At 70.0% G+C, this 55,675-nt stretch carries 51 protein-coding genes, 2 tRNA genes and 1 riboswitch (2 of these 54 running past the window's edge); of the genes, 20 read left to right on the top strand and 33 right to left on the bottom strand.

Annotation, left to right across the window (positions count from 1 at the left end; genetic code table 11):
- Both ACH3VR_RS02990 and ACH3VR_RS02985 read left to right on the top strand, forming a co-directional pair.
- On the top strand, positions 1-334 hold the 3' portion of the coding sequence (locus ACH3VR_RS02990; RefSeq protein WP_396639261.1) for an MBL fold metallo-hydrolase. Its footprint begins 527 nt before the window's first position; the window shows 334 of its 861 coding nt (coding positions 528-861); its start codon lies beyond the left edge, outside the window; its stop codon occupies positions 332-334.
- A gap of 8 nt (positions 335-342) precedes the next feature.
- Complete coding sequence (locus ACH3VR_RS02985; RefSeq protein ID WP_396639260.1) at positions 343-1,095, top strand: SDR family NAD(P)-dependent oxidoreductase; 753 nt, start codon at positions 343-345, stop codon at positions 1,093-1,095.
- Between the two features lie 108 nt (positions 1,096-1,203).
- Here the strand turns inward: ACH3VR_RS02985 and ACH3VR_RS02980 are convergent, their stop codons facing one another.
- The gene (locus tag ACH3VR_RS02980) at positions 1,204-1,680 is read right to left on the bottom strand and encodes a GNAT family N-acetyltransferase (RefSeq protein ID WP_396639259.1); all 477 of its coding nucleotides are present in this window, start codon (positions 1,678-1,680) and stop codon (positions 1,204-1,206) included.
- A gap of 110 nt (positions 1,681-1,790) precedes the next feature.
- On the opposite strand from ACH3VR_RS02980, the gene ACH3VR_RS02975 reads away from it, so the two are divergent.
- On the top strand, positions 1,791-2,006 hold the full coding sequence (locus tag ACH3VR_RS02975; protein ID WP_396639258.1) for a hypothetical protein: 216 nt from the start codon (positions 1,791-1,793) through the stop codon (positions 2,004-2,006).
- Between the two features lie 67 nt (positions 2,007-2,073).
- Here ACH3VR_RS02975 and ACH3VR_RS02970 read toward each other — a convergent pair whose 3' ends face one another.
- The 4 genes from ACH3VR_RS02970 to ACH3VR_RS02955 all read right to left on the bottom strand — a co-directional run bounded on the left by ACH3VR_RS02970 (position 2,074) and on the right by ACH3VR_RS02955 (position 7,015).
- Positions 2,074-2,991 (bottom strand): NADP-dependent oxidoreductase, encoded by a 918-nt coding sequence (locus ACH3VR_RS02970; protein WP_396639257.1) that lies wholly within the window; start codon positions 2,989-2,991, stop codon positions 2,074-2,076.
- Between the two features lie 250 nt (positions 2,992-3,241).
- Positions 3,242-4,135, bottom strand: coding sequence for an alpha/beta fold hydrolase (locus tag ACH3VR_RS02965; protein ID WP_396639256.1), 894 nt, complete (start codon positions 4,133-4,135; stop codon positions 3,242-3,244).
- A gap of 140 nt (positions 4,136-4,275) precedes the next feature.
- Positions 4,276-4,959, bottom strand: a complete 684-nt coding sequence (locus ACH3VR_RS02960) for a response regulator (RefSeq protein ID WP_396639255.1) — start codon at positions 4,957-4,959, stop codon at positions 4,276-4,278.
- A complete protein-coding gene (locus ACH3VR_RS02955; RefSeq protein WP_396639254.1) occupies positions 4,952-7,015 on the bottom strand; it encodes a histidine kinase in 2,064 nt (687 codons plus the stop codon). The genes ACH3VR_RS02960 and ACH3VR_RS02955 overlap by 8 nt, the downstream gene beginning before the upstream one ends.
- Before the next feature lie 218 nt (positions 7,016-7,233).
- On the opposite strand from ACH3VR_RS02955, the gene ACH3VR_RS02950 reads away from it, so the two are divergent.
- Positions 7,234-7,731 carry a hypothetical protein gene (locus tag ACH3VR_RS02950; protein ID WP_396639253.1) on the top strand — a complete coding sequence of 166 codons (498 nt, stop codon included), beginning with the start codon at positions 7,234-7,236 and terminating at the stop codon, positions 7,729-7,731.
- Positions 7,715-9,190, top strand: coding sequence for a multicopper oxidase family protein (locus ACH3VR_RS02945; protein ID WP_396639252.1), 1,476 nt, complete (start codon positions 7,715-7,717; stop codon positions 9,188-9,190). Before ACH3VR_RS02950 ends, ACH3VR_RS02945 begins: the two co-directional genes overlap by 17 nt.
- Before the next feature lie 124 nt (positions 9,191-9,314).
- Here the strand turns inward: ACH3VR_RS02945 and ACH3VR_RS02940 are convergent, their stop codons facing one another.
- From ACH3VR_RS02940 to ACH3VR_RS02925, 4 genes are all read right to left on the bottom strand, one after another.
- Positions 9,315-11,912, bottom strand: a complete 2,598-nt coding sequence (locus ACH3VR_RS02940) for an ATP-binding protein (protein ID WP_396639251.1) — start codon at positions 11,910-11,912, stop codon at positions 9,315-9,317.
- Between the two features lie 146 nt (positions 11,913-12,058).
- Entirely contained in the window at positions 12,059-12,475 is a 417-nt protein-coding gene (locus ACH3VR_RS02935) for a (R)-mandelonitrile lyase (protein ID WP_396639250.1), read from the bottom strand.
- Positions 12,476-12,544: 69 nt separating this feature from the next.
- Positions 12,545-13,561: a zinc-dependent alcohol dehydrogenase family protein gene (locus ACH3VR_RS02930; RefSeq protein WP_396639249.1), complete on the bottom strand. Its 1,017-nt coding sequence runs from the start codon at positions 13,559-13,561 to the stop codon at positions 12,545-12,547.
- A 25-nt stretch (positions 13,562-13,586) separates the two neighbouring features.
- Positions 13,587-14,831, bottom strand: a complete 1,245-nt coding sequence (locus ACH3VR_RS02925) for a multidrug effflux MFS transporter (RefSeq protein WP_396639248.1) — start codon at positions 14,829-14,831, stop codon at positions 13,587-13,589.
- Positions 14,832-14,931: 100 nt separating this feature from the next.
- Between ACH3VR_RS02925 and ACH3VR_RS02920 the strand changes: the two genes are divergently transcribed.
- Positions 14,932-15,798: a helix-turn-helix transcriptional regulator gene (locus ACH3VR_RS02920; RefSeq protein WP_396639247.1), complete on the top strand. Its 867-nt coding sequence runs from the start codon at positions 14,932-14,934 to the stop codon at positions 15,796-15,798.
- A gap of 31 nt (positions 15,799-15,829) precedes the next feature.
- On the opposite strand, the gene ACH3VR_RS02915 is transcribed toward ACH3VR_RS02920, so the two are convergent.
- Positions 15,830-15,905 (bottom strand) — tRNA-Thr (locus tag ACH3VR_RS02915).
- A gap of 220 nt (positions 15,906-16,125) precedes the next feature.
- Between ACH3VR_RS02915 and ACH3VR_RS02910 the strand changes: the two genes are divergently transcribed.
- The 3 genes from ACH3VR_RS02910 (at position 16,126) to ACH3VR_RS02900 (ending at position 18,786) form a co-directional block, all read left to right on the top strand.
- Positions 16,126-17,022 (top strand): MetQ/NlpA family ABC transporter substrate-binding protein, encoded by an 897-nt coding sequence (locus ACH3VR_RS02910; RefSeq protein ID WP_396639246.1) that lies wholly within the window; start codon positions 16,126-16,128, stop codon positions 17,020-17,022.
- A gap of 71 nt (positions 17,023-17,093) precedes the next feature.
- Complete coding sequence (locus tag ACH3VR_RS02905; RefSeq protein WP_396639245.1) at positions 17,094-18,134, top strand: methionine ABC transporter ATP-binding protein; 1,041 nt, start codon at positions 17,094-17,096, stop codon at positions 18,132-18,134.
- Positions 18,127-18,786: a methionine ABC transporter permease gene (locus ACH3VR_RS02900; RefSeq protein WP_396639244.1), complete on the top strand. Its 660-nt coding sequence runs from the start codon at positions 18,127-18,129 to the stop codon at positions 18,784-18,786. Before ACH3VR_RS02905 ends, ACH3VR_RS02900 begins: the two co-directional genes overlap by 8 nt.
- Before the next feature lie 64 nt (positions 18,787-18,850).
- Here the strand turns inward: ACH3VR_RS02900 and ACH3VR_RS02895 are convergent, their stop codons facing one another.
- The 9 genes from ACH3VR_RS02895 to ACH3VR_RS02855 all read right to left on the bottom strand — a co-directional run bounded on the left by ACH3VR_RS02895 (position 18,851) and on the right by ACH3VR_RS02855 (position 27,984).
- Positions 18,851-20,410, bottom strand: a complete 1,560-nt coding sequence (locus ACH3VR_RS02895; RefSeq protein ID WP_396639243.1) for an alpha/beta hydrolase — start codon at positions 20,408-20,410, stop codon at positions 18,851-18,853.
- Complete coding sequence (locus ACH3VR_RS02890; protein WP_396639242.1) at positions 20,407-21,564, bottom strand: DNA polymerase III subunit delta'; 1,158 nt, start codon at positions 21,562-21,564, stop codon at positions 20,407-20,409. Before ACH3VR_RS02890 ends, ACH3VR_RS02895 begins: the two co-directional genes overlap by 4 nt.
- A 10-nt stretch (positions 21,565-21,574) precedes the next feature.
- Positions 21,575-22,258 carry a dTMP kinase gene (tmk, locus tag ACH3VR_RS02885; protein ID WP_396639241.1) on the bottom strand — a complete coding sequence of 228 codons (684 nt, stop codon included), beginning with the start codon at positions 22,256-22,258 and terminating at the stop codon, positions 21,575-21,577.
- Positions 22,255-24,966 (bottom strand): type I DNA topoisomerase, encoded by a 2,712-nt coding sequence (topA, locus tag ACH3VR_RS02880; protein WP_396639240.1) that lies wholly within the window; start codon positions 24,964-24,966, stop codon positions 22,255-22,257. Before topA ends, tmk begins: the two co-directional genes overlap by 4 nt.
- A gap of 104 nt (positions 24,967-25,070) precedes the next feature.
- A complete protein-coding gene (locus ACH3VR_RS02875) occupies positions 25,071-25,388 on the bottom strand; it encodes an Rv3654c family TadE-like protein (RefSeq protein ID WP_396639239.1) in 318 nt (105 codons plus the stop codon).
- A 25-nt stretch (positions 25,389-25,413) separates the two neighbouring features.
- On the bottom strand, positions 25,414-25,752 hold the full coding sequence (locus ACH3VR_RS02870) for a TadE family type IV pilus minor pilin (protein ID WP_396639237.1): 339 nt from the start codon (positions 25,750-25,752) through the stop codon (positions 25,414-25,416).
- Complete coding sequence (locus ACH3VR_RS02865) at positions 25,749-25,943, bottom strand: DUF4244 domain-containing protein (protein WP_396639236.1); 195 nt, start codon at positions 25,941-25,943, stop codon at positions 25,749-25,751. Before ACH3VR_RS02865 ends, ACH3VR_RS02870 begins: the two co-directional genes overlap by 4 nt.
- A gap of 44 nt (positions 25,944-25,987) precedes the next feature.
- Positions 25,988-26,887, bottom strand: coding sequence for a type II secretion system F family protein (locus ACH3VR_RS02860; RefSeq protein WP_396639235.1), 900 nt, complete (start codon positions 26,885-26,887; stop codon positions 25,988-25,990).
- Entirely contained in the window at positions 26,884-27,984 is a 1,101-nt protein-coding gene (locus ACH3VR_RS02855) for a TadA family conjugal transfer-associated ATPase (protein WP_396639234.1), read from the bottom strand. The genes ACH3VR_RS02860 and ACH3VR_RS02855 overlap by 4 nt, the downstream gene beginning before the upstream one ends.
- A 418-nt stretch (positions 27,985-28,402) precedes the next feature.
- On the opposite strand from ACH3VR_RS02855, the gene acs reads away from it, so the two are divergent.
- The gene (acs, locus tag ACH3VR_RS02850) at positions 28,403-30,373 is read left to right on the top strand and encodes an acetate--CoA ligase (RefSeq protein ID WP_396639233.1); all 1,971 of its coding nucleotides are present in this window, start codon (positions 28,403-28,405) and stop codon (positions 30,371-30,373) included.
- A 107-nt stretch (positions 30,374-30,480) separates the two neighbouring features.
- Here the strand turns inward: acs and ACH3VR_RS02845 are convergent, their stop codons facing one another.
- Together ACH3VR_RS02845 and ACH3VR_RS02840 are read right to left on the bottom strand one after the other, a co-directional pair.
- The gene (locus tag ACH3VR_RS02845; protein WP_396639232.1) at positions 30,481-30,948 is read right to left on the bottom strand and encodes a RidA family protein; all 468 of its coding nucleotides are present in this window, start codon (positions 30,946-30,948) and stop codon (positions 30,481-30,483) included.
- Positions 30,945-31,166, bottom strand: coding sequence for a hypothetical protein (locus tag ACH3VR_RS02840; RefSeq protein WP_396639231.1), 222 nt, complete (start codon positions 31,164-31,166; stop codon positions 30,945-30,947). The genes ACH3VR_RS02845 and ACH3VR_RS02840 overlap by 4 nt, the downstream gene beginning before the upstream one ends.
- 122 nt (positions 31,167-31,288) lie before the next feature.
- Between ACH3VR_RS02840 and ACH3VR_RS02835 the strand changes: the two genes are divergently transcribed.
- The 4 genes from ACH3VR_RS02835 (at position 31,289) to ACH3VR_RS02820 (ending at position 35,779) form a co-directional block, all read left to right on the top strand.
- Positions 31,289-33,874 (top strand): transglycosylase domain-containing protein, encoded by a 2,586-nt coding sequence (locus tag ACH3VR_RS02835; protein ID WP_396639230.1) that lies wholly within the window; start codon positions 31,289-31,291, stop codon positions 33,872-33,874.
- Entirely contained in the window at positions 33,871-34,806 is a 936-nt protein-coding gene (locus ACH3VR_RS02830) for a metallophosphoesterase (RefSeq protein ID WP_396639229.1), read from the top strand. The genes ACH3VR_RS02835 and ACH3VR_RS02830 overlap by 4 nt, the downstream gene beginning before the upstream one ends.
- Positions 34,807-34,863: 57 nt before the next feature.
- Positions 34,864-34,937: transfer RNA gene (locus ACH3VR_RS02825), tRNA-Pro, on the top strand.
- A gap of 74 nt (positions 34,938-35,011) precedes the next feature.
- Positions 35,012-35,779, top strand: a complete 768-nt coding sequence (locus tag ACH3VR_RS02820) for an HAD-IIB family hydrolase (protein WP_396639228.1) — start codon at positions 35,012-35,014, stop codon at positions 35,777-35,779.
- 108 nt (positions 35,780-35,887) lie between these two features.
- Here ACH3VR_RS02820 and ACH3VR_RS02815 read toward each other — a convergent pair whose 3' ends face one another.
- Together ACH3VR_RS02815 and ACH3VR_RS02810 are read right to left on the bottom strand one after the other, a co-directional pair.
- Positions 35,888-37,168 (bottom strand): alpha-hydroxy acid oxidase, encoded by a 1,281-nt coding sequence (locus tag ACH3VR_RS02815; protein ID WP_396639227.1) that lies wholly within the window; start codon positions 37,166-37,168, stop codon positions 35,888-35,890.
- 16 nt (positions 37,169-37,184) lie between these two features.
- Positions 37,185-37,898 carry a FadR/GntR family transcriptional regulator gene (locus ACH3VR_RS02810; RefSeq protein WP_396639226.1) on the bottom strand — a complete coding sequence of 238 codons (714 nt, stop codon included), beginning with the start codon at positions 37,896-37,898 and terminating at the stop codon, positions 37,185-37,187.
- Between the two features lie 88 nt (positions 37,899-37,986).
- Between ACH3VR_RS02810 and ACH3VR_RS02805 the strand changes: the two genes are divergently transcribed.
- Positions 37,987-38,829 carry a DUF1295 domain-containing protein gene (locus ACH3VR_RS02805; protein WP_396639225.1) on the top strand — a complete coding sequence of 281 codons (843 nt, stop codon included), beginning with the start codon at positions 37,987-37,989 and terminating at the stop codon, positions 38,827-38,829.
- On the opposite strand, the gene ACH3VR_RS02800 is transcribed toward ACH3VR_RS02805, so the two are convergent.
- The 5 genes from ACH3VR_RS02800 to ACH3VR_RS02780 all read right to left on the bottom strand — a co-directional run bounded on the left by ACH3VR_RS02800 (position 38,826) and on the right by ACH3VR_RS02780 (position 45,060).
- On the bottom strand, positions 38,826-39,473 hold the full coding sequence (locus tag ACH3VR_RS02800; RefSeq protein WP_396639224.1) for a thymidine kinase: 648 nt from the start codon (positions 39,471-39,473) through the stop codon (positions 38,826-38,828). The two genes, ACH3VR_RS02805 and ACH3VR_RS02800, sit on opposite strands and share 4 nt — an antisense overlap.
- Before the next feature lie 32 nt (positions 39,474-39,505).
- Positions 39,506-41,545 carry a DUF2207 domain-containing protein gene (locus tag ACH3VR_RS02795; protein ID WP_396639223.1) on the bottom strand — a complete coding sequence of 680 codons (2,040 nt, stop codon included), beginning with the start codon at positions 41,543-41,545 and terminating at the stop codon, positions 39,506-39,508.
- Between the two features lie 25 nt (positions 41,546-41,570).
- On the bottom strand, positions 41,571-43,043 hold the full coding sequence (locus tag ACH3VR_RS02790) for a malate:quinone oxidoreductase (protein WP_396639222.1): 1,473 nt from the start codon (positions 43,041-43,043) through the stop codon (positions 41,571-41,573).
- A 92-nt stretch (positions 43,044-43,135) separates the two neighbouring features.
- Positions 43,136-44,206: an aspartate-semialdehyde dehydrogenase gene (locus ACH3VR_RS02785; protein ID WP_396639221.1), complete on the bottom strand. Its 1,071-nt coding sequence runs from the start codon at positions 44,204-44,206 to the stop codon at positions 43,136-43,138.
- A 116-nt stretch (positions 44,207-44,322) separates the two neighbouring features.
- A complete protein-coding gene (locus ACH3VR_RS02780; protein ID WP_396639220.1) occupies positions 44,323-45,060 on the bottom strand; it encodes an NRDE family protein in 738 nt (245 codons plus the stop codon).
- Positions 45,061-45,121: 61 nt separating this feature from the next.
- On the opposite strand from ACH3VR_RS02780, the gene coaBC reads away from it, so the two are divergent.
- A complete protein-coding gene (coaBC, locus tag ACH3VR_RS02775) occupies positions 45,122-46,333 on the top strand; it encodes a bifunctional phosphopantothenoylcysteine decarboxylase/phosphopantothenate--cysteine ligase CoaBC (RefSeq protein WP_396639219.1) in 1,212 nt (403 codons plus the stop codon).
- 157 nt (positions 46,334-46,490) lie between these two features.
- On the opposite strand, the gene ACH3VR_RS02770 is transcribed toward coaBC, so the two are convergent.
- Positions 46,491-47,777: an aspartate kinase gene (locus ACH3VR_RS02770; protein WP_396639218.1), complete on the bottom strand. Its 1,287-nt coding sequence runs from the start codon at positions 47,775-47,777 to the stop codon at positions 46,491-46,493.
- A gap of 229 nt (positions 47,778-48,006) precedes the next feature.
- Between ACH3VR_RS02770 and ACH3VR_RS02765 the strand changes: the two genes are divergently transcribed.
- Positions 48,007-48,495 carry a hypothetical protein gene (locus ACH3VR_RS02765; protein WP_396639217.1) on the top strand — a complete coding sequence of 163 codons (489 nt, stop codon included), beginning with the start codon at positions 48,007-48,009 and terminating at the stop codon, positions 48,493-48,495.
- Positions 48,496-48,505: 10 nt separating this feature from the next.
- Here the strand turns inward: ACH3VR_RS02765 and ACH3VR_RS02760 are convergent, their stop codons facing one another.
- Genes ACH3VR_RS02760 through ACH3VR_RS02750 form a run of 3 tightly spaced genes read right to left on the bottom strand, consistent with a single transcriptional unit; the run spans position 48,506 to position 52,371 of the window.
- Positions 48,506-49,450: a DMT family transporter gene (locus ACH3VR_RS02760; protein WP_396639216.1), complete on the bottom strand. Its 945-nt coding sequence runs from the start codon at positions 49,448-49,450 to the stop codon at positions 48,506-48,508.
- A complete protein-coding gene (recR, locus tag ACH3VR_RS02755; protein ID WP_396639215.1) occupies positions 49,447-50,040 on the bottom strand; it encodes a recombination mediator RecR in 594 nt (197 codons plus the stop codon). The genes ACH3VR_RS02760 and recR overlap by 4 nt, the downstream gene beginning before the upstream one ends.
- Positions 50,041-50,043: 3 nt before the next feature.
- Positions 50,044-52,371 carry a DNA polymerase III subunit gamma and tau gene (locus ACH3VR_RS02750; RefSeq protein ID WP_396639214.1) on the bottom strand — a complete coding sequence of 776 codons (2,328 nt, stop codon included), beginning with the start codon at positions 52,369-52,371 and terminating at the stop codon, positions 50,044-50,046.
- A gap of 61 nt (positions 52,372-52,432) precedes the next feature.
- A riboswitch (TPP riboswitch) is annotated at positions 52,433-52,529 on the top strand.
- Between ACH3VR_RS02750 and thiM the strand changes: the two genes are divergently transcribed.
- The 3 genes from thiM to thiD all read left to right on the top strand — a co-directional run bounded on the left by thiM (position 52,520) and on the right by thiD (position 55,406).
- Complete coding sequence (gene thiM, locus ACH3VR_RS02745; RefSeq protein ID WP_396639213.1) at positions 52,520-53,338, top strand: hydroxyethylthiazole kinase; 819 nt, start codon at positions 52,520-52,522, stop codon at positions 53,336-53,338. (Overlaps the previous riboswitch by 10 nt.)
- Positions 53,335-53,994, top strand: coding sequence for a thiamine phosphate synthase (thiE, locus tag ACH3VR_RS02740; RefSeq protein WP_396639212.1), 660 nt, complete (start codon positions 53,335-53,337; stop codon positions 53,992-53,994). Before thiM ends, thiE begins: the two co-directional genes overlap by 4 nt.
- Positions 53,991-55,406, top strand: a complete 1,416-nt coding sequence (gene thiD, locus ACH3VR_RS02735; RefSeq protein WP_396639211.1) for a bifunctional hydroxymethylpyrimidine kinase/phosphomethylpyrimidine kinase — start codon at positions 53,991-53,993, stop codon at positions 55,404-55,406. The genes thiE and thiD overlap by 4 nt, the downstream gene beginning before the upstream one ends.
- Positions 55,407-55,449: 43 nt before the next feature.
- Here thiD and ACH3VR_RS02730 read toward each other — a convergent pair whose 3' ends face one another.
- A protein-coding gene (locus ACH3VR_RS02730) for a glycoside hydrolase family 65 protein (RefSeq protein WP_396639210.1) crosses the window boundary here: on the bottom strand, positions 55,450-55,675 show its 3' portion. Its footprint extends 2,294 nt past the window's final position; only the last 226 of its 2,520 coding nucleotides appear in the window; the start codon falls outside the window, past its right edge; its stop codon occupies positions 55,450-55,452.

The raw sequence follows: 55,675 nt of genomic DNA, 5'->3' as shown, positions 1-55,675 counted from the left end.
GCCGGACCTGGACGGCGATGCGCCTGACCCCTTGCAGGACTACCTCGACGGGCTGCAGCTCCTCGAACAGGCCGCACTCGACGCCGACTTCGTGGTGCCCGGGCACGGCTCCCCCGGCGATGCCGGCGAACTCCGGGCACGGATCGTCGCAGATCGGGCTTACGTTGAAGGACTGCGCGACGGAGGGATGATTTCCGACCCCCGTATCACCGAACCGAAAGCGGGATGGGAGTGGGTGCTGTACGTCCACGAGGGAAATGTCGAACGCGCCGCCCGGGCGCGGAGTGACCGAAGGAAGGGGCCTGACTCGGCGCCCTCCGGAGCGAATGGCTGAGGAGCGACATGGACTACTTCGATCTGACCGGGCGGCGAGCTCTGGTCACTGGAGGCAACCGCGGCCTCGGCCTCGCGATCGCTCACGCGCTCGCAGCCGCCGGCGCCCACGTCGTCCTGGGCGTCCGCGATCCGGAAAGCGCGGAACCACCACTCCGAGCGATTCGGGCTGAGGGCGGTTCCGCGACCTCGATCGTCCTCGATGTCACTCGGCTTGATGAGGCTCGAGCGGCACTCGACGCGGCATCCCACGATGGCGCGTTCGACATCCTGGTCAACAACGCCGGCGGTGGGATAAACGCGCCGGCGATCGACGTCAGGGAGGCGGATTTCGATGCGGTGTGGTCGCTGAACGTCCGTTCGGCGCTGTTCCTCTCGCAGCACGTGGCGCGCTCGATGCCGTCCGGGAGTGCGATCGTGAATGTCGCGTCGCAAGCAGGCATCGTGGCACTGCCGGGCGAGTCGTCGTACTGCATCGCAAAGGCAGCGATGCTGCATATGACGCGCTGCCATGCGGTTGAGTGGGGCGACCGGGGCATCCGCGTCAATGCGGTCGCTCCCACGTTCATCGAAACCGACGGCACGGCCGAGGCGCTGTCAGACCCGACGTTCCGCGCCGACGTCATCGACCGGATAGCGGCGCTGCACCGGATCGGCAAGCCAACGGAAGTGGCTGGAGCCGTGGTCTTTCTCTGCTCTCCCGCAGCGTCGCTCATCACCGGTCAGACGCTGGTCGTCGACGGCGGGTGGACCATCCGCTGACTGGGACGCGGCGATGACACCGCGCGATGCGCGCAGCATCTGGCCAAGCGGACGGCAGCGGCTCGTACCCGGGAACGCGCGGGTCCGGCTTCCGGGCCGACCAACCTGCTAAAGCGCCTTGCGCATCTGCTGCGTCACGACGTCGTACCCCGCTGAGGCGTAGAGCAGGATGGCGGGGCGATTGGAGCCGAAGACGTTCAATTCGAGCGCCCTGGCGCCGGCATCCCGGGCTGCTGTTTCAACGGCCGACAGCAGTGCGCGTCCGAGACCCGTACCCCTCCGCGCCTCGACGACCTCGATGTCGTAGAGGAACGCGACATCGGGCGCCCCGCGCGGATGATCCAAGCTCACCCAGGCGCGACCCACCGGCTCACCTGCCGCGTCCACAGCCGTGAACAACAGCATCCGCTCTGTCTCGAGTCCGTCGGGAAGGGCCTGCGCGTTCTCCTCGCGCGCTCGTTCAACCGCTCCTTCCGCCGCCCATCGGCCCGCCTCGACCTGTTCCCCTGCATACTCCTCGGCGAGGACGAGCTGCCACTCGTCGAACTCCGTGCGGGTCATCGGCCGCACCGTCACCGTCGCCATTCGTGATCCTTCACTGCCTCAGACCGTTGGCTTCCGATACCAACGGTTGCACGCCGACCGACCGGTTGTCGCGCTCGTCGCTGACCTGGCCGGATGGATAGGGTTCGCTCATGGCATCGGACGTCACGCTGTACATCGGTCCGGAGACGGCATATCGGAAATTCCGCTTCGCGCACGTTTCCGAGTGGGAAGCTGTCCGCTCCCAGATCACGGCGGCCATGGACGCAGGCAAGGGGTTGATCGAGATCCCGTGGAAAGGTGACACGGTCGTCTTCGTCTACAGTCCGTATCTCATGGTGTCTTGGGTGGAGAAGCCCGCCGGGTAGCGGCCGTAGCCGACGCAGTCACTGAACGGTCAACGACCGCCTGTCGGTCGTGAAGCGTGCACCGGGGTCAGTTCCGCATTCGGATGACGGTCTTCCCGCCTCGCCGGCTCGTCGGGTTCAGGGCGGTGACGGCATCCTCGAGCGCGGCAACGGTGCCGATGTGCGAATGGAGGCGTCCGTCCCGCACTCGCTGCACGATCTGCGTCAGCTGCGCCGGAACGGACTCGACGACGAAATCCACAACCGTCGCGTCAACCGGGCGGGCTTCTACCGGGCCGACGACCGACACCAAGGTCCCGCCGGGACGGATGATCGCCGCGGAAGCCTCCTGGACGTCCCCGCCGATGACGTCGAAGACCAGGTCGACCCCGCCGATGTCGCGGATATCCTCACTGTCGAGGTCGAGGAACTCGTGCGCGCCGAAATCGAGGGCCGCCTGCCGACTCGTCGCCCGCCCGGTGCCGATCACGTAGGCGCCGAACTCTCGTGCCAATTGCGTGACGACAGATCCCACCGCACCCGCGGCACCGTGGGCGAGCACAGTCTGGCCGGGCTGCAGTCGGCCATGCTGGAACAGCCCCTGCCACGCCGTCAGACCCGAGATCGGCAAACTGGCAGCCAGCGTGAAGTCGATATCACCGGGAAGCGGTGCGAGATTGCGCGCTTCCACGGCGACGAAGTCAGCCAGGCTCCCGTCACGGTGCCAGTCCGCGATTCCGAATACCCGCTGCCCGAGGGAAAGACCGGTCGTGCCGTAGCCGAGGCCCGTGACCACGCCGGCGAGCTCGTGGCCGATGATCGGCTGCGTCCGCTCGTGGCCGGAGCGGTCGATCCAGGTCGAGGGCCACTCCCACTCCGCCGGAACGAAACCCGAGGCGCGGACCTCCACCAGCACGTCGTTGATCGCCGGCGCCGGCTCTGCAACGTCCGACAACCTGATCCCGGCGGCGACAGCGGAACGATCCGCCGCGATGACTGCCCTCATGAAGCGGTCCCTCCAGGAACCCGAACCGCGTGCACAGATCTGATGGCATACCTGGCGACAGCACGCTCAGCCCACATTCGCACCGGTACCCCCGCTTCGTCCCCCACGGCCGCAGTCTAGGATCAGCACGTTCCACCCGTAATACCCGGAGCTGCGGGATGAGGGACCCCGCTGCGCACGTGGGACCCCGCTCGCGACGTTCGGCTTCTGCGCGAAGCCCGTGCGGCGACCCACGCGGGTCGGCCCGGATTCAGTGGGGGTCGGTCAGCCATTGGACGACGACGGTCGGCGCGGTGTCCGCTGCCTCCAGAGCGAACGCGACGTGTGAGCCGTCCATCCAATGCACGTCGCAGTCGGGGATGTGGGCTTTGGCGTAGTCGGCGCTCGCAGGCGGGACGATCTTGTCGTGCCGGCCGTGGAGGACGAGCGTCGGACAGGTGATGCGGTCCAAGCGCGCCGGCTCGAAGATCTTGAAGTCATTGCGCATCCCCGGGCGACGTCTCGCGGAATCCATCGACGCCGCGAGCACCGCCTCCAACTGGACGGTGCACCCCGGGATCGCTGCGAGTGCGGTGCCGCGCTGGGCGGCTTCGGAGCGGGTGTAGGTGCCCGCGCCCTGGAGCAGCACGGTCAGGGTTAGCCTGGTCGCGTGGCGAAGGAGCCACAGCTGCGCTTTGGCGGTGATGTCACGGGCGGCGATGCTCGACAAACGGCTGGGGATCGGGCCGGGGATGCACACGCTGTCCACTTGCACCAGCTTCGTCACGCGCTCCGGATGCCGGGCGGCGAGCTCGTAACCGGCGGGTCCGCCGCCTGACACCGCATACACGATGACCGTGTCGATGCCCAGCACGTCCAGCAGAGCCGCGAGCGCATCACCCTGCTCAGCAAACGTGCGGCCCGTGGTCAACGGTGTGCCCAAATAGCCGGGCCTGCTGGGGGCGATGACCCGATACCCGTTCAGCCGGAGGAACTCAGCGCCCACCAATCCTTGATCCCAGCCGCCGAGAGTGCCATGCACGGCGAGTACCGGTTCGCCGTCACCCCGTTCGGCATACTCCATCGATCCAGCCGACGTTGTGACCGTGCGCGGCGTCTCCGCCATGCACGAGCGGAAGTCTTCCGCAGTCGGTGCGACGACCATGCCTCATCCTCGCAGCGCGAGGATGCGCAGACCAGATGAAGCTCATCGCCGAGCTGCCGGCTGAACGGCCGACGGAGAATGCCGATCAGGAGGTCCGCGCCATGAGGATCGCAATCAAGCGGACCCACTGACTCCCGCCGTCAATCCTCCGTGCTGGTGTTCTGCAGGAAGGCGAGCACTGCCGCTACCCGACGATGTACGCCGGATTCGGGCAGGCGCAGCTTGGTGAAGATCGCATTGACGTGCTTCTCGACGGTTGATGACGAGAGGAAGAGGGCGTGCTCGATACCGGCGTTCGTCTTGCCGAGCGCCATCTCGCGCAGGACGTCCAGCTCGCGCGGCGAAAGAGCCGCCAGCGGACTCGACGCGCCGGCCGAGCGCCTCCGCACCAGGGTGTCCACGACCTTCGGGTCGATCACTGAGCCGCCCGCGCGCGTCTCGCGAAGTGCGTGCACCAGGTCCTCGAGGTCGCCGATGCGGTCCTTGAGCAGATAGCCGAGGCCGGCTGAGCCGTCGGCGAACAGCGCGAGCGCGTAGCTCTCGTCAGCGTGCTGCGAGAGCACCACGACGCCGATGTGAGGATGCGAGGCACGGATGGTGCGGGCTGCCTCGATGCCTTCGGTCTGATGACCCGGCGGCATCCGGATGTCCGTCAGCACTGCGTCAGGGTTGAGCCGGCGGACGGCATCGAGGAGTTCGACGGCGTTGCCGGTCGAGCCCACGACGTCGATCTCGCCGGAGTCCTCGAGAAGTCGACGGAGCCCTTCGCGCACGAGGTAGTTGTCCTCCGCGATGACGACATTCAGAGGGACGGTCTCACCCATGACCGCCGCCGGTGGTCACGGGAAGCTCCACCCTGACGTGCGTGCCGGAGGGAGCGTTGGCGGTCACTGCGAGAGTGCCGCGCAGAGCGGCCACGCGGTCCCGGATGTTCGCGAGCCCGCCCCGCGTCGCACTGGCGGTGACCGTCGTCCCGAGGCCGCGTCCATCGTCGGTCACGTCGATCCGCAGATGCCCGTCTTCGCGCGTGAGCCCGACCGAGGCGTGTGTCGCTTGAGCGTGCTTGGCCGTGTTCGAAAGAGCCTCGCGCACCACGTAGTAAGCGGTCGTCTCGACCTCATCCGCGAAGCGCTCAGACCGCACGCTCGCATCCGCATCGACCGTGAGGGGGATTGGAAAGCGCGCGACCCCTGACTCGAGTGCGGCGACGAGGCCGTTGTCGCTCAACACGGGAGGACGGATGCCCTGAGCGAGTTCGCGCAGGTCGGTGAGCGTCTCCCGGGCGTGGTCCTGCAGCGCGACGAGTTCGTCGGGCTGGAGCTCGTTTCGCTGCAGCCGGTTGCGTGCGAGGCGCAGTCCGGCGATGAGCGCGACGACGTTCTGCTGGATGCCGTCGTGGAGGTCGCGCTCCAGGCGTTTGCGTTCGTCATCCTGCGCGGCGACGAGGCGCTCGCGGGAGGCCCGCAGCTCCTCGAGCTGTTCGGCGAGCTGTGCCGTCAGACGCACATTGTCGATCGCAGAGGTCGCCTGCGCGGCGACCGTGCGGAGGAGGGCGCGCTCGGCGTCGGTGTAGTCGCCGCGGCGGCGCGCGCCCAGCTCGACGCGTCCCAGCAGTTCGTCGCCACGGACGAGATCATGGGCGACAGCCGGACGTTCGGTCTCCGCGGCATCCGCTTCGCCCGCCCACCCCATGGGTGAGTCCAAGAGGGAGCCATCGGATGCCGCGAGGCGGATGTGCACCCACGAGGCTTCGAGCCCATCGCGGAGGGCCTGTGCCAACTCGGTGAGCAGTTGCGACGGGGCGACACTCTGCTCGAGTCTGGCTCCGAGCTCGCTCAGCATTTCGAGCTGGCGCTCCCGGTCACCCAACATGGCGCGCCGGATGGCCCGTTGTAGCCACCCGCGCACGGGGAGCAGAGCCACCGCGACCAAAGCCGTGATGAAGACGAGACCGACCCCGGCGATCTGCGCGCCGAGAAGCACCGCAGGGGCCGCCACCGCGGCTCCGTAGAGCACGGTGATGAGCACACCGGATGACCGCACGACGGCCACGCCACGGTCGCCTGCCGCCACGTCGAAGGCGCCGTACCGGAGGATGCCGTAGATGAAGACGGCGGGCAGCGCGATCTGACCCGCGAGTGCCAATGCGCCGAAGAGCCAGACCTCGGGCCAGGCGGTCCAGAGGGTCCAGCCGCCGATCGCTGCCAGAACCGAGACGAGCAGCGGCCGAAGACGTGACCGGGTTCCCGCGTCGCCGAATACGGCCCGGGGAAGGAAGATGATCAGTCCGACGACCATCGCAAGCCACAGCCCGGCCAGTGCGACCTCCACGACTGGGCCCGCCCAGGCGAGCCACGGCACGAAGAGCGGACTGGGTACCTGAAGGTCACCGGGGATCTCGGCGTACTTCGGCCACAGGATGTGCTCGCTCGTGACCAAGCTGAGCGGTCCGGCGACCACGACGATCCACGCGAGCGGCGGAATGATCCGGGCCCACCGGCCTCCTGGAACCCCGTTGGGGAATGCCGCGATCATGACGAGGTACGCGGCCGCTGACAGGGCGTCGCTCGTGAGGCCGACAACGTTGAGGTAAGGAAGCCACGGCTCCGAGATGGCCTGTGGGTTCGTCGCGAGGAACGTCTCGTATGCCGACGAGACAGCTAACGCTGTGCCGCCGATCGCGACACAGATCGCCGCGAGCGAGGGGGATGCTGTGAGCAGCCACACGCCGAAGGTGAAGATGGGAAGCACTCCGAGGAGCGGCCAGAGCAGCGCGTCCCCGCCGGTGGGCGCGACGAATCCCCGGACGATGAAGACGTAGGCGAGCGACGCGGTGCCGATCGGACCCAGCGTCGCGAGCCACACCCACCTGCGGACCACAGTTCCTATGATCCGCCTGTTCATTGTTCCCGGACAGGCGGCGTTCCGCGGGGCGCAATGGGGGTCAGCCCCCAGTGTTCCGGCGGCTGGCCGTGTACCGATCGGGTGACCCCGTCGCGAGTCTGGAGAGACGCGGACGCGACCGGCGTCCACGGCAACGCCGACAGAGCATGCAGACGGGGCGTTCGCAGCGCATATCGCACGGAGAGGTGTCAGTCATGCGAGTGGTCTATGCAGTGATCGCCTGGATCGTCGCCGGAGGAGTCGTCGTCCAGGCCGCCTCGATCGCTTTCGGCTTGGGCGGGATGGTCCATTTCGTCCAAGAAGGCGGTGTCATCGACAAGGCACTCGTCGAGAGCCGACAAGGGAGCTTCGAGGGGGAGCTCGGGTTTCCGATCCACGCGATCGTCGGCGGAGGCGTCATCCCCCTCGCGGCCCTGACCCTCGTCGTCGTCTCGTTCTTCGTGAGAGCTCGCGGGGCGAAGCTGTGGGCACTCGTCGTGCTCGGTCTCGTGGTCCTCCAGGTCTCGTTGGGATACAGCATCCCTGACGCTCCCTGGGCTGGTCTCGTGCACGGGGCGAACGCGCTCGCTGTGCTCCTCGCCGCAGTCTTCGCTGCGCTGCGCATTCGCAATGCCCCCGCTGTCCCCCGCCGAGCAGCAGGCTTGCACCGCACAGCCGATGCGACGCCGAACGCCGATGCCGTCTCGACGTGACGTCTTCCGCTGGGTCCTGACGGGAGTCGCGCTCAGCACGGCGGCCGCGCTGGGCGCGGTCGCGTGGAGCTCGACGCTCCGCGGCGAGTACTCGGTCATGGACATGGGCGGCGATGCCGCGGCCTCTGACGGCCATCACCATGCGGGGACGGCGTCGGCCATCTCGGTGACCTCGCTCACCGCGGACCCGGACCGACGGCCAGACGTGCGCATACGCCTCGTCGCCCGCGCCGAAACCGTCGACATTCCCGGCGTGGGCCCGATCGAGGGCTACACCGTCAACGGGACGTCACCCGGACCGACGATCCGGGCGCGGCAGGGTGATCTGGTCGAGGTCGAGTTCGTGAACGAATCCGTTACGGCGGGCGCCACCCTCCATTGGCATGGAATGGACGTGCCGAACGCCGCCGATGGCGTGGCCGGCGTCACGCAGGATGCGGTCGCGGTGGGCGAGTCATTCACCTACCGCTTCGAGGCGGCGGATGCCGGGACGTACTGGTATCACTCCCACCAGGTGTCCCACGAGCAGGTGGAGCGCGGGCTGTTCGGGGCGATCGTCATCGCGCCGGCCCGGTCATCCACTGCTGTCGGGTCACGTGCCGAGCAGGACGTCGTCGCGCTTCTCCACGTGTACGCGGGCCGGCATACGCTCAACGGCGCCGCACAGGACACGCATGTCGTCGCCGCACCGGGCGCACGCGTACGCGTTCGGGTCATCAACACCGACCAGGGCACGGCGTCGGTCTGGTCCAGCGGACCGTTCCGCGTCGTCGCGACAGACGGCCATGAGGTCGTGAGTCCGAGCGACGTGGAGGGACAGACGGTACGGATCCCCGCGGGCGGCCGCCTGGACGTCACGGTGGTCGCGCCCGAGCGCGGCGCGGTGGACCTGCACGTCGGAGGCGGCCGGGTCATCCACATCGGAGACGCAAGCGCGAGCACCCCGCCCGCTCCGCAGCCGAACCGCTCGCTCGATCTGCTCGCCTACGGCAGCTCGACACCCCTCGACTTCGACGCATCGACCCCCGACCGCATCTTCGACTATGTGATCGGACGCCGCTGGGGGATCATCGACGGACGCCCCGGCAACTTCTGGACCATCAACGGGCACATGTTCCCCGACGTGCCGATGTTCCACGTGCGCGACGGCGAAGTCGTCGTGATGCGCCTGCGGAACGAGAGCGGCGAGGTGCACCCGATGCACCTTCACGGGCATCACGTCGTCGTCCTGTCCCGCAACGGAATCTCGGCATCGGGCAGTCCGTGGATCGTGGATTCGCTCGACGTACAGGCCGGCGAGCGCTACGAGATCGCATTCGTGGCCGACAACCCCGGTATCTGGATGGATCACTGCCACACGCTGCCTCACGCGGTCGACGGGCTCACCGCGCATGTCATGTACGAGGGCGTCACGACACCGTTCACGATCGGCGGCGCGCGGGGGAACCGGCCGGAGTGAAGGCAACCGTCACTCCGCATTCCGACCGGCCTCGACATCGTGCGGCTCATGAGGTCGGTCCTCACACAGGGATCGATCAGGGATCCGTACTTATGGCCCGCCGCTGCGCTCGATCCGCAGGGCGTCACGATGCTGCGGTTTCGAGCGCCAGCTGCACGGCATCCGCCCGGCTCAGGCGGTGTCCACGGTCGCGGGCCGCCTGGAACCGGTCCGCTTGGGCCGATGCGAGGACACGCTCGACGAACGGCCCATACGTGACGTACGACCGCCGGTCGAAGATGCCGGTCCGACGCCGGATCGTCTCCGCCGCACCCAGGAACGTCCCCGCCCGCTCGATATCGCCCAGAACGATCTCGCACGCGGTGAGGCCCTCGAAGGCATACCCGATGCCGTCTTCGCCACCGAACGACAAGGTGATCTCGAGATGCCTGGTGAAGAACTCCGGATGCGCCTCACCGAGCGCGAGCCGGCTCCAGCCGACATTGGTGAGGGTGATGCCCTCGACGAACCGGTCGCCTGCGCGGACGGCATCTGCGAGCGCGGCCTCGAAGAACGTGAGCGCCTCCGCGGGGCGGCCGCGAAGAAGCTCCGTGGTCCCCATGACGCTTCGGAACACGGCGTTGAACGACGGGTCGACGTCGACTGGCACCAGCTCGAGCGCTCGGCGCAGGGCCTCCTCGGCGCGATCGAGCCTGGGCGGTGTCGACGCGTTGAACGCGATCGCCAGGATTGTGAGCGCACATCCCTCGCTGAACGCATCCTTCGCCTCATGCAACAGCGCGACGGCATACTCGATGGCTTCCACATCGACCATGGCGCCCGGCTGCCATTCCGACACCCACTCCGGGACCAGGCGCGCGACAGCGCGGGCGCGATCCGTGCGCGGAACCCCCGCCTGGAGCACGTCGCGCATCCATGCCTTCGCCTCCAGAAGCAGCTCCTCGATCCACCAATACAGCAGCAGCCGCCACACCGCGTCCGCCACGGCGTCCACATGACCCGCCGTGATGAGGTGTCGGAACCCCACACGCAGGTTGTCGCGTTCCGCGTCAAGCCGCTGGACCGCGGCGCTCTGTGTCGATCCACGTAGGAGCGGCTCGACCTCCGCGGCGAGGCGCACGTAGTACTCACCGTGCGCGAGACGCACCACAGCGGCATCCGTGCACCCATCGAACTGTGCGGCGGCGATCTCGCGCACCGGTGCGAGCATCGAGAAGATCGGCACCCCGTCGACGTCGTGCGCTCGCAGGAGGCTCGCGTCGACGAGCTCGAGCAGCGTCTCGAGAAGACCGGCCGTCGACGGGTCATCCGCCGTGACCGCTTCGGCGGCGTCCAGGCTGAAATCGCCGGCGAACACGCCGAGGCGTGTGAAGAGCGCCTGCGCATCCGCATCGAGAAGATCCAGGCTCCACTCGATGGTCGTCTGGATCGTGCGCTGGCGCTCCGGAGCGTCACGGTCGCCCGCCGGCAGCCTTGCGAGAACGCTGTCGAGCCGCTTGAGCATCGCCGCAGGCGAGAGAGCACGGATGCCTGCTGCCGCCAGTTCGATCGCGAGCGGAACACCGTCGAGTGCTCGGCAGAGCCGAGCGACGTCTCCACCGTTGCTCTCCGTCAGTTGGAACCGTGAGTCGGCAGCCCGAGCGCGATCGGTGAAGAGTCGCACCGCCGCGCAGTGGCCGATCTCCGCCAGTGGGTCATTCTCCGCGTCATGCGGGAGATCCAGCGGGTCGAGGTCGAAAACCTGCTCGCCATGGATGCGGAGCCGGGCGCGGCTCGTCACGACGACGGTGGCGTCTGCGAGCCGGGCGAGCAGCATCGCGACGTCCGGCGCAGCCTCGATGATCTGCTCGAAGTTGTCGAGCACGAGAAGGTCGCGCCGGCCGGCGCGCGCGCGGGCGAGTCTCTCGATCAGCGGCAGATCCTCGCCCGCGCGGACGCCCAGCTCCCGGGCGATCGCGGGAAGCATATCGTCGGGGTCGCGGATGTGCTCGAGCGGGACGAAGGTCACCCGGTCGAACCTCTCAGTCGCCAGCCGGGCAACTTCGATCGCAAGGCGGCTCTTTCCGATTCCGCCCGGTCCGACGAGGGTGATGAGCCGGCGCCTCTCGTCCGCCCGCGTGTCGCCGAGCCACACGAGCAGAGTGGAGACCTCCGCGCTGCGACCGAGGATGGCCGTGCTCGGCGTCGGCATGCGACCGGTGACCGGCTCGGCGACCGCTGCGGCCATCGTCGGACGACCGGCGTCGAACCGTTCAGCGAGAAGAGTCGCGAGGTCGGTCTCGAGCAGTCGTGCCAGCTCGTCCGCGTCTGCGAAGGACTTGTATGACGCGGTGTCGTCGTCACGGATCCGTGCCATGAGGACCGCCAGCCGTTCATCGCGCTCCGCCGGCTCCTTGACGTAGATGAGCTTCGGCATGTCCGAGTCGGCGAGCCGGTACTCGTCCTCGAGGCCGGACACCTCTTCGCCCGGCGCGACCCAGCCGTACTGCTCCCAGTACACGCCCACGAAGATGTCGCTCTGCGCAAGGTACGCCCGGTACAGCGCCCGGGGCGGATGCGGTCGAGCGCCCAGCTCGAACATCACCGGCGCGAGGTGAAGCAGCTCGATCGCCGCCCGAGCGGCCTGCCGTTCGGGCTCGAGCTCGCGCAAGGTCGAGCTGACGAACACCCGGATCCGTTGATCTGGAGTGCGGATGACGCGCGCAGGCAGGACGCCGCTCATCACGGCGCCTGCCTCATACGGGTCGGGCGAGGGCGGCGCCCCATGGCGTCATTGTCTGCCCGTTCCGACGTGCCGTCCAGTGTCGCGTCGCCTCGGTGCACATCGGGGTGCGAGTCACCGCTCGCCTCGGTCCGGCCATCCCTTGCTCAGCGGGATGTCACCGTGGGACCGCGCCCGTACTCTTCGTCGGTGACGTGGGCTCCCCAATCGGCGCTCGACTCGCCGTCAGGCGTCTCGTACATCGCGATGTGGGTCATGAAGCGGTCGGGGGCGGCGCCGTGCCAGTGCTCCTCGCCGGGCGGCGTGTACACGGTCTGACCCGGGTGCACCTCGATGACCTCGCCGCCGCGCGCCTGCACGAGCGCGACGCCTTCGGTGACGAGCAGCGTCTGTCCGCCCGGGTGCGAATGCCATGCCGTGCGCGCACACGGCGCGAACCGCACGACTCCCACGCTCATGCGCTGACCGGGATCCTGCGGCGAGGCGACCAGATCGAGCCACACGTCGCCGGTGAACCACTCGGGCGGGTTCTTGATGGTCTGCCGTTCGGATTCAACCTTCACGGACTGTTCCCTTCTCTCCGACAGGGGTCCGGCACACGTACGGCCGGACCCCTGAAATGTTGCGGATGCTCAGACGCGCAGCAGAGCCTTGATGGCCCGGCGTTCGTCCATGGCCTGGTACGCCTCGGCGGCCTGATCGAGCGGCACCTCGAGGTCGAAGACCTTTCCGGGGTCGATCTCGCCGTTCAGGATGAGGTCGATCAGGTGCGGCAGGTAGTCGCGCACAGGCGCCGGGCCGCCGTGCAGATGGACGTGCGAGAAGAAGAGCTCCTGTCCGTCGAGCGACACGTCGTGGGCGACGCCGACGTAGCCGACGTGTCCGCCGCGCCGCGTGGCGCGGATCGCCTGCAGCATCGACTCCTGGGTCCCGACGGCCTCGATGACCGAGTGTGCGCCGTAGCCGCCGGTGAGGTCCTTGATCTTCTGGACGCCGTCGTCGCCGCGCTCTTCGACGATGTCGGTCGCGCCGAACTCGCGCGCGAGCGCCTGTCGGTCGGCGTGGCGCGACATCGCGATGATGCGGTCGGCACCGAGCTGCTTGGCAGCCAGGATGCCGAGGAGTCCGACGGCTCCGTCGCCGACGACGGCGACGGTCTTGCCGGGGCCTGCCTCGGCGGCGACCGCAGCGAACCAGCCCGTGCCGAGCACGTCGGATGCCGCGAGCAGCGAGGGGATCTTGTCTGCCGGCGGAAGTTCGGGGGTCGCGACGAGCGTGCCGTCGGCGAGCGGGACTCGCATGTACTCGGCCTGCGACCCGTTGATGCCCTCGCGGTGCATGCAGCCGGACTGGTACCCCGCCTGGCAGATCTCGCACGTGTTGTCGGAGGTGAAAAACGAGCCGACGACGAACTGCCCGGGCGTGATGCTCGTCACGTCGGCTCCGACCTCCTCGACGATCCCGCAGTACTCGTGGCCCATCGCGATCGGGTCGGCGACTGCGTCGGTGCCGCGGTACGGCCACAGGTCGGAGCCGCACACGCACGCGGCGGCGAGCTTGATGATCGCGTCGGTCGGATGCTGGATCGTGGGCTTGGGGCGCTGTTCGACGCGAACGTCGCGCGGGCCGTACAGGATGGTGGCCTTCATGGTGGGTCTCCTTCGGATGAGTGGATCAGTGGATGCCGGCAAGCTCGGCGCCGGCGGCGGCGCTCACCATTGCCCCGCGGCGAGTGGTGACGACCGCGGCGATGGCGGCGAGGACGATGCAGGATGCCGTGACGATGCCCAGGGGAAGGATCGCGGCGGCGCCGGCGATGCCGACGAGAGGGGCCGCGATGCCGCCGAGACCGAACCGCACCATGCCGAGCACGGAAGAGGCGGTGCCCGCAATCTGAGGATGATCGGCGAGTGCCAGCGTTGTAGCCGGCGGACTTGTGATCGCGGCGCCGCTGACGAGCGCGAAGAGCGAGAGGATGACGACCCATACCGGGCTCGGCACCAGGCCGGCGAACACGAGTCCCGCCGCGCCGACGGCTGACATCGCGATGCCGAGCGCGAGCGTGCGGTGCAGGCTCCAGCGTTCCGCGGCTCGGCCGGCGAGGAAGCCGAATGCCATGAAGCCGGCCGAGTTGAGCCCGAACGCGAGGGCGTACTGCTGCGGCGAGAGTCCGTACACGCCCTGGAGGATGTAGGTGGCACCGGCGAGGTACGCGAAGATCGCGGCGTACATGAAGCCCTGGTTGAGGACTGCGCCGACGAAGCGCGAATCGGTGAGAAGGGTCCGGAAATCCCGGGCGGTCTGCGCGAAGCCGCCCGTGCGGCGCTCGTCGACGGGGAGCGTCTCGGGGAACAGCCAGATCGTCGCGACCAGCAGGAGCACTCCGATTGCGGCGAGTGCGACGAAGAGTCCGCGCCAGTCGGTGAGCAGCGCGACCTGTCCGCCCAGGAGCGGACCGATGATGGCGGCGAGTCCGCCGACGACCGTCAGGCGCCCGTAGAAGCGGATGAGCTGGGCGCCCTCATAGACGTCGCGTCCCGCGGCCTGCGCGATGACGATGCCGACGCCTCCCGCGAGTCCCTGCACGAGCCGGGCAAGGATGAGCAGGTCGATCGACGGGCTGAGGGCGCAGAGGAGCGACGTCGCGATGTACGCGACCACCCCCGTGAGGAGCACGCGACGACGCCCGAACCGATCCGAGAGCGGGCCCGCGACGAGTTGCCCCGCGGCGAGGCCGATGAGGCATGCGGTCACTGTCAGCTGGGCGGCCGACGTGACGGCGCCCAGCTCGGCCGTCAGCGCCGGGAGCACCGGCAGGTAGAGGTCCATCGAGATGGGACCGAACACCGTCAGCAGTAGGAGCAGGGGCGGGAGCAGGCGGCCGAAGCGCCGCGACGTATCGGTGACGGAAGAAGGCATGAATCCAGCATCCGGAACTCTTCGTACGCGAGGGAGTCACTGACAAGGGGTGTACCAGCAGGGCACCCCACGGCCAGGGCGATCGACTTAACCTTCATGCATGGACAACAAGGCGGAAGTGCGCGAGTTCCTCATGTCGCGCCGTGCCAAGCTCACTCCCGAGGCCGCGGGCCTCCCGGGTGGCGCCAACCGCCGCGTCCCAGGACTGCGCCGCACCGAGGTCGCGATCCTCGCGGGTGTCAGCGTCGAGTACTACGCCAAGCTCGAGCGCGGCGCGATCGCGGGGGCCTCGGCATCCGTCCTCGACTCTGTGTCACGCGCGCTGCAGCTCGATGACACCGAGCGGGCGCACCTGCTCGATCTTGCCCGCGCGGCCGACGGCATCCCGGCATCCGGACGCGCACGGCGCCGCAGCAGCCGACCGGCCGCTCCGCGACCGAGCCTCGAGTGGGCCCTCGCCGCGATCACCGACGCCGTCGCCTTCGTGCGCGACACGCATCAGAACCTGCTGGCGACGAATGAACTCGGCAGAGCCTTCTACTCACCCGTCATCGGCGACGGCGGACGGACGCCGAACCTCGCCCGCTTCCAGTTCCTCGATCCGGCCGCGCGGGACTTCTACCCGGACTGGGACCTCTTCGCGGCGATGTGCGTCAACATCATGCGGGCCGAGGCGGGCCGCGACCCGCATGACAAGGGTCTGCAGGACCTCGTCGGCGAGCTGTCGACGCAGAGCGAGACATTCCGCACCCTGTGGGCTGCGCACAACGTCCGCACGCACGGCTCGGGGACGAAGCGGTTCCACCATCCGGTCGTGGGCGAGCTGACCCTCGCCTACGAGGAGCTCGCGATCACGGCCGAGGCCGGACACATCATGATGGTCTACACCGCCGAACCCGGCTCGCCGTCGGCCGAGCGCCTGCAGCTGCTCGCATCCTGGGCCGCGAAGCATCCCACGACGGTCTGAGCGCGCACTGGCGGCGCCTGTGCTGTAAATGTGGAGCCACCTAAGGGAATCGAACCCTTGACCTATTCATTACGAGTGAATCGCTCTGCCGACTGAGCTAAGGTGGCGCACCTCGCTTGCGCGGGGCACGATGAACGATCTTACAGGGTCCGGAGAGTGCTCGCGAACCACGCCGGGTGTCGACGTGTTACGAAGCGATTCGACGGGCTTCCGCGGCCCCGGTTAGCGTCGAGGAGGCACCGCGACGTGGCGAACGCGGTACCAGTGATCGCGTTCGACCATCCACACAGCATCCCGCGGTGACCGTCGAACACCAGGAGTATCGCCATGCCCACCAAGAAGTCACTCGTCGCCGCATCCATCGCCCTCCCCCTCGCCCTCCTGCTCGGCGGCTGCGCCTCCGGATCGGCGGATGCCGGCAGCAGCGCCGACGCGAACGAGACCGTGAAGATCGGCGTCGTCGGGGCGGGCGACCCGTACTGGGAGACGTACAAGGACGCAGCCGCGGCTGAGGGCATCGACGTCGAGCTCGTCGACTTCAGCGAGTACACGCAGCCCAACCCCGCCCTGTCGGCCGGCGAGCTGGACCTCAACCAGTTCCAGCACATCATCTACCTCGCGACCTACAACGTGAACAGCGGCGACGACCTCGTGCCCGTGGGCGCGACCGCGATCTACCCGCTCGGCCTGTACTCGGCGAAGTACGACGACGTCGCCGACATCCCCGAGGGCTCCACCGTCGCAGTGCCCAACGACGAGTCCAACCAGGCCAGAGGCCTGCTCGTCCTCCAGTCGGCCGATCTCATCGAGCTCGAGGACGGCGGCTCGATCTTCTCGACCGTCGCCGACGTGCTGCCTTCGTCGAAGGTCAAGGTCGAGGCGCTCGACGCCGCCTTCACTGCGACGTCGCTCCCGGACGTCGCCGCCGCGATCATCAACAACGACTTCGTCGAGGACGCCGGCCTCAAGCCGGAGGACGCGATCGCGCAGGACGACCCCAGCGACCCCAACGCCCTGCCGTACGTCAACATCTTCGCGGCGCGCGCCGACCAGGCCGACAACCCCACCTACAAGAAGCTCGTCGAGCTCTACCAGAACACGCAGAGCGTGCTCGACGGCGTGCAGGACGCCTCCGGCGGCACGGCCGTCTTCGTGAAGACCCCGGTCAAGGACCTCCAGACGTCGCTCGAGGCCGTCCAGGACGACATCAAGGCCAACTCGTAGGCAGTACACCCCGTGTGCGGCCCGTTCTGCGGAACGGGCCGCACGCGCACGTCCAGACCAGAGGAGGCGCCGTGGCGCTCATCCGATTGCACGGCGTCACCAAGACGTTCCCCGCTTCGTCGAAGAAGGATGCCGCACCCGTCGTTGCCGTCGACGATGTGTCGCTCGACATCGCGGCGGGCGAGATCTGCGGCATCATCGGCTATTCCGGCGCGGGCAAGAGCACCGTCCTGCGCCTCGTGAACGCGCTCGAGACCCCGACCTCCGGCGCCGTGGAGATCGACGGCCGCGACATCACGCGTCTCCGCGAGCGTGAGCTGCGGACCCTTCGGGGCGACATCGGCATGATCTTCCAGCAGTTCAACCTGTTCGACGCGCGGACAGTGGCGGGCAACGTCGCGTATCCACTCGAGGTCGCCGGCCGCTCACGCGCCGACATCGCGACGCGCGTCGACGAGCTGCTGCGCTTCGTCGGCCTCGCCGACAAGGCGAAGAACTACCCCGAGCAGCTGTCCGGCGGCCAGAAGCAGCGCGTGGGCATCGCGCGCGCGCTCGCCACGAGCCCGCGCATCCTGCTCGCCGACGAGGCGACGAGCGCGCTCGACCCCGACACGACGCAGGAGGTGCTCACGCTCCTGCGCCGCGTCAATTCCGAGCTCGGCATCACGATCCTCGTCATCACGCACGAGATGGACGTCATCCGCACGCTCGCCGACCGCGTCGTCGTGATGGAGGCCGGCCGCATCATCGAGTCCGGCGAGGTGTTCGACGTACTGTCCGCCCCGCAGCATCCCGCCACGCGTCGCTTCGTCGCGAGCATCATCGAGGACGTGCCGGTCGGCGACCAGCTGCAGACGCTCAGGGAGCGGCATCCCGGTCGCATCGTGACCTTCACGATCCGCGACGGCGACGTCACGCAGTCCGAGGTCTTCTCGACGATCGCCGACCACGGCGTGCGCTTCGAGCTCATCCACGGGGGCATCAACGACATCCGCGGGCGGGTCTTCGGTCACCTGACGCTCGCCCTGCGCGGCGAGCCCGCGGCGGTGCAGCGCGCGATCGACGCGGCTTCCGCCTTCGCCCCGCTCATCGAGGAGGACGCCCGTGGATAGGCTCGTCGACCTGCTCCCCGAGCTCTGGGCGGCCACCGCCGAGACGCTCTACATCGTGACGCTGGCGCTGATCTTCGGCGGGCTCCTCGGCCTCCTGCTCGGCCTCGCCCTCTACGCGACGCGGTCCGGAAGCCTCTTCCCCAACCGGCCCGTCTTCGGCGCGCTGAACGTCGTCGTGAACTTCTTCCGCCCGATCCCGTTCGTGATCTTCCTGGCCGCCGTGCAGCCGTTCGCGCGCAGCCTCGGCATCCCGGGCATCGGACCGGAGTTCGCGGTCTTCGCGATCTCGATCGCCTCGATGTTCGCGATCAGCCGCATCGTCGAACAGAACCTCCTCACGGTGCGCCCCGGCGTCATCGAGGCGGCGCGTGCCGCGGGCGCGAGCCGCTCGCGGATCCTCTTCCGGCTCATCCCCCGCGAAGCCCTCGGACCCCTCGTGCTCGGCTACACGTTCATCGTCGTCGCGCTCGTCGACATGACCGCGATCGCAGGCGCGGTCGCGGCGGGCGGTCTCGGCGAGTTCGCGATCGTCTACGGGTTCAAGCAGTTCAACCCGGTCGTGACGTGGGCCGCGGTGCTCGTCATCGTGATCATCGTGCAGGCGGTGCAGTTCATCGGCAACGCGCTCGCGCGCCGCATCCTGCGTCGCTGAGCCGACGTGCGGCGGGCGGCGACCGGCCGTTGTCAGGTGAGGGATGCCGGGCGACCGGCATCCCTCACCCGCAGCGCAGCCCGTCCTGAGGGACGGTGCCCTTCAGCAGGTACGCCTCGACGGCGGAGTCGACGCACGAGTTGCCCTTGTTGTAGCCCGTGTGGCCCTCGCCGACGCGCGTGATGAGCACGCCTGACGAGAGCTGGTCGGCGAGCGAGACGGCCCACTCGTAGGGCGTCGCGGGGTCGTTGGTCGTGCCGACGACGACGATCGGCGCGGCGCCGTCGGCCGTGATCTTCTCGCGGACACCGGTCGGCGGATACGGCCAGACCTCGCACGGATCCGGGCCGAACCAGTACGGCGCCACCGTCGGCGCCTTCTCGTCGAGCTCGGCCTGCGCTTTGGCGAGATCCTCTGGCGAGGTGTCGACCGGGTAGTCCATGCAGTTGTACGCGCGGAACGCCTCCGTCGAATTGTCGGAGTACTGGCCGTTCTCACGGTTGTAGTAGAAGTCGGCGAGCTGGAAGGCGACGTCGGGGTTGCCCTGCAGCGCGTCGGAGAGCGCCGTGGTGAGGTACGGCCAGCTGTCCTCGGAGTACAGAGCCGCGACGATCGCCGTCATGAGCGTGTCCGACCCGAGCTTGCGCCCGTCCGATCCCCGCAGCGGCGAACGGTCGACGCTCGCGAGCAGCGTGCCGAGGTCTTCCATCCCCTCGTCGACCGTGCCGCTGAACGGGCACTTGTCGCCCTTGAGGCAGGAGGCCATGTACGCGCGGAGGGCGTTCTCGAACCCGATGCCCTGTGTGATGTTGACCTCGAGGCCCGACACCGACGGATCGATCGCACCGTCGAGCACGAGCCGGCCGACGCGCTCCGGGTAGAGCTTCGCGTAGGTCGAGCCGAGGAACGTGCCGTACGAGTAGCCCAGGTAATTGAGCTTCTTGTCGCCCAGCACCGCGCGCATGAGGTCCATGTCGCGCGCGGCGTTCTCGGTCGTGATGTACGGCAGGATGCCGTCGCTGTTCGCGTCGCACGCCTTCGCGAACGCGCTGTGCCGGTCGAGGAGCTCCTGGTTCCAGGCATCCGATCCGCGGGCATTCTTCGGCACGTCGAACAGATAGCCGTCCATCTGCGATGCGTCGTAGCAGCGCACCGCCGTCGACTCGCCGACGCCGCGCGGATCGAACCCGATGACATCGTACGACTGCTGCAGCGGCTGGCCCACGGCGTAGTCGAGCGAGTCGCGGATGAGCCCGATACCGCTCGCGCCCGGCCCGCCCGGGTTGGTCAGCAGCGAGCCGATCGCCTCGCCGCCCGTCGCGCGGTGCCGGATGAGGGCGAGATCGATCTCGCCCTTGGCGGGGTCGCTCCAGTCGAGCGGCGCCGTCACCGTCGTGCACTGGAAGCCCGAATCGCACGCCTTCCAGTCGATCTCCTGCGCGTAGAACCGCAGCAGATCGGCCGAGACGCCCTCCGTGTCGGGCGCCGCACTGGCGGTCGAGACCGGCGCGCTCGGTTCGGGGATGAGCTGGTAGAGGCATCCCGAGAGCAGGAGGGATGCCGCGGCCAGCGTCGCGACGAGAGCGGCGGCGCGCCGCGGGCGGCGCGTGCGGGTGGGGTTCACGGTGTCCTTCCGCTCGCGACGGTCACGAGCATGCTCTCGAGGGCGAGCGCCGGGGCGACGTTCTGCTCGAGGTTGCGGCGGGTCTCGGCGATGCGGTCGAGCACGGTCAGCGTGCGCTGCGGCGTCCACGCCTGCGCGACGGCGCGCAGCTCGGGCTCGAGCTCGACGTTGATGAGGTCGCCGCCGCGGCCGAACTGCAGCACGACGATGTCGCGGAACATCGACTGCAGGTCGGTGAGCACACGGTCGATGCCGTCGCGCAGGCTCCGAGTCGCGCGACGCTTCTGGTCGTCCTCCAGTGCGGACAGCTGTGCGCGCACCGCGGGGGGAACGGCGGCGCCCTCGGCGATGCCGAGCGTGCGCAGGAGCGTGGAGCGTTCGGCCTCGTCGCGCTCGGCAGTGAGGGCCTTCGCGTCGTCGGTCGCAACCTGCACGATCGTGCCTGCGACCTCGACGGCATCGCCGACGCCGCGCACCCGCAGCACCGCGCGGAGCGTCTCATCGCGCCGGGCCCGCGCGGCGGAATCGGTCGCGAGCCGCTGCGCCATGCCGATGTGGCGCTGCGCGTGGCGTGCCGACTGCTCGGCGATCGCGGGATCGACGCCCGTCCGCTGCACGATGAGCCGGGCGACGTCGGCGATCTCGGGATCGCGGAGCCGCAACGTGCGCACGCGCGAGCGGATGGTCGGGAGGAGATCTGCCTCGCTCGGCGCGCAGAGCACCCAGACGGTGCGCTCGGGCGGTTCTTCGAGCGCCTTGAGCAGCACGTTCGACGTGCGCTCGGCCATGCGGTCGGCGTCTTCCATGACGATGACGCGGTAGCGGCCGAGCGAGGGCGCGAAGTACGACCGCTCGACGAGCGACCGTGCGTCCTTGATCGAGATGATGACGCCCTCGGTGCGCAGCGCCGTGAGGTCGGGGTGCGTGCCGGCCAGCACCTGGCGCATCGCCTGCTCGTCGCCGGGCTCGGCGATGAGGGCCGCGGCGAAGGCGTGCGCGAGCGTCGACCGCCCCGAGCCGGGCGGGCCCGTGATGAGCCACGCGTGCGTGAGCGAGGCGGGATCGGATGCCGCGGCCCGCAGTGCCGCCACCGCGTCGTCCTGACCCCACACATCGCTCCAGGGCGGAGCGGAGATGTCCGCCGTGGCATCCATGGCGACCAGCCTAACCGCGGGTTCCGACGTTGCCGGGCGCCGCCGCAAGGGCCTCCACCCGGTCGCGGATCTCTTGCGCGAGCTGGTCCGCAGGCCGCGACGCGTCGAGAACGAGGAAGCGCTCCGGCTCGCTGTCGGCGATCGCGAGGAAGTGCGCGCGCACGCGCGCGTGGAAGTCCTCCTGCTCGGATTCGAGCCGGTCGAACGGCTTGTCGTCGGCGTCGAGGCGACGGCGCGCGACTCGCGGATCGAGGTCGAGGAGCACGGTGAGGTCGGGCAGGAGCCCCGCGGCGGCCCAGAGCGACAGCCCGCGGATCTCGTCGGCGTCGAGCTGGCGCCCCTCGCCCTGGTATGCGACAGACGAGTCGAGGTAGCGGTCCTGGATGACGACCTCGCCGCGCGCGAGCGCGGGCCGGACGACGGTGGCGATATGGTGCGCGCGGTCGGCGGCATAGAGCAGGGCCTCGGCGCGGGGCGCGATGTCGCCTCGATGGTGCAGGACGATGTCGCGCACGAGCACGCCCACCTCGGTGCCGCCGGGTTCGCGGGTGCGCACGACCGTGCGGCCGATCCCGGTGAGCCACTCCTCGAGGAGCGCCGACTGCGTCGTCTTGCCGACGCCGTCGCCGCCCTCGAGGGTGATGAACAGGCCCGTGTGCGGACGCCGATCGGTCGCGGCCGCCGGGATCGTCACTTCGCCGGCGCCTTGCGCGTCGTCGTCGTCTTCCTCGTCGTCGTGCGCTTGGGCGCGGGACCCTTGGCGCGCTTGTCGGCGAGCATCTGCACCGCGATCTCGAACGTGATGTCGTCGGGCGTCTGCCCGCGAGGGATCGTGACGTTGGTCACGCCATCGGTCACATACGCGCCGAATCGGCCGTCCTTGATCTTGATGGGCTTCTCGCTCACCGGGTCTGCTTCGAACTCCTTGAGCGCGCTCGACGCACCGCGGGCGCCGTACTTCGGCTGAGCGTAGACGGCGAGCGCCTCGTCGAGCGTGATGTCGAACAGCTGCTGCTCGCTCTGCAGCGTGCGCGAATCGGTGCCCTTCTTCAGATACGGGCCGTAGCGGCCGTTCTGGGCGGTGATGACGTTGCCCGACTCCGGGTCGGTGCCGACGACCCGCGGAAGGGACAGCAGCTGCAGCGCCGTCTCGAGATCGAGAGTGTCGACCGACATCGACTTGAACAGCGACGCCGTGCGAGGTTTCGGCGCGACCTCCTTCTTCGCGGTCGTGCGCTTCTTGGGAGCGGGCGCTGCAAGTTCGCCCGTGGCCTCGTCGACGGCCTCGGGATCGACGGGGTCGTTCTCCTGCACGTACGGTCCGAAGCGCCCGTCCTTCACGACGATGAGCTTGCCGTTCTCGGGGTTCTCTCCCAGCACGCGGTCGCCGGCGACGGGGGCGTCGATGAGCTCCTGCGCCTTGTCGGCGGTGAGCTCGTCGGGGGCGAGCTCCTCCGGGATGTTGACGCGACGCGGCTCGGCCTCGGGGTTCGCGGGATCGACCACCTCGAGGTACGCGCCGTACTTGCCGAACCGGAGGGTCGCGGCATCCGAGATCCTCGTGGCGTTGAGCTCACGGGCATCGATCTCGCCGAGGTTCTCGACGATGTTGCGCAAGCCTACCTGCCCGTCGGAGCCGAAGTAGAAGTCGTGCAGCCACGACCCGCGCTGCTGCTCGCCGCGCGCGATCGCGTCGAGGTCGTCCTCGAGCGCCGCCGTGAAGTCGTAGTCGACGAGGTCGGCGAAGTGCTGCTCGAGGAGCCGCACGACCGAGAAGGCGAGCCAGCTCGGCACGAGCGCCTGGCCGCGCTTGCTGACGTAACCGCGGTCGAGGATGACGTCGATGATGCTCGCGAACGTCGAGGGACGGCCGATGCCCTTCTCCTCGAGCGCCTTGACGAGGCTGGCCTCGGTGTAGCGGGGCTTGGGGCTCGTCGAGTGGCCCTTGGGCTCGACGTCCTTCATACGCAGGACGTCGCCGATCGCCATGATCGGCAGCGACTGGTCGTCGGCCTTGTCGGCATCGCTGCGCTTCTCGTCGTGGCCCTCCTCATAGGCCTCGAGGAAGCCCTTGAAGGTGTACACGGTGCCGGATGCCGTGAACTCGGCGCGCTTGCCGGCCGCGGCGACCTCGAGCGTGACCGTGGTCGTCTCGTACTTCGCGTCGCTCATCTGGCTCGCGACCGTGCGCTTCCAGATGAGGTCGTACATGCGCAGCTCGTCGCGGTCGAGCTCCGACGAGATCGACGACGGCGTGCGGAAGTCCTCGCCCGACGGACGGATCGCCTCGTGCGCCTCCTGCGCGTTCTTGGCGTTGTTGCGGTAGACCCGAGGGTTGAGCGGGACGGCCTTCTCGCCGTACAGGGTCACCGCCTGCGCACGCGCCGCTTCGACCGCCTGCTTCGACAGGGCGGTCGAGTCGGTGCGCATATAGGTGATGTACCCCTTCTCGTAGAGGCGCTGCGCGACGCTCATCGCGTGCTTCGCGCTCATCGAGAGTTTGCGGCCCGCCTCCTGCTGCAGCGTCGAGGTCGTGAAGGGCGCGCGGGGGCTGCGGGTTCCCGGCTTCGACTCGAGATTCGTGACGGATGCCTCGCCCGCTGCGGCGACCGCGTCGGCGAGCGCGCGCGCCGCGGCCTCGTCGAGCACGAGGACGGCCTTCTTGAGCGAACCGCTGTCGTCGAAGTCGGTGCCGCGGGCGAGCGCGGCGCCGTCGACACGGGCCAGGCGCGTCGTGAACGCCGCGGCGTCCTTCCCGGCGAGCGCCTCGACGTCCCAGTAGGAAGCCGAGACGAATGCCATGCGCTCGCGCTCGCGGTCGACCACGAGGCGGGTGGCGGCGGACTGCACGCGGCCCGCGCTCAGCGCCGCGCCTTCCCGGCCGCTGCCGACCTTGCGCCACAGCACCGGCGAGACGTCCCAGCCGTAGAGGCGGTCGAGGACGCGGCGCGTCTCCTGCGCGTCGACGAGCGCGAGGTCGAGCTCGCGGGTGTTCTCCGCGGCCGCCTTGATCGCGTCCTTCGTGATCTCGTGGAAGACCATCCGCTTGACGGGGACCTTCGGCTGGAGGACCTCCAGCAGGTGCCACGCGATGGCTTCGCCCTCGCGGTCTTCATCGGTCGCGAGCAGGACTTCGTCGGCGCTCTTGAGGGCGCGCTTGAGGTCGGCGACCGTTTTCGTCTTGCGATCGTTGACGACGTAATAGGGGTCGAAGTCGTTGTCGATGTCGATCGAGTACTTGCCGTACGCCGACTTCTTGTCGTCCGGGATCTCCTTCTTGCTCGCGAGATCGCGGATGTGCCCGACCGAGCTCAGCACCTCGTAGTCATCGCCGAGGTACCCCTGGATCGACTTCATCTTCGTGGGGGACTCGACGATCACGAGCTTCTTGCCTTGTGCCAACGTGGGTCGTCCTTTCTTCGAAGCACACCATACACACCGTGACCAGGGGTGGTCGCTGTGAGGACACCCAGGCGGAACGGCCCGCGAGGGCTCGCGTATTCCCGTCAGGGCGGCGGACCCGCCCGCGCCGAAGCCCGTGCGACGAGCCGGCCGAAGGGCGCCGAGACGGTGACGGTGGCGATCAGTCCATCGACGTCGCACGCCTCCAATGCCGCGCCGGAAGCCGCCGCGACCTCCACCGCACGCTCGCACGGGATGCCTCGAACGGCGCCCGACGCGGCGTCGGCTGCGGCGAGCGCCGCGGCGTCGGCCGCCCCCGCGAGCCGCTGGCTCGCGACGGCGGCGCCGGTCACAGCGCCGGCCGCGACGACGAGCGTCGCGGCGCACGCCACGATCCCGACGGCCAGGACGGAGCCCGGCATCACTGATCCCGGCTACGCGTCGGCATCACAGGCCGCCCGCGAGGGCGCACGATCGTGCCGACAGCGTCAGCGCCACGACCGCGGCGGGCGCGGTCGCCGTGACGCAGATCAGGCCGCCCTGCTCGTCGACGACGACCGATGCGCCCGCCACGGCGCGAGTGACGGCGTCCTGCGCCGCCGAGGCGGGCTCGTCGCGCGCGATGAGCCGCGCCGCGTCGGCCGCGGCATCTTGCAGGCGCACCTGTCTCGCGCCGGCCGCGAGCGCGCCGCCGCCGAGGAGCAGCACGAGCGCGATCGCGGGGAGCGCCACCGCGAACTCGGCGACGACCGAGCCGCGGTCGTCGCCGAGCCGCAGCCCGGTCATGCCACCGTGAGCGCGCGGCGCACGAGATCGGTGAGGATGCCGCGCACCTCGTCCGACCTCATGATGACGACGAGCAGCCCAGCGAACGCAACGGCCGCCATCGTCGCGATGGCGTACTCGGCGGTCGCGGCGCCGGTGTCGTCGTCGAAGAGCCGTGCGGCGCGGCGTCGGGTGATCTGTGGGATCGACATGATCTCCTCTTTCTCTGTGTGCGGGAATGTGGGGACGATCGGGGTCAGAGCGAGAGCGACATCGTCGACATGACGCTCAGCAGCATCGGCGCGACGCCGAGCAGAAGAAACGCCGGGAGCGTGCAAACGCCCAGCGGCAGCAGCAGTCGTGAGGCGAGCTTCGCGGCGCGCATCCGCCCCTCCACCCGCGAGCGATGCCGAGCCAGCGACGCCGAGGCGCGCAGCAGCTCCACGGCCGGAACCCCCGCCCTGCGCGACAGCTCGAGCACCCGCTCGACCTCCACGTCATCACACCCGCCGCCCAGGGCCTTGGACACGACGGTGCGGGCTCTATCCAGTGAGACGCCGCCCGAGAGCGCGATCGCGAGCAGCTCGGCCCGCAGCCCCGGGATGCCGGGAGCCGGCATCGCGCGGCGCACGAGTCCGCTCGTCCACCGGTGCGCCGCGACGATGAGGGCGGATCCCGCGGCGAGGCAGCCGAGGCCGAGCGGATCGAGCACGAGCGTCGAAAGGGTGTCGAAACCGAGCGCCGCGCCGAGGCCCACGGCCACCAGCGGGAGCCAGGACATCAGGCGGGCTGTTCCGGCAGGCTCCGCGAGGGCGATGCGCACGTCGTCGGCCGCCTCCTGCGCGTCGCGGATGGCAGCCGACACTCCGCGCAGGGTGTCGGCGAGCGGTGCGCCGACGGTGGCCGCGATCGACCATGCGGCCGCGATCTCGCGCCAGTCCCCGCCCTGAGCGGCGATCGCGCTCGTGAGGTCGGAACCGTCCTCGACCCTCTGCCGCACCCGCGCGGCCACGGCGTCGCCGCCGTCGGCGGCGAGTGTCCAGGCGCGCGCCGGGGCGAGTCCGGCCTGGAGGAGCACGGCGAGCTGGAGCACGCCGGCGGCGGCATCCGCTGACTCCTCCGATCCCGGGCGTCTCCGGCGCAGCCGCGCGATCATCGGCCCTGCTCCACGATCGCGAGCCGGCCCTCGTCGAGGACCGGACGACCCACCGCGGACAGCCGCCGCGCGCCATCGCGCTCGCGCGTCACGTGGAGCACGATCCCGATCGCGCTCACGACCTGCCGTGCCAGCGCGCGATCGTCGAGCCCCGCGAGCGCGCCGAGCGCCTCGAGCCGTGCGGCGACCTCGTGAAGGCCGTTGGCGTGCAGCGTCCCCGCGCCGCCGTCGTGACCCGTGTTGAGGGCCGCGAGGAGTTCACGCACTTCGGCGCCGCGGCACTCCCCCACCACCAGCCGGTCGGGCCGCATGCGCAGCGCCTCCCGCACGAGACGCGCGAGGTCGATGCCTCCGGCGCCCTCGAGATTGGGCTGCCGCGCCTCCAGCCGCACGTGATGCGGATGATCGATGCGCAGCTCGGCGACGTCCTCGATCGTGACGATGCGGTCGCCGGGGTCGGCACGGCCGAGGAGCGCCGCGAGCAGCGTCGTCTTCCCGGCGCCCGCGGCGCCGGTCACCAGGACGTTCGCGCGCCGTGCCACGGTCTCCTCGAGCCGGGCCCGCAGCGCCGTGTCGAACATGCCTCTCCGCTCGAGCTCGTCGAGCGCCGGCACGCCGAAGCGCGGCACGCGGATCGAGATCGCGGTGCCCTCGGGCGCGACGGGCGGCAGCACGGCGTGCACGCGGATGCCGCCGTCGAGCCGCACGTCCACGGCAGGCGACGCGTCGTCCAGGTGCCGATCCCCCAGGCCGATGAGGGCGACGGCGAGCTGGCGGACGTCTTCCTCCGTCGCCCGCCAGCCTGCGACGCGCCGTGCGCCGGCGCCCCGGTCGACGAAGAGACCGTCGGCGCCGTTGACGAAGAGATCCGTGACGTCGGGATCGTCGAGGAACGGCGCGAGCGGCTCGAGGACCGGATGGTGCGGGCGCACGGGCAGCGGCTCGCTCGGATGCTCGACCGGATCGGCGCGGCTCGGCGCGGCCCTCGAGTCCACCCTCGGCACCCACATGCCGAGGATCTGCGGTTCCGGAGCAGCGGGAGTGGGCACGCTCACCGGCGCGGCTCCACGCGGCTGGACGACGAACGGCTCGGGCATGCCACGACGCTAAGAGGACCAGTGCGCGCCGGCGGAGGCATCCCCCTCCCCCGTGCAGAATCCGCGCGAGACCGCGTCTGTGGAGGAGCCCGCGTGGAATCGCTCCCAAACGTGCGCACGCGTTCGGAAACAGAGGCGGCATCCCATGGGGGGAATGGGATGCCGCCACGCGCGACACCGCAGTTCGGGGGGTGCTTCGGGTGCCGCAATGCCAGAATCGAAGTTCGGCCGCGACCGAGCATACGCAACAGGACGCAACCTTCCAAACAAACCCGAACACGCCTCGAGTGATATATCGATGAGAGTTCTCACATCTTTCGATCACCAACTATCGGAGGTAGTGAGCGACACCGGCCGTGAGTAGATTGCTTGCGGCGTCGGACCATCTCCGCCACCAGCCCGCAAAGGAGCGCGCCGCATGAGCAGCCAGATCGACCACCTCCTCGAAGAAGATCGCCGATTCGCGCCGCCCGACGACTTCGCAGCGAACGCCGTCGGCACCCCCGAGCTCTACGAGCGCGCGGCCGACGACCGGGAGGGCTTCTGGGGCGACCAGGCGCGCGACCTCCTGCACTGGCACACGCCGTTCACGCAGACGCTGGACTGGTCGAACCCGCCGTTCGCGAAGTGGTTCGCCGACGGCGCACTCAATGTGGCCTACAACTGCCTCGACCGTCACGTCGAGGCGGGCAACGGCGACCGCGTCGCCCTCTTGTGGGAGGGCGAGCCCGGCGATGACCGCCGCGTGACGTACGCCGAGCTCACCGACGAGGTCAAGCGGCTCGCGAACGTGCTCGAGGGTCTGGGCATCGGCGAGGGCGATCGCGTCGCGATCTACATGCCGATGATCCCCGAGGCGATCGCCGCCATGCTGGCCGTCGTGCGCATCGGCGCCATCCACTCCGTCGTGTTCGGCGGCTTCTCGGCCGACAGCCTGCGCTCGCGCATCGACGACGCCGGCGCGCGCGTCGTCATCACGGCCGACGGCGGCTACCGCAAGGGCAAGGTCTCCCCGCTCAAGCCTGCCGTCGACCTCGCGCTCGCGGACCGCAACGGCTCCGGTGCGCAGGAGACCGTGGAAAAGGTCATCGTCGTCAAGCGCGGCGGCAACGACGTGGAGTGGACCGAGGGCCGCGACCTGTGGTGGCACGACGTCGTTCCGGCGGCATCGGCCGAGCATGACGCGCAGGCGTTCCCCGCCGAGAACCCGCTGTTCATCCTGTACACGTCGGGCACGACGGGAAAGCCCAAGGGCATCCTCCACACGTCCGGCGGCTACCTGACGCAGTCCGCGTTCACGAACAGAGTCGTCCACGACCTCCACCCCGAGACCGACGTGTTCTGGTGCACCGCCGACATCGGCTGGATCACGGGACACTCCTACGTCACGTACGGTCCGCTCGCGAACGGCGCGACCCAGGTGCTCTACGAGGGGACCCCCGACACGCCGCACCCGGGCCGGTGGTGGGAGGTCGTGCAGAAGTACGGCGTCACGATCCTCTACACGGCGCCGACCGCGATCCGCTCGTTCATGAAGATCGGCCGCGCCGTCCCGAAGCAGTTCGACCTGTCGTCGCTGCGCCTCCTCGGTTCGGTGGGCGAGCCGATCAACCCCGAGGCGTGGATGTGGTACCGCAAGATCATCGGCGGCAAGACGGCGCCGATCGTCGACACGTGGTGGCAGACCGAGACCGGCTCGATCATGGTCTCGGCCCTCCCCGGTGTGACCGAGACGAAGCCCGGCAGCGCGCAGGTGCCGCTGCCCGGCATCTCGATCGACGTCGTCGACGAAGACGGCGGGCACGTCGGTAACGGCAACGGCGGACTCCTGGTCGTCACCAAACCCTGGCCCAGCATGCTCCGGGGCATCTGGGGCGACCCGGAGCGCTTCAAGGAGACCTACTGGGACAAGTTCGCGAAGCAGGGCTTCTACTTCGCCGGCGACGGCGCGCGCCTCGACGCCGAAGGCGACGTGTGGCTGCTCGGCCGCGTCGACGACGTCATGAACGTCTCGGGCCACCGCCTCTCGACGACCGAGATCGAGTCTGCCCTCGTCGGCAACGAGGCGGTCGCCGAGGCCGCAGTCGTCGGAGCCTCCGACGAGACGACGGGGCAGGCGGTCGTCGCGTTCGTCATCATCAAGGAGTCCTACCTCAAGGAGCACTCCCCCGACGGACTCGCGCAGGGCCTGCGCGCGTGGGTCGGCGAGCAGATCGGCCCAATCGCCCGCCCGCGCGACGTGTACATCGTGGGCGAGCTGCCCAAGACGCGCTCCGGCAAGATCATGCGCCGCCTCCTGCGCGACGTCGCCGAGGGCCGAGAGGTCGGCGACACGACGACGCTGGCCGACACGGCCGTGATGTCGGTGATCTCCGCCCAGGTCAAGTAACGGCGCCGATTCCGTGAGCCTCCACTGGAGCGCCGAGCACGCGGGTGACACCCACGTGCTCGGCACTCAGGTGGAGGCTCACGGTCAGGGACGAAGGCCCCGCCGGGTCACTCGAAGCTGAAGACGACCTCGACCTCGACGGGGCTGTCCAGCGGCAGCACCGGGACGCCCACGGCCGAGCGGGCGTGGCGGCCGGCGTCGCCGAAGATCTCGCCCAACACCTCGCTCGCGCCGTTGATGACGCCGGGCTGTCCGGTGAACTCGGGGACGGATGCCACGAAGCCGACGACCTTGAGGACACCCGTCAGGCGATCGACCCCGCCGACGGCGTCGGCCGCCGCGGCGACCGCGTTGAGCGCGGACTGGCGGGCGTATCCCTTCGCATCGGCGGCGGGGACGAGCCCGTCCCCCTCTCCGACCTTGCCCGTCGCGGGAAGCGCGCCCGCGATCATCGGCAGCTGGCCGGCCGTGTAGACGAGGTCGCCGTGCGCCTTCGCCGGCACGTACGCCGCGACGGGGGGAACGACCTGCGGCAGCTCGATGCCGAGCTCGGTCAGGCGTGCGGAGATGCTCATTCCGGGGCTCCCTCGAACTGCTGCGCGGCGGTGGCGGCGGCATCCAGTCCCGCGTTCGCGGCACCGCCGCCGACGGGCCGCTTCAAGTACGCGACGAGACCGCCTTCGGGGCCCTGCACGACCTGAACGAGCTCCCAGCCCTGCTTGCCCCAGTTGTTGAGGATCGCGGCGGTGTTGTGGATGAGGAGGGGCGTGGTGAGATATTCCCACGTGGTCATCTGCGGCTCCTGGCGGGGTCGAGGCGGGCGGAGGGGGAAAGCCCTGATCAAAGGCAGAACAATTGCCCCCTCGCGGCACGCCGTCAAGGGATCTGCCAGGGTTCTCCCCTACGATCAAGCCTATGCCTGATACGAAACGGACGACCAGCGGCGTGCTCGGCGGACTCGCCGGCCTCGTTGGTCTGAGCGCTGTCGCGGGTGTGCTCGTCGCCGCCACGGTCACCCCGGCCATCGCCCTGTCCGGAGCTGCGGCATCGAGCGCGATCACGATGTTCGACAATCTGCCGAGCGTCCTGGAGATCGAGAAGCTCATGCTTCCCTCGACGCTCATCTACACCGATCCGTCGAGCGGACAGGAAGTCGAGTGGACGCAGTTCTACGACCAGAACCGCTCCCCCGTCGAGTTCGACCAGATCGCGCCCGTCATGTACGACGCGATCCTCTCGAGTGAGGACAAGAACTTCTACAAGCACGGCGGCATCGACCTCGTCGGCACCGTCAGCGCCGTCGTCGACAACGTGCGCGGCCGCGACACCCGCGGTGGCTCGTCGATCAGCCAGCAGTACGTCAAGAACATCCTCGTGCAGCGCTGCGAGAGCAACGCCACGAGCGACGAGGAACTGCAGAAGTGCTACACGGATGCCACGACCTCGGTCGGTGACGAGGGCCTCCAGCGCAAGCTGCAGGAGATGCGCTACGCCATCGCGCTCGAGCAGAAGTACTCGAAGAACGAGATCTTGCTCGGCTACCTCAACATCGCGGGCTTCGGCGGCACGAACTACGGCGTCGATGCGGCGGCCCGCTACTACTTCGGCGTCGCCGCGAAGGATCTGTCGCTCGCCCAGGCCGCCACGCTCGCGGGCATGGTGCAGAACCCGAACACGTACCGCATCGATATGAAGGGCGGGACGACGACCGACAAGGACGGCAACGGCGTCAACAGCGAGGCCGACGGGTACAAGCTGACCAAGGCCCGTCAGGTCTACGTGCTCGATCGCATGCTCGCCGACGGCAAGATCACGCAGGAGCAGCACGACGCGGCAGTCGCCGAGCCGCTCACGCCGAACATCACGCAGCCCACGAAGGGCTGCGCCTCGACGGGCTCCGGCGCCTACTTCTGCCAGTACGTCGTCTCGATCGTGAAGACCGACCCCGCCTTCGGCGCCACTGCCGACGACCGCATGCGCGCGCTTCGCCAGGGCGGCCTGAAGATCTACACGACGATGGACCCGCGCGTGCAGCAGGCCAACGAGGCGGCCGTCGCCCAGAACACTCCGAGCGCGATCGACGGCATGGACTTCGGCTCGACCTCCGTGAGCCTCGAAGCCTCGACCGGCCGCATCCTCGGCATCGCGCAGAACACGAAGTTCAGCGAGGATCAGAGCCTCGCGGGCGACCCGAACTACTCGTCCCTCGTCTACGCGGGCAACAGCACCAACGGCGGCTCGATCGGCTTCCCGGCGGGCTCGACGTTCAAGCTGTTCACGCTGCTCGACTGGCTCGAGAAGGGCAAGTCCCTCAACGAGACCCTCAACGGCGTCAACCGCGTCTTCCCGAAGATGACGAACTCCTGCTACGGCAACTGGGTGAACACGTCGAAGACGAAGATCGGCAACTACAACAACGTCGGCGGCCACGTCGGCACCCCGATGCAGTTCACGAAGGAATCGCTCAACTCGGGCTTCCTCGCGATGGCCGAGAAGCTCGACCTCTGCGACATCGCCAAGGTCGTCGCGAAGATGGGCGTCACCACGGGTGACGGCAAAGAGATCAAGATGCTGTACGCGCCTGAGGTCATCGGGTCGGACAACGTCTCGCCTCTCGCCATGGCGTCGGCCTACGCGACGGTCGCCAACAACGGCATCCGCTGCGAGCCCAAGGCGATCGACAAGGTCGTCGACCCCGACGGTCGTGAGTTCGCACCGCAGAAGACGTGCACGCAGGTGCTCGACCCGAGCATCGCGGCGACCGCAGCGTACGCCCTGCAGGGCGTCATGGCCTCGGGCGGCACCGGAAACCAGGGAAACCCCAACGACGGCACGCCCCTCATCGGCAAGACCGGTACCCACGAGGCGTGGCAGACCTGGCTCATCGAGTCGAGCACGAAGGTCACGACGGCAGTGTGGGTCGGCAACGCGGAGGGCGAGGTTCCGCTGGCCAAGCAGTGGTACAACGGCCAGACGCTTAACAACCTCCGGTACGCGATCAACAAGAAGATCATGAGCACCGTCGACGACCTCTACGGCGGGGATGCCTTCCCCAAGCCGAACCAGGATCTGCTGCGTCAGGTGCTGACCGATCTGCCGAACGTCGTGGGCCTCTCCGTCGATGACGCGAAGTCGCAGCTCGAGGGCGCCGGCTTCGAGGTCGTCGTCGGCGACCCGGTCGACTCGAACCAGGGCGCCGGGCTCGTGGCCGCGCAGAACCCGGCTGCGGGCAAGGTCGCGGGCGGCTCGGTCGTCACGCTCAGCCCCAGCAACGGGAACGGCGTGACCGTCCCCTCGGATGTCGCCGGCAGATCCGTCAGCGAGGCGATCAGCTATCTGCGCTCGTCCGGCTTCGGAAATGTCCAGCCGGGCACCTGTACGGAAGACGCCAAGGCGAAGGGCAACGGCACCGCGACCGGCACCAACCCGCCCGCCGGGACGGTCGTGAACCGCAACGCCACGATCACGGTCGACTACAAGAGTCAGCACTGCAGCCAGTGACGACGTCCGCCACTCGCACCGCCCTCACCGCGCTCGGCGCGGTGGGGGCGGTCGGTGTCGGTGCCGCAGTCTGGGGCATCGGCATCGAGCGCTACCTCTTCACGCTGCGTCGCCACGAGCTGCGTCTCCTGCCGCCGGGCTCCGCACCCATGAAGGTGCTGCACCTGTCGGACGCGCACATGGCGCCCTGGCAGAAGCGCAAGCAGCTGTGGATGGCCTCGCTCGCCGACCTCGAGCCCGATCTCGTCGTGAACACGGGCGACAACCTCGGCCATGAGGAGGGGCTGCGCGGGCTGCGCCGCGCGCTCGACCCGCTGCGCGGCATCCCGGGCGTCTACGTGCACGGGTCGAACGACCACGTCGCTCCCTCGCCCCGCAATCCCCTCCGCTACTTCCTGGGCCCGTCGAAGATCACCTCCACGGCCGAGCCGCTGGACACGCAGTCGCTCGATGCGTACCTCAGGGACGATCTGGGCTGGACGGAGGTCGACAACGTCGCAACGTCGATCGACGCCGGCGGCCTGCGCCTCGACGTCTTCGGCGTCGGCGACGCCCACCGCCGCTGGGACCGCGTGGGCGCGCTTCCCGACCAGCTCGAGGAGGTGCGGGGCTCGGGCGACGCGGATCTCACGATCGGCGTGACGCACGCCCCATATCGCCGCGTGCTCGATCCGTTCACCGACTTCGGCGCCGACATGATCTTCGCCGGTCACACGCACGGCGGTCAGGTGCGCGTACCGGGTTTCGGCGCCCTCGTCGCGAACTGCGACATCCCGCTCCGCCAGGCGCGGGGCCTGAGCGCCTGGAAGCACGGCGGCCGGTCGATCCCGCTCAACGTGAGCGCCGGGATCGGCCACTCGATCTACGCCCCGGTGCGCTTCGCGTGCCGGCCCGAGGCATCCCTCATCACGCTCCTCCCCCGCGACCGATGAGCAGGCGTCCTCGATTCGTCGCCTGCCCGCAGATCAGGTAGGCTAGGGGGGTTGCCACGGGGTGTGGCGCAGCTTGGTAGCGCGCTTCGTTCGGGACGAAGAGGCCGCAGGTTCAAATCCTGTCACCCCGACAGCAGGGAGGCTCCACCAGTATTGGTGGGGCCTTCCGCCGTATCAGGGCTGGACACGAGAACAGGAGCATTGGATGCCGGAACCCCGCCTCGTCGCGTTCGACCTCGACGACACCCTCGCCCCTTCGAAGAGCGCCATCGACCCCCGCATCGGCGACCTGCTGATCTCCCTCGCCGAACGGGTCGACGTCGCGATCATCTCGGGTGGCCAGCTCGCCCAGTTCACGACCCAGGTCGTCGACCGCCTTCCGGAGGCCTCTGCCGAGACGCTCTCGCGCCTGCATCTGCTGCCCACGTGCGGCACGCAGTACTACCGCGTGTCGGCTGACGGGGTCGTGAAGATCTACGCGCACAGCCTCACCGCCGACGAGAAGTCGCGCGCCCTCGGCGCCGTCGAGGAGGAGGCCAAGCGTCTCGGGCTCTGGGAGTCCGAGACCTGGGGCGACATCCTCGAAGACCGGGGCTCGCAGATCACGTTCTCGGCTCTCGGCCAGAGCGCGCCGCTCGAGGCCAAGAAGGCGTGGGATCCCACGGGCGAGAAGAAGAACGCCCTCCGCGCCGCCGTCGCCGCGAGCATCCCCGACCTCGAGGTGCGCTCGGGCGGGTCGACGAGCGTCGACATCACACAGCGCGGCATCGACAAGGCCTACGGCATGCGGCAGCTCTCCGAGCAGACCGGCATCCCTCTCGACGACATGCTCTTCGTCGGCGACCGCCTCGATCCCGACGGCAACGACTACCCGGTGCTCGCGATGGGCGTCGAGTGCCAGGCCGTCGACGGCTGGGAGGACACCGCGGACTTCCTCGAGGGCCTCGTCCCGACGCTCGCCGTCCGGGTCTGAGTCACCGCCCCCACGAACCGATACAGCCGGCGCGAGCCGATACGAGTTTCGCGGTGCGAGGCGTATCGGTTCGTCGAGGCTGTATCGGCTCGCGGCAGGGAAAGGACGTCAGGCCTGCACGCGGGGCTTGCCGCCCGCCGTCGCCTCCGCGGGGGCGCCCGCCAGCGGCAGGAGGCGCGTGAGCTGCGTCACGTGCTGCGGACCGAGCTCCTCGAGCGACGAGACGCCCAGGAGCTGCATCGTGCGCTCGATCTCGCCGCGGAGGATCGCGATCGTGCGGTCGACGCCTTCGCGCCCACCTGCCATCAGGCCGTAGAGGTAGGCGCGGCCGATGAGCGTGAACTTCGCGCCGAGGGCGATGGATGCCACGATGTCGGCGCCGTTCATGATGCCCGTGTCGACCATGATCGTCGCGTCCCTGCCGACCTCGCGCACGACGTTCGGCAGCAGGTGGAACGGGATCGGGGCGCGGTCGAGCTGGCGCCCGCCGTGGTTGGAGAGCACGATGCCGTCGACGCCGAGGTCGACGAGACGCTTCGAGTCCTCGACGTTCTGCACGCCCTTGACGACGATCTTGCCGGGCCAGATCTCGCGGATGACCGCGAGATCCTCATAGCTGATCGTGGGGTCCATGGCGGCGTTGAGCAGCTCGCCGACCGTGCCGCCCGTCGTCGACAGCGAGGCGAACTCGAGCTTGGGCGTCGTGAGGAAGTCGATCCACCACCACGGCCGCGGGATGGCGTTGATGATCGTGCCGAGCGTCAGCTGCGGCGGGATCGAGAAGCCGTTGCGCTTGTCGCGCAGACGCGCGCCGGCGACCGGCGTGTCGACCGTGAACATGAGCGTGTCGAAGCCCGCCTCGGCGGCACGACGCGCGAGGCCGTACGAGATCTCGCGGTCGCGCATGACGTACAGCTGGAACCAGTTGCGCCCGTACGGGTTGGCCTTCTTCACGTCTTCGATCGACGTCGTGCCGAGCGTCGAGAGCGTGAACGGGATGCCGGCGGCCCCGGCGGCCGAGGCACCCGCGATCTCGCCCTCGGTCTGCATGAGGCGCGTGAAGCCCGTCGGCGCGATGCCGAACGGCAGTGCGGAGGGTCCGCCGAGGATCGTCGTCGACATGTCGACGCTCTCCGCGGGCCGCAGGATCGACGGGTGGAACTCGACATCCTCGAACGCCTGGCGGGCGCGCGCGAGCGACAGCTCGCCCTCGGCGGCGCCGTCGGTGTAGTCGAACGCCGCCTTCGGGGTGCGGCGCTTGGCGATCGTGCGCAGGTCGGCGATCGTGAGGGCGCTCGACAGGCGCCGGCGCTTGCCGTTGAGGTCGGGCGCCTTGAACTTCATGAGCTCGAGGAGCTCGGACGGGACGGGCAGCTGGCGCTGAACCATGGGGTGGATCCTCTCGTCAGCCGCGGGTGAGGCCCGCGGCGGCGTAGTAGCCGGTGATGTGGTCGTGGACGAGCGATCGCGCGAGGTCGGCCTCGCCCGAGTCGATCGCCTGGAGGATGTCGCGGTGCTCCGTGCGCAGGCGCGCGGCCGCGGCATCCCAGTCCTCGATGCGTCTGGCGCCCGCCTGCACGTACGACTCGATCGCCGTGCGCAGGCCCGCCATGGAGGCGCCGACGACGGCGTTGCCCGACGCGTCGGCGAGTCCGAGGTGGAAGTGGGCGTCGAGGGCGAGGAACTCGTCGGCCGTAAGCGTGCGGTCCTCCATGGCCCGGAGCGTCGCCCGCACGTCGGCGAGATCGTGCGCGCCGTCGGTGGCGAGGTGCCCCACGACCCACTCCTCCAGCAGGAGGCGGGTCGCGACGACGTCGGCGAGGGGGAAGCCTTGCGCTGCGACCTGCAGGCGCAGGAGGGCCGCGAGGCCGCCCCGCGGAGTGGCGATGATGATCGCGCCGGAGGTGGGGCCCGAGCCCGTCGCGGTGCGGATGAGCCCCATGACCTCGAGCACGCGCAGCGCTTCGCGCACGCTCGAGCGGCCGACGCCGAGGGTCGCGGCGAGCTCGCGCTCGGGAGGCAGTCGGTCACCGGGGGCGAGCCGGCCTTCCAGGAGGTCGCTCTCGATCTTCTCGAGCACGACGCGCCACGCCCGGGCGGGTGCGGTGTCGGCAGCCACAGTGCTCCTTCTCGCAATGGTCTGACCACACTACACGCAGTGGTCAGACCACGCAATCCGGAGCCTCACGCGCCGTAATCTGTTGCGCATGGATCCCCTCCTCCTCGTCCTCATCGTCGCGGGCGTGACGTGTGCCTTCTGCTGGATCGCGTCGCTCATCACGAAGGACACCTCGTGGGTCGACCGCATCTGGTCGATCGTGCCGGTCCTCTACGTGTGGATCTTCGCGATCTCGGCGATCGGCGCGGGGATCGACGGCGTCCGGCTCGTCGTGATGGCGCTCCTCGCCACGGCGTGGGGTGCGCGCCTCACCTTCAACTTCGCCCGCAAGGGCGGCTACACGGGCATGGAGGACTACCGCTGGGCGATCCTGCGCGGCCGCATGCGGCCGTGGCAGTTCCAGCTCTTCAACGTCTTCTTCATCGTGCTGTACCAGAACGCCCTGCTCGTGCTCATCACGCTTCCGGCATACGTCGCGTGGCAGCATCCCGCGCCGTTCACGGGATGGGATGCCGCCTTCGCGGCGCTGTTCGCCGCGTTCCTGGTCGGCGAGTTCGCGGCCGATCAGCAGCAGTGGGACTTCCACCAGGCCAAGAAGGCCGCCGGCGGCACGCTCGAGCCGGGCTTCGCGACATCGGGGCTGTTCCGCTACAGCCGGCACCCCAACTTCTTCTTCGAGCAGGCGCAGTGGTGGGTGTTCTACGCGCTGGGAGCTGTCGCAGCCGTGGCATCCGGTCTCGGATTCTGGGGCGGCGCGCTCAACTGGACGATCGCGGGCGCGGCATTGCTGTCGCTCCTGTTCATCGGCTCCACGATCTTCACGGAGTCGATCACGGCCGCGAAGTACCCCGCCTACGCGGAGTACAAGCGCACGACGTCGATGCTCGTGCCCCTGCCGCCGCGCCGGCGCCCGGCCGAGGCGACGGCTTAGCCGAGCCGGCCGCCCGATTCCGCGAGGTAGTCCTCGGCGCAGAGCGCCTCATAGGTGACGCGCTCGGTCGTGAGCTCGTCGATCGCCACCTGGTCGCCCTCGAACACGAAGCGCCCGCCGACCAGGCGCGCGTTGAACAGCGCCTTGCGACCGCAGCGGCAGATCGTCTTGAGCTCCTCGAGGCTGTGCGCGAGCTCCATCAGCCGGCGCGATCCGGGAAAGGCGCGCGTCTGGAAGTCGGTGCGGATGCCGTACGCGAGCACGGGCACGCCGTCGAGCACGACGATGCGCAGCAGGTCGTCGACCTGCTCACGCGTGAGGAACTGGGCCTCGTCGATGAGGAGGCATGCGACGTCGACGGGATGCTCGTCGGCTTCGGGAATGAGGGATGCCGCGGCCTCGCGCCGCACGCGAGCGCGATGCTCGGCGAACACGGCGCGCAGGTCGTCGCCGGGCGCGACGAGGAAGTCGACGGGACGCGTCACGCCGAGGCGGCTCGAGATCTCGTCGGCGCCCTTCGTGTCGATCTCAGGCTTGGCCAGCAGCACATGCTGACCCCGCTCCTCGTAGTTGTACGCGGCCTGCAGCAGGGACGTCGACTTGCCGGAGTTCATCGCCCCGTAGCGGAAGTAGAGCTTGGCCACCAGGCGAGTCTAGAGGCGGGCCGATCCCGCGCTCATCGCCCGCCGAAGCCTCCCCCGCCCCCACCGCCGCCCGAGAAGCCGCCGCCGCTCGAGCCGCCCGACGACGACCAGCTGCTCGAGAAGGATGAGCTCGACGAGCTCGACGAGCCGCCGCTGGACACGGGTGTCGCGGCGAGGTGCCCGATGGAGCGCGAGGCATCGGAGAGGGAGTCGGTGCGGATCGAGTCGAAGAGGGCGAGACGCGACGTCGTCACCTCGATCACCGCCGCCGACCGGATGACCTCGATCCACTGCCGCTCCATGCCGAACAGCACGGCATACGGGAGGAGCCGCTCGTACAGGTTCACGACGTCGACGCCCGGGCGATCAGCCGCATCGCCGAAGGCGCGGCGGCCGCTCGAGACGAGGTCGGCCGTCTGCGGCGACTGCGCCGCGCGCAGGCGGTCCTCCTCCGCAAGACGCAGGTACTCGCGGATGCCGTCGAGGTACGTCTTGTGCCTGCCGCCGGCCCGCGTGAGCGTCGTCTTGGGCATCGAGAAGAACGGCAGGAGGATGAACGCCCCGAAGGCGCTGACGATCGACAGCAGGTTGATCCAGCCGCCGAGCACCCCGAGATCCGTGAGCACCGACGGAACACCGCTCTGGAGGAACAGCAGCAGCATCGCGACGATGAAGCCGCCGAAGGTCAGGATCCCCCGCACGACGCCGACCCAGCCCGGCGTCTTGCCGCGGTAGCCGCGGTCGACCGTCGCGTCGTCGATGCGCCGCACATAGGTGACGGCACGGACGGGCGGGTTGGAGGCGAACTCGCCGAGGTCGACGCGGTCGCCGGGCGCGGCATCCTTTCCATACAGGGTGGTGATGATGCGGCGGTCGTCATGCTCGAGACCCCCCGTGTCGCGGAGCACGACGCTGAAGTCGTCGGGCTCCGCGCGGTCGCCCTTCGCCGTGATCTCGACCTTGTCGCGCACCGCAAGGTCGACGACGTGGGCGGCGAGCGCGCGCGCCGGCACGCCGAGCACACCGGCCGAGAGGGTCGGCGACTCGTCGACGGGCGGCGTGTACTGCACGACGACCGGGGAGTCGTCGGGGTTCCGCCGCAGGAACGCCTTCATGACCAGGATGAACACGAGGCCGCCGAATCCGGCGAGCAATCCCAAAGCGGGCAGGACCCACTCCCACCACGGATAGGGCGGAGGCGGGGGCGGCGTGGGCGCGGCGAAGGTGCGCTGCGCGAAGCCGATCGCGGCGGTCATCGCCTCGTCGGGGCCGAACTCGGTGTCGGTCGCCGTGAACAGGACGGCGCCGGGCGCGGCATCCCTCCCGCTCTGCGAGAAGGCCCACGCCGAGACGTCGTCGGGCCACGCGACGTCGGGTTGCGGTCCGTCGATCTCGCACCGGTTCGTGGCGCCGACCGGCCCGCGGTAGCAGAACACGCGGCCCGCCATGAGGCCGTCGGCGGCGTCGCCGGCGACGTGCACGCTGGCCGTCACCGTGCCGAACGGCTGCGCGTGGTCGGTGCTGAGGACGTCCCAGTAGAACTCGTCGGCGCCCGTGTCGGCGTAGCGCAGCACGACGTCGTGCATCGTGTACGAGATGACGTACGTCTGCTGGCCATGCACGTACGAGTCGTCGCCCGTGAGCACGTAGACGTTGTCCTCGTCCTGCTCGGTCCACCAGGCGATGGGCGCGCCACCCGCCCCCGTCACGTTGACGACGGACGTGCCGAGATCGATGCCCGATTCCGACAGCGGGATGCGCCGCACTATCCCCTTGTTCTGGTCGGCTTCGGGGAACCGGGCGACGATCGTCTCGGTCGTGTACAGCTCGGACTCGCCGTCGGCCGCGCGCACGAGCCAGTAATCCGCGGTCAGCGAGTCGTAGGTGAAGTCGTCGACCCCGGCGCGCACGGCGGTGTCGAGGGATGCCGCGGCTGGCGCGGCCGTGGCATCCATCCCGATCGCACGTGCGGTGGGCTCTGCCACTGCCGACGCAGCGGGCGAAGCGACCAACGCCAGAACACCGGCGAGCACGACGACAGCCGACGCGCGCGCGGCGGTGCTGAGCCCCATCGGGCCAGCGTAGCGGCGCGGACGACTAGGCCGTGAGGGCGAGCGCCTCGGCGGTCTCGGTGAGGGTCTCCTCGGCGACGGCGGGGCGCGGGTTGAGCGTCTCTCCGTAACTCGGGATGAGCTCCTTGAGCGCGGGCTGCCAGCCGTCGATCTGGTCGGGGAAGCACGACTTCAGAAGACCGAGCATGATCGAGACGGCCGTCGACGCGCCCGGAGAGGCTCCGAGCAGGCCCGCGATCGAGCCGTCCTGGGCCGTGACGACCTCGGTGCCGAACTGCAGCACGCCGCCCTTCTTCGGGTCCTTCTTCATGACCTGGGCGCGCTGGCCGGCCTGGATGAGCGTCCAGTCCTCGTCCTTCGCGGTCGGCATGAAGATCCGCAGGCTGTCGACCTTCTTGGCGTGGTTCTTGACGAGCTCGCCGAGGAGGTAGGTGATGAGGCTCGGGTTGTCCCACGCGACCCTGAGCATCGGCCCGAGGTTGCCGGGGCGCACCTGGGTCACGATGTCGAGCATCGAGCCGTTCTTGAGGAACTTCGGGCTGAACGTCGCGAACGGTCCGAACAGGAGGGATGCCTCGCCGTCGACGACGCGCGTATCGAGGTGCGGCACCGACATGGGCGGAGCGCCCACCGACGCCTGCGAGTAGACCTTGGCCTTGTGCTGCGCGACGAGCGACGGGTTGGTGGTCTTGAGGAACTGGCCGCCGATCGGGAACACGCCGTACCCCGAGATCTCGGGGATGCCGGAGCGCTGCAGCAGCTTGAGCGCCCAGCCGCCCGCGCCGACGAAGACGAACTTCGCGTTGGTCGTGCCGGGCGTGCGACCGATCGTGTTGCGCCAGCTCACGTTCCACGTGCCGTCGGCGAGCTTCTTGAGCCCCCGGACCTCTCGGTTCGTGACGACCTCGGCGCCGCGCGCCTCGAGTCCATCGAAGAGCTGGTGCGTCAGCGCGCCGAAGTCGACGTCGGTGCCGGCGGGCACGCGCGTCGCGGCGAACGACTCGCCCGCACGGCGCTTCTGCATGAGCAGCGGCGCCCACTGGTTGATGACGCGCGAGTCCTCGCTGTACTCGATGCCGGCGAACAGCGGCTCCTGCTTGAGCACCTCGTAGCGCTTGCGGAGGTACTCGACGTCCTTGTCGCCGCGCACGAACGTCATGTGGGGCGCGGAGTTGATGAAGGTCTTGGGTGCGTCGAGCACGCCCTTCTCGACCAGCGACGACCAGAACTGACGACTCTGCTGGAACTGCTCGTTGATCGAGATCGCCTTGGCGGGGTCGAGCGTGCCGTCGGAGCCTTCCGGCATGTAGTTGAGCTCGCACAGCGCCGCGTGGCCCGTGCCCGCGTTGTTCCACGCGTTGGAGCTCTCGAGGGCGACGTCGGAGAGTCGCTCGTAGACGACGATCTTCCAGTCGGGCTGCAGCTCAGAGAGGAGGGTTCCCAGGGTGGCGCTCATGATGCCGCCACCGATGAGCAGGACGTCGACCTTTTCTGTCACCAGATAAGTTTAGGCGCCGCGGGGTTGCCGCCCGGACCTCTGGGCCCCGCTGAAGCGTCAAACTCCGCGGTTCTTATCGCGGGCGAAAGGCCTCAGGCGGTGACGCCGAGGTTCGCCGCGACGACCTCCGCGATCTGCACGGCGTTGAGGGCCGCGCCCTTGCGCAGGTTGTCGTTGCTGATGAAGAGCACGAGGCCCTTGCCCTCGGGGGCCGACTGGTCGGCGCGGATGCGGCCCACGTAGCTCGGGTCGCTGCCGGCGGCCTGCAGCGGCGTCGGCACCTCTTCGAGCACGACGCCGGGGGCGCCGGCGAGCACCTCGCGGGCGCGCTCGGGGGTGATGTCGCGCGCGAACTCGACGTTGATGCTGAGCGAGTGGCCCGTGAAGACGGGGACCCGCACGCACGTGCCGGCGACGCGGAGGCCGGGCAGCTCGAGGATCTTGCGGCTCTCGTTGCGGAGCTTCTTCTCCTCGTCGGTCTCGTTGAGACCGTCGTCGACGAGGTTGCCCGCGAACGGGATGACGTCGAACGCGATCGGCGCGACGTACTTCTCCGGCTGCGGGAAGTCGACGGCCGAGCCGTCGTGCACGAGGTCGATCGCGTTCGGCTGTGCGACGACGGCCTCGATCTGGCCGAGCAGCTCCTGCGCACCGGCGAGCCCCGAGCCGCTGACGGCCTGGTAGGTCGACACGATGAGGCGCTCGAGGCCGGCTTCGGCATCCAGCACCTTCAGAACCGGCATCGCGGCCATCGTCGTGCAGTTGGGGTTGGCGATGATGCCCTTCGGCGGGTTCGCGATCGCGTGCGGGTTGACCTCGCTGACGACGAGCGGAACCTCGGGGTCCTGGCGCCACGCGCTCGAGTTGTCGATGACGACGGCGCCGGCCTCGGCGAAGCGGGGCGCGTGCGCACGGCTGCCGGTGGCGCCGGCCGAGAAGAGTGCGACGTCGATCCCCGACGGGTCGGCCGTGGCGACGTCCTCGATGATGACGGTCTCGCCGCCGAACTCGACGGCGGTGCCGGCGGAGCGGGCCGTCGCGAACAGGCGCAGCTCGCGGATCGGGAAGCTGCGCTCGGCGAGGATCTCGCGCATGACGGTGCCCACCTGGCCCGTGGCGCCGACGACGGCGACGGAGAGTCCGGAGTCTGAGATGCGGGTCATGGTGATCCTCGTTCGTTGCGACGGCGTGCGGCTGCCGGGCTGTGCAGGGTTTGCCCGATTCTACCGGGCGACATATGCGCCACGGAGCGTGTGACGACCGCCGGGCATCGCAGGATTCACGCCAAGGTCAGGGCGTTCCAGTGTCCGGGCTCGTCGAAGGCCCCGTATGCGACTTCGACCCCGTCGGGTCCGATCGTCGCGGCGCACATCAGGAGAGACAGCGTCGGATACCCCAGCGGCCGGTTGTCGCGGATGATCGCGCGATCGTCGGTGGGCGGGAGATCGGCGGATGCCTCGAGCAGAGCGAACCACGGAGCGAACCAGTCGATCGGGGCGGCGGCATCCCCCTGCGGGCTTTTCGCGTGGGCGTCGGCGAACGTCGTCAGCCAGTGCGCGATGCGCGGCGTCGCTTCGTCGTCGACGTCGTCGTGCGCGATCATATGCGTCCCGGGCTCGAGTCGAGCGGTGCGGAGGGCGCCGCCGTCCCACGTCGTGACCACGACGCTCGCACCCTCGACCTCGACGAGGTTGAAGCCGTGCGTCGGGGGTCGCTCGCCGGGCGCGCGGCCCGCGACGGCCTCGAGCACGACTCCCCCGCGGGACTCGAGGCCCTCCTCGGGCAGGTCTTCGATGTCTTTCCGGTTGAGCAGGACCGCGAGGCGTCGCGAGTCGGCGTCGGCGGCGAGCCACGCTCCCCCGGCGCGCGCATCGCGCACGCCGACGACGCCCGGGTAGGTGTCGGGCCACCACGGACCGACGGGATCCCACGGCCGCCCCGGATCCTCGTCGCGGACGGCGAGGAGTCGGACGGGGTCGTCGGCGGCCTGGGGCACGTGGACGATCACGGTGCACATTGTTCTGGCGCCCTTCTGCCCGATACCGCTCCGGATCAGCGCCGCGTGGGAGGATCGGGGAATGTTCATCGTAGTCGGCGTGACGGGTGGCATCGCCGCCTACAAGACGGTTCAGCTCGTGCGCCTCCTCGTGACCGGCGGACACGACGTGCATGTCATCCCCACGCAGGACGCGCTGCGCTTCGTCGGGCTCACGACGTGGGAGGCCATCAGCCGCAACCCCGTCACGACGTCGGTGCACGAGGACGTGTCGGAGGTGCGCCACGTCGCCCTCGGGCGCAAAGCAGACCTCATCATCGTCGCACCGGCGACGGCCAACACGCTCGCCTCGATGACCGCGGGCCTCGCCGACGATCTCCTCGGCACGACTCTCCTCGCGACGTCCGCGCCCGTCGTCGTGGCACCCGCGATGCACACCGAGATGTGGCGCCACCCCGCGACGGTCGCGAACATGGCGACGCTGCGCGATCGTGGAGTGCACGTCGTCGGGCCGGCCGACGGGCCGCTCACGGGCGGCGACAGCGGGCCGGGACGCATGTCGGAGCCCGAGGACATCGTGGCGTTCGCGTTGGCCCTGTTCACGGGCGACCTCGACGGTCTCGAGGTCGTCGTGTCGACGGGCGGCACGCGCGAGCCGATCGACCCCGTGCGCTACATCGGCAACCGTTCGAGCGGGCGTCAGGGCGCCGAGGTCGCGGTCGCGGCGGCGGCGCGCGGCGCGCACGTGCGGCTCGTCGCGGCGCATGTCGACGGCGGAGTGCTCGACGAGGCATCCCGTCACCCTCGCATCGAGGTGACGCGAGTCGGAACCGCCGCTGAGCTCGGGGCTGCCGTGACTTCTTCCGCGGGCGACGCCGACGTCGTCGTGATGGTCGCCGCCGTGGCCGACTACCGCGTCGCCGAGGTGTCGGACAGCAAGCTGAGCAAGGAGGACGGGCCGCTGCAGTCGATCGCGCTCGTGCAGAACGACGACATCCTCGCGGGGCTCGTGGCATCCCGGCGCGCGGGGCAGACGGTCGTGGGGTTCGCGGCCGAGACGGCGACGGACGGCGCGGAACTCCTCGCCCGCGCGCGCCGCAAGCGTCAGCGCAAGGGCGTCGACCTGCTCGCCCTCAACGAGGTCGGCTGGTCGGCGGGGTTCGAGGCATCCGACAATCACATCGTCGTCATCGGCTCCGACGACGAGGTCGCCGCAGAGGCATCCGGAACCAAGCGCGAGGTCGCCGACGCCCTGTGGGACGCCGTCCTCGCCGTGCGGGACGCACCGGCCTGACGTTCGATGCGCCGATCTGCGTCTGTCGGACGGGGATGCCGTTCAGTTGCGACGAATGGCGCCCGGCCCTGCGGATCGACGCAGGTGAAAGTGTGGGATGCCGTTCAGCTGCGGCGAATGGCACCCGGGCCTGCGAATCGACGCAGGTGAAAGCGACTCAGCGGCCGGAGCCGGCGTAGACGGTCGCGTCGGCGTCGCCGTCGAGCCCGTAGGCGCGGTGCACGACGCGCGCGGCGGCGGCGAGGTCGTCGCCGCGCACGACGACGGAGATGCGGATCTCCGACGTCGAGATCATCTCGATGTTGATGCCCGCGACGCTCAGCGCCTCGAACAGCGTCGCCGAAACGCCCGAGTGCGTGCGCATCCCGGCGCCGACGACCGACAGCTTGCCGATCTGGTCGTCGTGCACGAGGCTCTGGAACCCGACCTCGGACTGGTCGCCGGCGAGCGCCTTGAGCGCGGCGGCGGCGTCGCCCTTGGGGAGCGTGAAGGAGATGTCGGTGCGGCCCGTGGCGGCGGCCGACACGTTCTGCACGATCATGTCGACGTTGGCGCCCGACTTCGCGACGATCTTGAAGATCTCCGCTGCCTTGCCGGGAACGTCGGGCACGCCGATGATCGTGATCTTGGCCTGGCCGAGGTCGGTCGCGACTCCGGCGACGACGGGCTCTTCCATGGGACCTCCCTGGTCGGGGCGCGACGTGCGCTGCTTCTCGTTGAGGACGTACGTGCCCTCCCCCGAGCTGAAAGTGGAGCGGGCGTGGATGACCACGCCATGGCGGCGCGCGTACTCGACAGCGCGGATGTAGAGGACCTTCGCGCCGTTGGCCGCGAGCTCGAGCATCTCCTCGCTCGAGATGCGGTCGAGCTTGCGCGCCTTGGGCACGACGCGGGGGTCGGCGGTGAAGATGCCGTCGACGTCGCTGTAGATCTCGCAGACGTCGGCGTCGAGCGCCGCGGCGAGGGCTACAGCGGTCGTGTCGGAGCCGCCGCGGCCGAGGGTGGTGATGTCGCGGGTGTCGCGATTGAAGCCCTGGAAGCCCGCGACGATGACGATGGCGCCCTCGTCGAGCGCCTCGCGCAGGCGCACCGGCGTCACGTCGACGATGCGCGCCGACCCGTGGTCGGCGGTCGTGATCATGCCGGCCTGGCTGCCCGTGAACGAGCGCGCCTCGAAGCCCATCGAGTGGATCGCCATCGCGAGCAGCGCCATCGAGATGCGCTCGCCGCTGGACAAGAGCATGTCGAGCTCGCGCGGCGCCTGGATCGGCGCGACCTGCTGGGCGAGGTCGAGCAGCTCGTCGGTCGTGTCGCCCATGGCGCTCACCGCGACGACCACCTCGTGGCCGGCGCGGCGCGTGTCGACGATGCGCTTCGCGACCCGCTTGATGCTCTCAGCGTCGGCGACGGACGAACCGCCGTACTTCTGGACGATCAGCGCCACGATGGAACTCCCCGGGATGCGCCGCCGCTCGGATCGACGGCGGAGGGCCAGCGGATGCCGCGCCCAACGGACCATCTTACGGACGGGCTCATGCCGACCCGACCATGTGTCGGGTGAACTCCAGCCCAACGCTCGACCACGCGGTGGGCGCATATTGTCGCCTCGACCACCGCACGCGACGCATTGCGCCCCCCGAAGCCGGCTGCGGGCGGAGCGGTAGCATCCGGGCATGGGTGTGGTGGAGGGCTGGAGCGAGTTCAACGTCGCGATGATGGGCGCCACGGCGGCGCTCGCGGGTCTCGTGATCGTGGCGGCGAGTGTCAACATCCGCGAGATCATCGATGCGCCGTCGGTCGCAGCGCGGCTGGCGTCCGCGATCGCGGGGCTCGTGCTCGCGATCGTCGGCTCGGCCGTCGGGCTCATCCCGGGCATCACGGCGCTCGGCTACGGCGTCATGATGATCGTGTTCGGCGTCGTGACCGCACTCTTCTCCACGCAGGCCACGCGCCGCATCTATGAGAACCACCACCCCGCGAACCGCCTGAAGCTCGCGAAGTCGGTCGTGGGCTTCGTCGCGCCCCTCGGCTACGTCGCGGGAGGCATCCTGCTCGTCGCGGGAGTGGATGCCGGTGTCTTCTGGTTCGCGGCGGGTGCCATCGCGGCGATCGTCGCGGCGGTGCTCATCTCCTGGATCGCGCTCGTCGAAGTGCTGCGCTGAACCACGCGTCTCAGTCGGCTTCGCCGAGTGGCGCAGGCCCGGGTCGCGCACGGCGGACCACGACACCGCCCGTTGCGGCGAGCCAGCAGCCCAGGATGACGAGCGGGAAGCCGATGAGCAGTCCGGCACTCAGCTCCTCGCCGAGCAGGATCGTGCCGAGGATGATCGCGACGACGGGGTTGACATAGGTGAACAGCGGCGCGCGGGCCGGCCCGACCTCGGCGATGAGCGCGAAGAAGGCCATGAAGGCGAGCGCGGTGCAGATGACGCCGAGCGAGACGAGCGAGACGGTGCTGCGCATCGTCGGCACTTCGTGCTGCGTCAGCACGCCGATCGGCAGGTAGAACAGGCCGACGGCGAACAGCGACAGCGTGATGGTGCCGAGCGACGGCACGTCCTTGAGCTTCGTCGCGACGATGAACGGCGCGATGGCGTAGCAGACCGCGACGAGCAGCACCTCGCCCACTGCGAGCAGGCTCGCCGATCCGCCGACGGCAAGACCGGGCCCGGCGACGATGACCGCGACGCCGATGAAGCCGACCAAGAGCCCTCCCGCTCGCGCGGGGCGCAGCATCCCTTTGTCGCCTCTCGTGAAGGCGATGACGGCGGCGAACAGCGGAACGGTCGCCACGAGGAGGCCGGTCAGGCCGGAGGGAAGAGTCTGCTCCGCGTGCCCGAGGAGCAGGAACGGGCCCGCCATCTCGATCGCGCCGAACGCGAGCACCCACGGCCAGAGCTTGAGCGCCGGGCGCAGCGCGCGGCGGTGGATCGCGAGCGGCAGCAGGATGACGGCGCCGATGAGCGTGCGCCCGGCGACGACGGCCGCGGGCGAGTACGAGTCGACGGCCTCCTTGATGAAGAGGTACGGCATGCCCCAGACCAGCGCCATGACGGCGAAGAGCACCCAGCCCTTGGAGCTGAACCGCGACGGCGCGGCGAGGGGGTCGGCGCTCACAGCGTGCGGCGCCCCTCGAAGGCCCGGCCGAGGGTCACTTCGTCGGCGTACTCGAGGTCGCCTCCGACGGGCAGCCCCGACGCGAGACGCGTCACCGTGATCTCGAGCGTGTGCAGCAGGCGGCTGAGGTAGGTCGCGGTCGCCTCGCCCTCGAGGTTGGGGTTGGTCGCGAGGATGACCTCCTGCACGGTGCCGTCGGCGAGCCGCTGCATGAGCTGCGCGATGCGCAGGTCGTCGGGTCCGATGCCCGCGATGGGGCTGATCGCCCCGCCGAGCACGTGGTACAGCCCGCGGAACTCGCGCGTGCGCTCGATCGCGGCGACGTCCTTCGCGTCTTCGACCACGCAGATGAGCGCGGGGTTGCGGCGCGGATCACGGCAGATCGCGCAGCGCTCCTGCTCGGAGACGTTGCCGCAGATCTCGCAGAAGCGCACCTTCTCGCGCACTTCGGCGAGCAGCTGCGCGAGGTGCGAGACGTCGAAGTTCGGGGTCTGCAGGATGTGGAACGTGATGCGCTGAGCGGACTTCGGGCCGATGCCCGGAAGTCGCCCGAACTCATCGATGAGATCTTGGACGATGCCGTCGTACATGGGTCAGTTGAACCTCGTCGGCGGCTCGTAGGGCTCTTCGCGCACGAACGTCGCGCCGAGCACCTGGCGCACGACGGCCTCGCCGTAGCGCTGCGGCCCGCCGTTGCGCGCCGCCGCCTGGCTGCGCGGAGGCGTCAGCGGCGGAGCGACGACGGGCGGCACGGGAAGATCGGCGGATGCCGGGGGCTCGAGCTCATCCTCGTCATCGTCGTCGTCGCGCTCGATCGACGGGGCGACGTCGCGCTCGGGGATCACGTCGCCGTCGCGCGCCGGCGCGAGCGTCGCGGTGTGAACGCGGGACGCCTCGCTCTCGGCCTCTTCAGGCTCGTCGTCGATCGCGAACTGGCCCATGCCGGCGGGTTCGGACGGCCGGGATGCGGTCGCGGCAGGAGCCGTCGGCGCCGGAGGTGCCCAGGTCGCCGCCGAAGCGGTCGGCGGAGCCCACGCGCCGCCCCGCGCGGAGGCCGATGGCGCGTCCTGACCGGAGTCGCCGCCCGCCGAACCCGGAATGGGTGCGACGGCCCATTCCGTCACGGGGGCGGCCGAGGCGCGCGCCGGTGCCGCAGAGCGCTCCGCGGGACGCTCGGCGGTGGCGCGACCGCCCGGCACGGACGAGCGCTCGCTCGGTGCCGCTGAGGCGCGAGCAGCGCCGCCGGCACCGCTCGTGGCGCCGCCGAGGGCCGACGTGCCGCCACCGGGGCCTCCGGGCGAACCGTCGCCGGGTGCGCCCCCGGGATCGCCGGGCGCGGCATCGGACTCCTTGCGGGCGATGTACTTCACGCGGATGCCGAGCACGGCCAGGATCGCCGAGCGCAGGTCTTCGCTGGGCCCGGCGCCGGCCGAGAGTTGCTTGAACTTCGCGACGTCGCTCTGGCTGCGGAACGTGAGCGTCAGGACGTCGTCGGTGAGCGCCGCGATGCCGGCCCCCGACGCGATCATCCACGAGGCGCGGCTGATGTCCTCGAGGCGGGCGAGCACTTCGGGCCACGCGTCCCGCATGCGCTGCAGCGTCACCGGCCCCGACGGGACCGGCGGGGCGGCGGGAGGCGCAGGGGGGGCGGCGGCCGGCTCAGCGATGCTGTTCGACCCCTCGACACGCTCGGGGGGCGAAGCGGGCGCGGCGGCCGGCACCGGAGCGACGGGCGCCACCGCAACCGCCGGCGCCGGAGCGACGGGAGCAGCCGCGACGGGCGCCACCGCAACCGCAGGCGCCGCCGCGACAGCGACCGCGGGCGACGCCGCCAGGACACGCGCGACCATGAGCTCGAGCTGCAGGCGGGGCGACGTGGCGCCCGTCATGTCGTCGAGCGTCGCGATCACGAGGTCGGCCGTGTGCGACAGGCGGGCGGCGCCGAACGCGGCGGCCTGACGCTCCATGCGCGCGAGCTCTTCTTCCGAGACGCCGCGGAGCACGGCGGCGGCGCCCTGACCAGTCGCGTCGACGACGATGAGATCGCGCAGTCGCTCGAGGAGGTCGTCGACGAAGCGACGGGGGTCCTGCCCCGTCTGCACGACGCGGTCGATCGCCGCGAACGCGGCGGAGGCATCCCGCGCGCCGAAGGCGTCGACCACCTCGTCGAGAAGTTCGGCGTGCGTGTAGCCGAGGAGCGCGACAGCCCGCGCGTAGGTGACGACGGCGCCCTCCGACCCGGCGATGAGCTGGTCGAGCAGCGACAGCGTGTCTCGCGGCGATCCGCCGCCGGCGCGTACGACGAGGGGCAGCACGCCCGACTCGACCGACACCCCCTCGGTGGTGCAGAGCTCCTCGACGTAGGCGAGCATGGCGCCCGGCGGCACGAGCCGGAACGGGTAGTGGTGCGTGCGCGAGCGGATCGTGCCGATGACCTTCTCGGGCTCGGTCGTCGCGAAGATGAACTTGACGTGGTCGGGCGGCTCTTCGACGAGCTTGAGCAGGGCGTTGAAGCCCTGCGGCGTCACCATGTGCGCCTCGTCGAGGATGAAGATCTTGAAGCGGTCGCGGGCCGGCGCGAAGATCGCCCGCTCACGCAGGTCGCGCGCGTCGTCGACGCCGTTGTGCGAGGCGGCGTCGATCTCGACGACGTCGAGCGATCCGCCGCCGCCGCGACCGAGCTCGATGCAGCTCTCGCATTTGCCGCACGGGACGTCGGTGGGCCCCTCGGCGCAGTTGAGGCACCGCGCGAGGATGCGCGCCGAGGTCGTCTTGCCGCACCCGCGCGGACCCGAGAACAGGTAGGCGTGACCGACGCGATCGCTGCGCAACGCGGTCATGAGCGGGTCGGTGACCTGCGACTGCCCGATCATCTCGCCGAACGCCTCGGGCCGGTAGCGGCGGTACAGGGCGGTGGTCACCTGAACAGCCTACGGTGCCCCACCGACACGGCGCCGGTCGGAATGTCCTGCTACATTGCTCGGCAGTGACACGGGGTGCTCGCGACCGGCGAGCTGAGATCACACCCGTCGAACCTGATCTCGTTAGGACGAGCGAAGGGATGTCCCCATGAACGCGCGTGTGTCCACGCACCTGGCCCCCGCAGAGGCCCTCGATGCGCTGCGCGACGTCGCGCCGCTGACGCAGTGCATCACCAACGCGGTGGTGACGAACTTCACCGCGAACGCCCTCCTCGCGCTCGGGGCCTCGCCCGCCATGTGCGACCTGCCGGGCGAGGCCGGCATGTTCGCCGGCATCGCCGGAAGCGTGCTCGTGAACCTCGGCACGCCCACGGCGGAGCAGCGCGAGGCGGCACGGGAGGCCGCGCGGGCCGGCACGCCCTGGGTGCTCGACCCCGTCGCCGTGGGCGTGCTCCCGGTGCGCACGGCGCTCGCCGAGGAGCTCGTCGCGCAGGCGCCGACGATCGTGCGCGCCAACGCCTCGGAGGTGCTCGCGGTCGCGGGCCGCGCGAGCGGCGGCCGCGGCGTCGATGCGACCGACGACCCCGACTCGGCGGCGGACGCCGCGTTCTGCCTCGCACGCCGGACGGGCGGTGTCGTCGCCGTCTCGGGCGCCGTCGACCTCGTGACGGACGGCACCGACGTCGTCCGGGTGCACGGCGGCAGCGCGCTGCTGACCCGCATCACGGGCGGCGGATGCTCCCTCGGCGCGGTGATGGCCGCGTTCCTCGCCGTCGCGAGCCCGCTGTCGGCGGCGGTCGCGGCATCCCTCCTCTACTCCGTCGCCTCCGACGCGGCGGCGCGGGTCGCGCACGGACCGGGATCGTTCGCCGTCGCGTTCCTCGACGCACTGGCCGCGACGACGTCGGAAAGACTCCAGGACGCCGAGGACCGCCTCGCCTGGGCGACGATCGAGGTCGCACGATGACCGCGCGCGACCTGTCGCTGCACCTCGTCACCGACGAGCGCCTGTCCTTCCCGCGCCTGACGGCCGTCGTCGACGCCGCGGTCGACGCCGGGGTCACCGTCGTGCAGCTGCGCTCCAAGGCCGCGGATGCCGGTGAGCTCCTCGTGCAGGCGATCGTCCTCTCGCGTGTCATCGCGGGACGTGCCGCGTTCGTCGTCGACGACCGTCTCGACATCGTGCTCGCGGCACGGGATGCGGGTGCGCGGGTCGACGGCATCCATCTCGGGCAGCGCGATCTGCCGCCGGTCGCGGCCCGCCGCCTGCTCGGCGCGGAGGCCTTGATCGGGTGGACGGCGAACACCCCCGCGCACTTCGCGGCGGCCGCCGAGCTGCCCGAGGGCACGCTCGACTACCTCGGTGTCGGCGTCATCCGGCCCACCGCGACCAAGCCCGACCATCCCGCGCCGCTCGGGGTCGCCGGTTTCGCGGCCCTGGCCCGGTCGACGGACTTCCCCTGTGTCGCGATCGGAGGCGTGACGGCCGCGGATGCAGCCGCGCTTCGGGATGCGGGCGCGGCGGGCATCGCCGTCGTCTCGGCGATCTGCGGCGCCGACGACCCGGGAGCCGCCGGCCGCGCGTTCGTGGACGCGTTCGCGGGAGCGGTGGTCGGAGCGTGAGTGTTCCCCGCGTCTTGAGCATCGCGGGGACCGATCCGACCGGCGGCGCGGGCATCCACGCCGACCTCAAGTCGATCGGCGCGCTCGGCGGCTACGGCATGGCGGTCGTCACGGCGCTCGTCGCGCAGAACACGCGCGGCGTGCGCTCGGTGCACGTGCCGCCCGCGGCGTTCCTCGACGCGCAGCTGCGCGCCGTCAGCGACGACGTCGACATCGACGCCGTCAAGATCGGGATGCTGCAGTCCCGCGCGATCGCGGAGACGGTCGGCGAGTGGCTCGACGAGGTCGCACCTCCGATCGTCGTGCTCGATCCCGTCATGGTCGCGACGAGCGGAGACCGCCTGCTCGACATCGAGGCGGAGGCCGCCGTGCGAGATCTCTGCACCCGCGTCGACCTTGTGACGCCGAACATCCCCGAGCTCGCCGTGCTGACGGGCGAGGCTCCGGCCCGCGATTGGGCGGCCGCGCTGCGCCAGGCCCGCGCGCTGCACGACTCGTCGGGAGCCGCCGTCCTCGTGAAGGGCGGCCATCTCGCGGGCCGGCTCTGTCCCGACGCGATCGTCGACGGGGACGGCGTGCACGAGGTGACCGGCACGCGCGTCGACACCCGCAGCACGCACGGCACGGGATGCTCCCTCTCCTCCGCGATGGCGACCCTGCGTGCGTCGGGGCTCACGTGGCACGCCGCGCTCGAACGCGCCAAGGAATGGCTCACGGGCGCCCTCGCTTCGGCGGACGTCCTGCGGGTGGGTCGCGGCCGCGGTCCCGTCGACCACTTCCACGAGCTGCGACCCGTCGAGTCGTGGACGGATGCCGCGTGGCGGCGCAGCGCCGAGGTGCGGACCGAGGTCGACCGGTGCGACTTCGTCCGCTCGCTCGCCGACGGGAGCCTCGCCGAGACGCGCTTCCACGACTACCTGGCGCAGGACGCGCTGTACCTCCGCGGCTACTCCGCCGTGCTCGCGCGGGCGGCCGACCTCGCCACCGCGGCAGCCGATCGCGCGTTCTGGTCGGCCTCCGCCCAGGGTGCGCTCGAGGAGGAGGCACGTCTGCATCGCGCGCGGATCGGCGCGGCGATCTCCGAACCCGCACCCGCGACGCTCGCGTACCTGCGTCACCTCGACGCCGCCGCGGCACGCGGCGAGTACCCCGAGATCGTCGCGGCCGTGCTGCCGTGCTTCTGGCTCTACAGCGACGTGGGCATGCGCCTGCAGGCGCATCCCCGCCCCCGGCATCCCTATGCGGACTGGCTCGAGGCATACGGCGACCCCGCGTTCACGGTGGCCACGGAGCGCGCGATCGCCTGCGCCGACGCGGCGGCTGCGGCGGCATCCGTCTCGACCCGCTCCCGCATGGCGGAGGCGTTCGCGCGGTCGATGATGCACGAGCTCGCGTTCTTCGACGCGTTCTGAAGCCGTTCACCGGGTCGGGAAGGGTCCCGACCCGGTCGAAAGCTCAGCCGGCGATCGTGGCGCCCGACTCGAAGTCCTCCGTGATGATCGGGATCGTCGCGGTGACCGTCGGGACGGATGCCGAGAGCAGCGTGCCGTCTTCGCGACGGGCGTCCTCGAGCTGCCGGATCGTCGGCCGACCGGGGATCTTCGGTCCCTGATGCGCCAGCGGGACGACGATGTCGGACCCCGCCTCTACCGTGTACGGCACGCCGCGCACACCGAACCGG

This window comes from Microbacterium alkaliflavum, assembly GCF_044325405.1.
GTDB classification, from domain to species: domain Bacteria; phylum Actinomycetota; class Actinomycetes; order Actinomycetales; family Microbacteriaceae; genus Microbacterium; species Microbacterium alkaliflavum.
Note: the sequence above shows the minus strand (reverse complement) of the source record. Positions and strands in the feature narration are given on the sequence as shown.

What these genes read in the sequence shown, in the direction of transcription:
- ACH3VR_RS02985 (WP_396639260.1), top strand. Translation starts at nt 343, where the DNA reads ATGGACTACTTCGATCTGACCGGGCGGCGAGCTCTGGTCACTGGAGGC.
- ACH3VR_RS02980 (WP_396639259.1), bottom strand. Translation starts at nt 1,680, where the DNA reads ATGGCGACGGTGACGGTGCGGCCGATGACCCGCACGGAGTTCGACGAG.
- ACH3VR_RS02975 (WP_396639258.1), top strand. Translation starts at nt 1,791, where the DNA reads ATGGCATCGGACGTCACGCTGTACATCGGTCCGGAGACGGCATATCGG.
- ACH3VR_RS02970 (WP_396639257.1), bottom strand. Translation starts at nt 2,991, where the DNA reads ATGAGGGCAGTCATCGCGGCGGATCGTTCCGCTGTCGCCGCCGGGATC.
- ACH3VR_RS02965 (WP_396639256.1), bottom strand. Translation starts at nt 4,135, where the DNA reads ATGGTCGTCGCACCGACTGCGGAAGACTTCCGCTCGTGCATGGCGGAG.
- ACH3VR_RS02960 (WP_396639255.1), bottom strand. Translation starts at nt 4,959, where the DNA reads ATGGGTGAGACCGTCCCTCTGAATGTCGTCATCGCGGAGGACAACTAC.
- ACH3VR_RS02950 (WP_396639253.1), top strand. Translation starts at nt 7,234, where the DNA reads ATGCGAGTGGTCTATGCAGTGATCGCCTGGATCGTCGCCGGAGGAGTC.
- ACH3VR_RS02945 (WP_396639252.1), top strand. Translation starts at nt 7,715, where the DNA reads ATGCCGTCTCGACGTGACGTCTTCCGCTGGGTCCTGACGGGAGTCGCG.
- ACH3VR_RS02940 (WP_396639251.1), bottom strand. Translation starts at nt 11,912, where the DNA reads ATGAGCGGCGTCCTGCCTGCGCGCGTCATCCGCACTCCAGATCAACGG.
- ACH3VR_RS02930 (WP_396639249.1), bottom strand. Translation starts at nt 13,561, where the DNA reads ATGAAGGCCACCATCCTGTACGGCCCGCGCGACGTTCGCGTCGAACAG.
- ACH3VR_RS02925 (WP_396639248.1), bottom strand. Translation starts at nt 14,831, where the DNA reads ATGCCTTCTTCCGTCACCGATACGTCGCGGCGCTTCGGCCGCCTGCTC.
- ACH3VR_RS02920 (WP_396639247.1), top strand. Translation starts at nt 14,932, where the DNA reads ATGGACAACAAGGCGGAAGTGCGCGAGTTCCTCATGTCGCGCCGTGCC.
- ACH3VR_RS02910 (WP_396639246.1), top strand. Translation starts at nt 16,126, where the DNA reads ATGCCCACCAAGAAGTCACTCGTCGCCGCATCCATCGCCCTCCCCCTC.
- ACH3VR_RS02890 (WP_396639242.1), bottom strand. Translation starts at nt 21,564, where the DNA reads ATGGATGCCACGGCGGACATCTCCGCTCCGCCCTGGAGCGATGTGTGG.
- ACH3VR_RS02875 (WP_396639239.1), bottom strand. Translation starts at nt 25,388, where the DNA reads ATGCCGGGCTCCGTCCTGGCCGTCGGGATCGTGGCGTGCGCCGCGACG.
- ACH3VR_RS02870 (WP_396639237.1), bottom strand. Translation starts at nt 25,752, where the DNA reads ATGACCGGGCTGCGGCTCGGCGACGACCGCGGCTCGGTCGTCGCCGAG.
- ACH3VR_RS02865 (WP_396639236.1), bottom strand. Translation starts at nt 25,943, where the DNA reads ATGTCGATCCCACAGATCACCCGACGCCGCGCCGCACGGCTCTTCGAC.
- ACH3VR_RS02860 (WP_396639235.1), bottom strand. Translation starts at nt 26,887, where the DNA reads ATGATCGCGCGGCTGCGCCGGAGACGCCCGGGATCGGAGGAGTCAGCG.
- ACH3VR_RS02855 (WP_396639234.1), bottom strand. Translation starts at nt 27,984, where the DNA reads ATGCCCGAGCCGTTCGTCGTCCAGCCGCGTGGAGCCGCGCCGGTGAGC.
- acs (WP_396639233.1), top strand. Translation starts at nt 28,403, where the DNA reads ATGAGCAGCCAGATCGACCACCTCCTCGAAGAAGATCGCCGATTCGCG.
- ACH3VR_RS02845 (WP_396639232.1), bottom strand. Translation starts at nt 30,948, where the DNA reads ATGAGCATCTCCGCACGCCTGACCGAGCTCGGCATCGAGCTGCCGCAG.
- ACH3VR_RS02840 (WP_396639231.1), bottom strand. Translation starts at nt 31,166, where the DNA reads ATGACCACGTGGGAATATCTCACCACGCCCCTCCTCATCCACAACACC.
- ACH3VR_RS02835 (WP_396639230.1), top strand. Translation starts at nt 31,289, where the DNA reads ATGCCTGATACGAAACGGACGACCAGCGGCGTGCTCGGCGGACTCGCC.
- ACH3VR_RS02820 (WP_396639228.1), top strand. Translation starts at nt 35,012, where the DNA reads ATGCCGGAACCCCGCCTCGTCGCGTTCGACCTCGACGACACCCTCGCC.
- ACH3VR_RS02815 (WP_396639227.1), bottom strand. Translation starts at nt 37,168, where the DNA reads ATGGTTCAGCGCCAGCTGCCCGTCCCGTCCGAGCTCCTCGAGCTCATG.
- ACH3VR_RS02805 (WP_396639225.1), top strand. Translation starts at nt 37,987, where the DNA reads ATGGATCCCCTCCTCCTCGTCCTCATCGTCGCGGGCGTGACGTGTGCC.
- ACH3VR_RS02795 (WP_396639223.1), bottom strand. Translation starts at nt 41,545, where the DNA reads ATGGGGCTCAGCACCGCCGCGCGCGCGTCGGCTGTCGTCGTGCTCGCC.
- ACH3VR_RS02785 (WP_396639221.1), bottom strand. Translation starts at nt 44,206, where the DNA reads ATGACCCGCATCTCAGACTCCGGACTCTCCGTCGCCGTCGTCGGCGCC.
- ACH3VR_RS02780 (WP_396639220.1), bottom strand. Translation starts at nt 45,060, where the DNA reads ATGTGCACCGTGATCGTCCACGTGCCCCAGGCCGCCGACGACCCCGTC.
- coaBC (WP_396639219.1), top strand. Translation starts at nt 45,122, where the DNA reads ATGTTCATCGTAGTCGGCGTGACGGGTGGCATCGCCGCCTACAAGACG.
- ACH3VR_RS02765 (WP_396639217.1), top strand. Translation starts at nt 48,007, where the DNA reads ATGGGTGTGGTGGAGGGCTGGAGCGAGTTCAACGTCGCGATGATGGGC.
- recR (WP_396639215.1), bottom strand. Translation starts at nt 50,040, where the DNA reads ATGTACGACGGCATCGTCCAAGATCTCATCGATGAGTTCGGGCGACTT.
- thiM (WP_396639213.1), top strand. Translation starts at nt 52,520, where the DNA reads ATGAACGCGCGTGTGTCCACGCACCTGGCCCCCGCAGAGGCCCTCGAT.
- thiE (WP_396639212.1), top strand. Translation starts at nt 53,335, where the DNA reads ATGACCGCGCGCGACCTGTCGCTGCACCTCGTCACCGACGAGCGCCTG.